General features: G+C 35.6%; 32 protein-coding genes, 2 tRNA genes and 1 pseudogene. 13 read left to right on the top strand and 22 right to left on the bottom strand.

The window, feature by feature from the left end; all coding sequences use genetic code 11:
* The 12 genes from PLJ10_08095 to PLJ10_08150 form a co-directional block, all read right to left on the bottom strand.
* Positions 1-232 (bottom strand): hypothetical protein (locus tag PLJ10_08095; GenBank protein HOK09610.1); only part of this gene is annotated, 232 nt, incomplete at its 3' end.
* Positions 233-263: 31 nt separating this feature from the next.
* Positions 264-1,829: a hypothetical protein gene (locus PLJ10_08100; protein HOK09611.1), complete on the bottom strand. Its 1,566-nt coding sequence runs from the start codon at positions 1,827-1,829 to the stop codon at positions 264-266.
* Complete coding sequence (locus tag PLJ10_08105) at positions 1,826-2,578, bottom strand: serine/threonine-protein phosphatase (GenBank protein HOK09612.1); 753 nt, start codon at positions 2,576-2,578, stop codon at positions 1,826-1,828. Before PLJ10_08105 ends, PLJ10_08100 begins: the two co-directional genes overlap by 4 nt.
* A gap of 14 nt (positions 2,579-2,592) precedes the next feature.
* Complete coding sequence (locus PLJ10_08110; protein HOK09613.1) at positions 2,593-3,051, bottom strand: FHA domain-containing protein; 459 nt, start codon at positions 3,049-3,051, stop codon at positions 2,593-2,595.
* Positions 3,038-3,631 (bottom strand): 4Fe-4S single cluster domain-containing protein, encoded by a 594-nt coding sequence (locus tag PLJ10_08115; protein ID HOK09614.1) that lies wholly within the window; start codon positions 3,629-3,631, stop codon positions 3,038-3,040. The genes PLJ10_08110 and PLJ10_08115 overlap by 14 nt, the downstream gene beginning before the upstream one ends.
* On the bottom strand, positions 3,628-5,448 hold the full coding sequence (locus PLJ10_08120) for an AAA family ATPase (protein HOK09615.1): 1,821 nt from the start codon (positions 5,446-5,448) through the stop codon (positions 3,628-3,630). The genes PLJ10_08115 and PLJ10_08120 overlap by 4 nt, the downstream gene beginning before the upstream one ends.
* Positions 5,449-5,692: 244 nt before the next feature.
* The gene (locus tag PLJ10_08125) at positions 5,693-7,504 is read right to left on the bottom strand and encodes a glycoside hydrolase family 127 protein (protein HOK09616.1); all 1,812 of its coding nucleotides are present in this window, start codon (positions 7,502-7,504) and stop codon (positions 5,693-5,695) included.
* Between the two features lie 129 nt (positions 7,505-7,633).
* A complete protein-coding gene (locus PLJ10_08130) occupies positions 7,634-9,454 on the bottom strand; it encodes a glycoside hydrolase family 127 protein (protein HOK09617.1) in 1,821 nt (606 codons plus the stop codon).
* A 75-nt stretch (positions 9,455-9,529) separates the two neighbouring features.
* Positions 9,530-11,233 carry a hypothetical protein gene (locus PLJ10_08135; GenBank protein HOK09618.1) on the bottom strand — a complete coding sequence of 568 codons (1,704 nt, stop codon included), beginning with the start codon at positions 11,231-11,233 and terminating at the stop codon, positions 9,530-9,532.
* Between the two features lie 39 nt (positions 11,234-11,272).
* Entirely contained in the window at positions 11,273-12,778 is a 1,506-nt protein-coding gene (locus PLJ10_08140; protein ID HOK09619.1) for a hypothetical protein, read from the bottom strand.
* Positions 12,779-12,793: 15 nt separating this feature from the next.
* Positions 12,794-14,212: a hypothetical protein gene (locus PLJ10_08145; GenBank protein HOK09620.1), complete on the bottom strand. Its 1,419-nt coding sequence runs from the start codon at positions 14,210-14,212 to the stop codon at positions 12,794-12,796.
* Positions 14,213-14,592: 380 nt separating this feature from the next.
* Positions 14,593-14,668 (bottom strand) — tRNA-Asn (locus tag PLJ10_08150).
* A 230-nt stretch (positions 14,669-14,898) separates the two neighbouring features.
* Here PLJ10_08150 and PLJ10_08155 point away from each other — a divergent pair.
* The 4 genes from PLJ10_08155 (at position 14,899) to PLJ10_08170 (ending at position 19,244) form a co-directional block, all read left to right on the top strand.
* A tRNA-Ser gene (locus PLJ10_08155) sits at positions 14,899-14,990 on the top strand.
* A 38-nt stretch (positions 14,991-15,028) separates the two neighbouring features.
* A complete protein-coding gene (locus PLJ10_08160; protein HOK09621.1) occupies positions 15,029-16,600 on the top strand; it encodes a hypothetical protein in 1,572 nt (523 codons plus the stop codon).
* Positions 16,601-16,851: 251 nt separating this feature from the next.
* Positions 16,852-17,778 carry a DUF1559 domain-containing protein gene (locus PLJ10_08165; GenBank protein HOK09622.1) on the top strand — a complete coding sequence of 309 codons (927 nt, stop codon included), beginning with the start codon at positions 16,852-16,854 and terminating at the stop codon, positions 17,776-17,778.
* A gap of 56 nt (positions 17,779-17,834) precedes the next feature.
* Positions 17,835-19,244, top strand: coding sequence for a sulfatase (locus PLJ10_08170; protein ID HOK09623.1), 1,410 nt, complete (start codon positions 17,835-17,837; stop codon positions 19,242-19,244).
* A gap of 158 nt (positions 19,245-19,402) precedes the next feature.
* Here the strand turns inward: PLJ10_08170 and PLJ10_08175 are convergent, their stop codons facing one another.
* From PLJ10_08175 to PLJ10_08195, 5 genes and pseudogenes are all read right to left on the bottom strand, one after another.
* Entirely contained in the window at positions 19,403-24,142 is a 4,740-nt protein-coding gene (locus PLJ10_08175; protein HOK09624.1) for an immunoglobulin domain-containing protein, read from the bottom strand.
* Between the two features lie 249 nt (positions 24,143-24,391).
* Positions 24,392-28,516 carry a hypothetical protein gene (locus PLJ10_08180; protein HOK09625.1) on the bottom strand — a complete coding sequence of 1,375 codons (4,125 nt, stop codon included), beginning with the start codon at positions 28,514-28,516 and terminating at the stop codon, positions 24,392-24,394.
* Between the two features lie 98 nt (positions 28,517-28,614).
* Entirely contained in the window at positions 28,615-29,958 is a 1,344-nt protein-coding gene (locus PLJ10_08185; GenBank protein HOK09626.1) for a pyridoxal phosphate-dependent aminotransferase, read from the bottom strand.
* A gap of 297 nt (positions 29,959-30,255) precedes the next feature.
* Positions 30,256-30,588, bottom strand: a pseudogene (locus PLJ10_08190) (lytic transglycosylase domain-containing protein).
* Positions 30,589-31,165: 577 nt separating this feature from the next.
* Complete coding sequence (locus PLJ10_08195; GenBank protein HOK09627.1) at positions 31,166-32,461, bottom strand: right-handed parallel beta-helix repeat-containing protein; 1,296 nt, start codon at positions 32,459-32,461, stop codon at positions 31,166-31,168.
* A gap of 252 nt (positions 32,462-32,713) precedes the next feature.
* Here PLJ10_08195 and PLJ10_08200 point away from each other — a divergent pair, with 252 nt between their 5' ends.
* The 4 genes from PLJ10_08200 to PLJ10_08215 all read left to right on the top strand — a co-directional run bounded on the left by PLJ10_08200 (position 32,714) and on the right by PLJ10_08215 (position 40,112).
* Entirely contained in the window at positions 32,714-34,090 is a 1,377-nt protein-coding gene (locus tag PLJ10_08200) for a glucose-6-phosphate isomerase (protein HOK09628.1), read from the top strand.
* Positions 34,091-34,129: 39 nt separating this feature from the next.
* Positions 34,130-35,749, top strand: a complete 1,620-nt coding sequence (locus PLJ10_08205) for a hypothetical protein (GenBank protein ID HOK09629.1) — start codon at positions 34,130-34,132, stop codon at positions 35,747-35,749.
* 98 nt (positions 35,750-35,847) lie between these two features.
* A complete protein-coding gene (locus PLJ10_08210; protein ID HOK09630.1) occupies positions 35,848-36,432 on the top strand; it encodes a response regulator in 585 nt (194 codons plus the stop codon).
* Positions 36,433-36,512: 80 nt separating this feature from the next.
* A complete protein-coding gene (locus tag PLJ10_08215; GenBank protein HOK09631.1) occupies positions 36,513-40,112 on the top strand; it encodes a response regulator in 3,600 nt (1,199 codons plus the stop codon).
* A gap of 24 nt (positions 40,113-40,136) precedes the next feature.
* Here the strand turns inward: PLJ10_08215 and PLJ10_08220 are convergent, their stop codons facing one another.
* The gene (locus PLJ10_08220) at positions 40,137-41,204 is read right to left on the bottom strand and encodes a LacI family DNA-binding transcriptional regulator (GenBank protein ID HOK09632.1); all 1,068 of its coding nucleotides are present in this window, start codon (positions 41,202-41,204) and stop codon (positions 40,137-40,139) included.
* Between the two features lie 218 nt (positions 41,205-41,422).
* Here PLJ10_08220 and PLJ10_08225 point away from each other — a divergent pair, with 218 nt between their 5' ends.
* Positions 41,423-42,415 carry a DUF1559 domain-containing protein gene (locus PLJ10_08225; protein HOK09633.1) on the top strand — a complete coding sequence of 331 codons (993 nt, stop codon included), beginning with the start codon at positions 41,423-41,425 and terminating at the stop codon, positions 42,413-42,415.
* 107 nt (positions 42,416-42,522) lie between these two features.
* Here PLJ10_08225 and PLJ10_08230 read toward each other — a convergent pair whose 3' ends face one another.
* Genes PLJ10_08230 through PLJ10_08240 form a run of 3 tightly spaced genes read right to left on the bottom strand, consistent with a single transcriptional unit; the run spans position 42,523 to position 45,851 of the window.
* Positions 42,523-43,746 carry a Gfo/Idh/MocA family oxidoreductase gene (locus tag PLJ10_08230; protein HOK09634.1) on the bottom strand — a complete coding sequence of 408 codons (1,224 nt, stop codon included), beginning with the start codon at positions 43,744-43,746 and terminating at the stop codon, positions 42,523-42,525.
* A gap of 22 nt (positions 43,747-43,768) precedes the next feature.
* A complete protein-coding gene (locus tag PLJ10_08235; protein ID HOK09635.1) occupies positions 43,769-44,791 on the bottom strand; it encodes a peptidylprolyl isomerase in 1,023 nt (340 codons plus the stop codon).
* Positions 44,792-44,804: 13 nt separating this feature from the next.
* Positions 44,805-45,851 (bottom strand): Gfo/Idh/MocA family oxidoreductase, encoded by a 1,047-nt coding sequence (locus PLJ10_08240; protein HOK09636.1) that lies wholly within the window; start codon positions 45,849-45,851, stop codon positions 44,805-44,807.
* A gap of 154 nt (positions 45,852-46,005) precedes the next feature.
* On the opposite strand from PLJ10_08240, the gene PLJ10_08245 reads away from it, so the two are divergent.
* From PLJ10_08245 to PLJ10_08260, 4 genes are all read left to right on the top strand, one after another.
* Complete coding sequence (locus tag PLJ10_08245) at positions 46,006-47,187, top strand: mannitol dehydrogenase (GenBank protein HOK09637.1); 1,182 nt, start codon at positions 46,006-46,008, stop codon at positions 47,185-47,187.
* 13 nt (positions 47,188-47,200) lie between these two features.
* Positions 47,201-48,547 carry a dihydrolipoamide acetyltransferase family protein gene (locus PLJ10_08250; GenBank protein ID HOK09638.1) on the top strand — a complete coding sequence of 449 codons (1,347 nt, stop codon included), beginning with the start codon at positions 47,201-47,203 and terminating at the stop codon, positions 48,545-48,547.
* A gap of 38 nt (positions 48,548-48,585) precedes the next feature.
* Positions 48,586-49,977 carry a dihydrolipoyl dehydrogenase gene (gene lpdA, locus PLJ10_08255; GenBank protein HOK09639.1) on the top strand — a complete coding sequence of 464 codons (1,392 nt, stop codon included), beginning with the start codon at positions 48,586-48,588 and terminating at the stop codon, positions 49,975-49,977.
* Between the two features lie 81 nt (positions 49,978-50,058).
* On the top strand, positions 50,059-52,329 hold the full coding sequence (locus tag PLJ10_08260) for a YfhO family protein (protein ID HOK09640.1): 2,271 nt from the start codon (positions 50,059-50,061) through the stop codon (positions 52,327-52,329).
* A gap of 72 nt (positions 52,330-52,401) precedes the next feature.
* Here the strand turns inward: PLJ10_08260 and clpB are convergent, their stop codons facing one another.
* The gene (gene clpB / locus PLJ10_08265) at positions 52,402-55,002 is read right to left on the bottom strand and encodes an ATP-dependent chaperone ClpB (protein HOK09641.1); all 2,601 of its coding nucleotides are present in this window, start codon (positions 55,000-55,002) and stop codon (positions 52,402-52,404) included.
* Positions 55,003-55,151: the final 149 nt, after the last annotated feature.

The raw sequence follows: 55,151 nt of genomic DNA on the forward strand, positions 1-55,151 counted from the left end.
AAATATCCGCCTCACCTCCCCGCGCCGGCAACTCCTCCAAAACCTCATACCCTCGCAATTTATCTATCTTCATTTTACCCCTTTTACTCTCTTCGCTCTTTCGCATCGTTTCCTCTGTTATAACCTCTCTCTCTCTTATTACGGTCTTATCTGTGGAACTCACCGTCAGATTGGCGTCTTCTACTATCTCTTCATCCCTCTTCCGTTCTGTACGATCTATCTCTTCGAACATCTTACCTGCCTCCATTATTCTTATAATTATATTATACTTCTTTCTCTTTCGTTTTAGGTATCAAACCTTTTTGTTCTCTTTTAACTTTTGATATACCTTTCCTCTCTACATATATAATACCCACTTCTTCCGGTTCTTGCATCGCTTTTATCTCTATCGGATAACCTTCTTTATTCATCTCAACAATCGATTCTTTATACACTTTACACCATTTTTGGGCACTCTCTTTATCCATCTGCTTTTCATACTCACTAATATCTTGCTCTTCTACTTCTTTTACAAATCTCGTGATGATTTGGCCATCTTTATCAAATTTAACTTGTATTTTATAACTATTCCCTAAGGGAGTTTGTATTTCTATTATTTTATCTTCACCTATCTCCAAAATATTTCCTTTTTCAATTAGAGAATACCCTTTTGTTTCTAAGGTCTGCAAAAACTTTTCAAATATTCTTCTTTTTTCTTGCTTAATATTCTCAATTCTCTTTTTTTCTTCATAGGCATAAAATAATTGCCAAAACTCTTTCGATTCTATGTATTTTTTCTCTAACAAATTCTTGGCTAACTCTACTATAGTAGAGTCTTTTATATTCTTATCTTCTAACATTGCACTTATTTCTTCCTCGTATACTTTAGTATAGTAATATTTCTCTTTTATGTCACCATAAACAATTTTAATTTTATCTCTGACATTCCTAAGTATTTCGATATTATCCTTTCCTAAATATTCACTCATTTTTTCCCTAAGATTATTACATTCATCAGGATCTATTCTCTCAAGCATTGATAAATATTTTTCTACTTCTTGCTGAAGAATTTCTTTTTTGTTTTCTATCTTTTCCTTTTCTTCTTTTTTTTCTTTTGATAGTATTTTTGTAACTGAATAATTCTCATTATCCAAATTTAAACTCATTAATTCTTCAAGTAAATTCTTTGATAAATTAATTTCTTCCATCGTTTCTTGTAACTTTTTTATTTTTTGCGGTATATTTAATGACCTATCATCTTTCAATTTTTCTATACTTGCGATTCCTTTTCTAATTTTTTTGTGAATGTTTCCCTCTCCTTCTTGGATTGTTATTTTCTTTATTTGTTCTTTTGTAAAATTATACTTTTGAATGTACTCTACAAAGCTTTCTAATTTTTCTTTTAAATGCGCTAAATCTGTTAAGGATAACTTGTTTAACATATCTATCGAAGTTTTTATCTTATTTACCTCAATGAATTGAGTTTGTCCTTTTATTACTTCCCAATACCTCAATATATCAAAAATCTTTTTATCTTTAATCTCTTTTATTATCTTCTTTACCCGTAAAGAACGTTTATTAAATTCATCTATTTTCTTTTCATACCATTTTTCATAGCCTGAAGCAAGAATTCTTTCATATGTGTGTTCTTGTAAAATCTGATTTTTCATTCTGACCAAAGAATCATATTCTTTTTTAATTTCCTCAGAATATATTTCTTTTCCACCAATAGTCTTGTGAATTTCCTCGATCATATGTAAAAGATCCTCAGAAAGTAATTTGTGATTATGTTCATAAATTTCTTTTTCATTGGCGAAAGAAATCCCCCATGACACAGTTATTGAACTCATAATCTTACCTCCATTAAAATAATGCTGATATTATCTTTATCGCCTTTTTCGATTGTTTTCTGGAATAGAGAGACGGCTCTATTTCCGTTTTGCATATTAATACAATTTTCCATTTCACTTTCATCTAAAACATCCCAAAGGCCATCAGAACATAGTAAGAAAGTTTCTTCATTAGATAATCTTAATTCACGGTAATAAATTTCGAGCGAATTACTATCTGTTTTACTTGAAAGAGCACAGGTTAAAACACTACGTTGAGGATGAGTTCTCACCTCTTCATAAGAAATAATTCCTTGCTCCAGCAACTTGCCTACAACAGAGGTATCTTTGGAAACTTGCTGAAGGAAATCTTCGTTTTTCCTGTAAATACGACAATCTCCAACATTAAAAACATGTGCTGTATTGCCTTCCAGAGATAAACCTGCTACAGCAGAACCTATTTCCAACGAATCACAATTCTTTTCCGCATATAAATGGAGTTCCTCATTGGCTTTGATTAAAGTAGAAAATATATTTTCCTTCGAATTCATTGGGTTTTGGACAAGGGTTTCAAGAACAATCTTAGCAGCAATTTCTCCGTACATTGCTCCTCCCATTCCGTCTGCAACAATAAATAGGGCTTTTTCTACATTTGTCATTATCTTCTCGCCATTTGCGTCCATAAAAATCTCCCCATTAATAAGAATAGAATCTTCATTATTTTCCCTTTGAGTTCCTCTATTACATATATACGAAACTTTTATATCCATACAAAATACCCCTCTTACATTCCTTCTATTATTTTAATATCCACATCCTGAGATAAACTTACTACATCCTTCGGTTTTATTTCGTATTTTGTTCCTGGATTTATTTTTTGATTATTAAGATATGTATAATTAGAGCTATTCAAATCCTGGATATACCACTTATTATTCTCAAAAATAAATGTAACATGTTTACGTGAAATTGTTTTATATTTCTGGAGCAGTTCTTTACACTTACAATGTCTACCTATAATATCTCCATTATATATTTTTATGCTATCATTGTGATTTTCAAATTGAACCAACAAACAAGGATTTTCTTTAGTTTCCTCTTGTAGAACATTTGTAGGTTTTTCACTAGCTAAATCAGTATTTAGTGGACTAAGTGAAGAAATATCTGTCATACAAAAATTGCAAATTATACTCTCTGCTTTATTTTCTGCTTTACAAGCGGGACAAATCTTAATTAATGGCATCTTTTATCTCCTGTGTATCTTTTTGAAAAGGAATACCAACCACAAAGGTCCCTTGTTTTCCTTCAACAAATTGCAAACTTCTATTTTTCTCTTTTAATCCATAAGATTCATAAAGTTCTTTTAATTCTGGATTAAAAATATACATATTTTGATTTCCTGAACCTTTCCATATAGCAGATGTTTCATTCTTTTCCATAAAAGGTCCATCTATTAATATATCAATATAATATAAAATATCAGGATATTTTTTATCTAAGACAGTATATGTGTAACCTGAATAAACAAGAATATCATTATATCTATATTTTCTCGCCATTTTAAGTAATTTCAAGAGTGCTTCTGGTTGGTCGAAAGGTTCACCACCTGAAATAGTAAGTTTTCCATACTCATTTTTTAAGTAACTTTCTATCTCTTTCCATTTCATTTTATATTGTGGGTCAAATTCCCAACTATGATTTGCTATACAGCCTTTACATCGGATTGTGCATCCCTGGAACCAGATACCTAAGCGTTTTCCTGGACCCAGTGTAAAAATTGGAAAATAAATTAACTGTATTAAAGGTGTAATTCTTCTTTTCATTGAATCTTCAATACCCACTCATCTTGGTTCTCAACTATATCTAATATCTCAATTTTCATTCCTGGTTCTGGTTTTATTCTAATTAAAGATTGGGATAAAGGATTAATAAACACTTCTTCAATTTTATTTCCAATACCCCGTCCTCCCATAGAAAGATCTGAACATACAATAGTTTTTATTTTTTCTATTGTTTCTTCGTTAATAACCGGAATAATTTTATGAGTATCTTCTAATTTAAATAACACATTTTCAAACATTTTTCTAAATATAAGTTCTGCCCCTCGTGGACGAATAAAATCAAAGACCGCTATATTTTCGCCTATCCTATTTAATATTTCGGGCCTAGAAATTCTAAACTTAAAAAAATCTCCTATGGCTTCCAGAATACTTTTTTCTACTTTTTCATATTCCATATCGGGATTAATTCTTTGAATCTTTTCTCCCCCAGGACCTATATCATAAACACCAAGATTAGATGTAAATACAATTAAAGCCTCTGAAAAATAAACAGTTTCTCCACGACCGGATGTAAGCCTTCCGTCATCGAGAATTTGTAAAAAGATATCAAGAATTTTGGGATGTGCTTTTTCAATTTCATCAAAAAGAACAACTGTAAACGGATTTTGTTTTATAGAATTTGTTAATTCTCCACCTACATCATAGCCTACATAGCCCGGAGGAGCACCTAATAATCTTTGGTCGGAATGTTCATGACCAAACTCAGACATATCAAATCGAATATATGCTGTTTCACTTCCGAATATAACTTCCGCTATTGTTTTAGCTAATTCTGTTTTTCCTACTCCTGTAGGTCCTGCTAAAAACAAAATACCTTTGGGTTTTTGGGAGTATCTTGAAAATTGTGCCCCTGAAAGATTATAAAATGAACGCCGAACTATGTCGACTGCTTTTTTTACCGCCCTTTTTTGTCCTTTTACTCTATTCTCTATCAATTGTTCCATTTGTTCAATTTTGGATAATTCAATTTTTGCCCATGGATTTTCTATCACTCCTATTTTATACCTACGGATGGCTTCACCTATTTCTGCCAACGTTAATTTCTCTCTTCTGGCAAGTGAAACAATAGATATTATCTCTGTCCCTTGCATTTTAGATGTTTGATCCACAAATACTCCTATTATGTCTTTTTGTTTATTTCCATCTAAATTTTTAAACTGGTCGTCCTCACCTACAATTGAATTAATAATCTGGTTTCGAACTTCATTATCAGGTTTGGGAATACTTATTGTTTTAAGTTTGGGATTCTCAATAGTAAACCATGAAGGAATATCGTTTTCTTTTTCTAATATCCAGAATATTAAGTTATAACGAGGATAATTAGAACCCATTAGCTTAGGAAAAGTATTTAGGCACAGGCGAAACATCTTATAATAAAACCCATTCAGGTGGGCTTGTTCTCCTATAACCTCAGCAAAACGAGAAGAAAAATTCAGGATTATTGCCGATGGATGTCTATCATTAGTTACAATTTTTTCAATAATTTCATATCCATTAGATAAAGTAGCGTTATAAAACTTATCTTTACATATATCAACCCCAGTAATTTCTTTAATTAGAGAAGTCTCCCCTTCTATCAATTTAAACCCAAATAATGGTTCATAATTCAAAAATATTGAATATTGCTCCTCTTGTTTTAACAAGTTTGCAATAAAATTAGATAATGTTAATGTTACTACTTTTGTTTCACCTTCAGTCGTTAAAGGGAATGGGTAAATATCATAAATATTTCCATGCAAAACAAATTGATTTTTTACAGACAAGAACCTTATTATTTCTTTCGCCCACTTTTGTAACATATTATTCTCCTTAATATATTTATTAACTTATATTTATCACTACCTTAAAAATATACACAAAATCTTTGAGTAAATTCTATTTGAGATACAAATAAAAAATATAATTATAAAGGAAGAAAGAAAAAATTTTTTATATAGATATTATGTAGAATTGCGGAATATTTTCAATGACAGAACAAAAAATTAAAACAAACCACTCTCAATAAGTATTCATAATGAAAAAATTTTTAATTACTTTCACCAATTACTTCCATATATTCATACCCAAGAATTCATCGTTTTCTATCAATGGGTCTTCGGGATTAGGAACATGGAAGTATGTTATTTCTCCATCGGGGTCAGAAAATTCTGTCAGAACAATGTTATCATAATCATACTTGGCATGCGGATACCATGTGGTAGTTCTCCAGCCCTTTACTTTTAACATTAATCCATCTTCTCTGATTGAATCGTCTCTGAATGGTCCTTCTACGGTATTAAGGTCTATGGTTATTGCTCTTATTGGTACTTCTTTGAGATAGGGGTTTTTGACTGTGCTCATGCAAAACACAACAGGTCCATACATCAATGCACATCTCCCCGCCTGCACCTGGACCCCTTTAATAAATCTTACTTTCATATCTAACGACAACTCTATGACATCATCTTTTTTCCACTCCCTTCTAATCTCATACCACGAACCATCACTAATTCTTTCTGTTGACACTTTCTCTCCGTTTACCATAACTTCAAATGTCTTGCACCATAAAGGAATACGAAGAAATATTGAAAACACTTCGGGGTTCGATGGATTTACAGATAGTTTTACTTTACCATCACTCGGATACCGTGTGTCCTGTGCAATTTCCAAATTGGTATTCTTCAATTTCATATTCGCTTTAGACTGAGTATATAAACTAACATAAATTCCCTTTTCCCCAAGGTAATATACCATGCATGGAATATCCGCTATCATTCTTCTATAATTACAAGGACAACAGTAATTATCCTGGTCGAAATATACTCGCTTACCTTCAAACGGCGTGTAATATCTTATTTTTCTTCCATCTGGTGACTGAGCAGCAAAAAGTGCATTGTAAATAGTGCGTTCCATTAAATCGGCATACCTTGAATCATGAAACCACCTTAATAATTCATCCCACCATCTTATTAAATAAGCAGTTGCACAGGTTTCACCTAAGTTTGCTATCCCCTCTTGTGTATCGTGCCAGCATTCATGTTGACCGGATGTGCCAGTAATAACCAATCCGTTCCCTTTCAACAGAAAATCCATTACTCGCTTTGATGGTGTTAATAAATCCTCATCGGGTTCTATTCTATAAAGTTTCTGCTTTTCCATACATCGTTTTATATAAGTATATACATGTCCTTCCACTTTCCCCCATCTACCCTTAACAATTGGCATGTCCCATTGAGGTAGTCGCATATAATCTTTTACAAAGTTAAGATATTTAGTATCTTTCGTCTCCTCATATAAACTTAACATGGCATCTTCGACACCTATTGTTCCCATTTCCCAGCATAAATCACCGGGGGCAGGTATTCTGCCGGGATATGGACTCATTTTTTCTATAAGGTAATCGCCTGCTCTTTTCGCTCCATCAAAAGCCTTTTCGTTATCAAACAATCTATACTCTGTAAGTAACCCCAAAATAATATAACTTATCTCTGCAATATCCCACAATGTCCATACTCTGCATTCTGGTTTCAAATAACCGATATATCCATCCGGCTCTTGTAGTCCTAAAATGGTATTCACTATATACTCCTTCTTCTTTATTACGTTGGGGTCATTCGTATATTTGGCAAATTTTGCAAATGCGTCTATGGTCTTACCCATTCCAACATATCCATCACAATCCTCTTTTTTTCGGAAATCGTCAAGAAAAAATTCATCAATATCTATAACCATTGAATTATTATAAATTGTTGTCTGCATTCGTCTACCGAACTCTCCTCCTACTTTAATAGAATCTATTGGGATTTGGGATAAAAAAGCATCTTCAGCTACACAAAGCGAACTTATAATACAAAAAACACTAACACTTATAATCATATATAGTCCCCTTCTATAAAAAGTTTAAATATATTGGTGAATCTCGATATGGGTAATAAATATCTAAAAGTCAATCTATACTCAAATTCAGGAGGTAAAACCTAATAGATTATTTTAAAATTGTATTTGCTACTTTATTGAAAGGTCAAATCCTATAAACTCATCCTGCTCAAACAATGGGTCTTCGGGATTAGGAACATGGAAGTATGTTATTTCTCCGTCGGGGTCAGGGAATTCTGTCAGAACAATGTTCTCATAATCATACTTTACAAGTGGATACCAGCTGAGTGTATTCCAGCCTTTTACTGTAAATTTTAAGCCACCTTTCCGCACAGTATCATCTGGAAATGGTCCTTCTAAAGTCTTTGGGTCAATAGTAAGGTTTCTTAAATCTTTATCTTCAAGTGCAGGATTTGATTTTTTGCTCACACAGAATACCTGCGGTCCATACATAACAGCAACTCTACCTGCTTGAGCCTGAACTCCACGGATAATACGCGTCCTAATCCCCAAGTCAATTTCAAGTACGGAACCTTTTTTCCAAGAACTTCCTATTGCCAATATACCCCCTGCTAAATCATCCTTTACTATCCAATCTCCGTTATCTATCCTTGTTTTGATTTCTTTACACCAGGAAGGAACACGAAATGATATAGGAAAAGCCATCTCTTTTGGAATTTTGCTGATTTTAATTTTCACAATCCCATCTGATGGATAATTTGTCTCTTGTTCTATTTCGATAGGGGTATTATCAACAGTTAAACTGGCTTTTGAAGGGGTAAATAGGTTTATATAAATGGATTTATCGTTTGTGTAATATATCATCTGAGGCAATTCCGAAATTATCCTGCGGAAGTTACATGGACAGCAATAAGAATCCTGGTCAAAATATACTCGTTTCCCTTCAAATGGCGTATAGTAGCGGATCTTTCGACCATCTAACGATTGAGCACCGAATAAGGCGTTATAAATAGCACGCTCCATTAAATCGCCAAATTTTGGATTACCGGTTTCTCTTAACCATTCATCCCACCATCGGATTAAATAAGCAGTCATGCATGTTTCACCGAGATTACAACTTCCCTCTTGCGTATCGTGCCAGCATTCGTGCTGTCCGCATGTGCCGATTATAACCAGTCCATTATTCTTTAATATAAAATCGAGTACTTTACTGCTTGGTTTTAACAGGTCCATATTTGTTTCGATACGGTTTAACTGCATTTTTGCCATGCATCGTTTCAAATGAGCATAGGCATGCCCCTGTATGGTCCCCCATCTGCCTTTTATAATCGGTCCATCCCACTGGTCTAATTTCATGTAGTTTTTAACGAAATCTAAATATTTTGCGTCTTTTGTATCCTCATACAAGCAGAGCATTGCAGTTTCAACGCCAGTGGTACCCATCTCCCAGCATATATCACCATCGCCGGGGATGCGTCCCGGGTATGGGCTCATATTTTGAATGAGATAATCACCGGCTTTCCTGGCTCCTTCTAATGCAGATTCATCACCAAAGAACCGATATTCCATCACAAGCCCATAGATTATGTAGGCAATCTCATGTATATCCCAAAGTCTCCACACACGAGCACCTTCCTTAAATAAACCGATATATCCATCTTTTTCCTGTGCATCAAGCAATGTTTTAACAACATGATTTTTGCGTTCAATTACCTTTGGGTCGTTGGTGTATTTAGCAAATCGAACCAACGCATCAATAGTCTTGCCTATTCCAACATATCCACCTTCACCATTTTCCTTTTTTATAAATGGTTCTAAAAACTCACCATCAATATCCATTACCATTGTATTGTTATATATCGTCATATCTATTCGTCTGCCCATTTCGCCACTGACTTTAACTGCATCCAGAGGAATCGGCTTGAACATATCCTCAAAAGCACCCATTGTCATCAAAACAAACATCAACGAAATACTCATAAAATCCATATACTTCTCCTTTCTTGTAAATCTATTTTCATTAAATGATTATTTTAACATATCAATATTTTTTCTTATCAATCATTAAATATTCATAATAACTTTAAAGAATGTTACTACTGCAAAACTATAAACCGCATTAAATAAAAACATCGTTAGGAAATATAAAGAAAAGCCTGGGATTCTAATTTTGACTGGATGCTCCTTTGCAATATTTCTTATTTCTTTAGGTATCGTTAAACGGCGATATAGATATATCAAAAAAATGACTATGCAGAATAATAGGACATGGATACCATAAAGGAAACCTAAAACAATGAGAGTAATTTTCCATGGGCGGGTTTTATCTTTGAAACATATCATTCCAGCAATAATACTCATAATCATAGTGACAATTGCATAGAAAATAATATGAAAGTATAGTAACACAACAGAAGGAATTGTATATAGAGGTGATATAAAATAAAATAGTACTTTCATTGTAAGCGTGTCCGTCTTTAGCCACAGGTCGTCTTTAACTTCTTTTGGGTCTATAGAGTAATTCATATATGAAATCGCCTTGAAAATTGGCTGGGAAACATACTTTTCTAACGATTCTTGAACAGAAGTATTTTTATCTCCTGTGTCATTATCCATTCCTTTGAATGTATTTTTCTTTATCGAATCGGATGCTCTATCTCCATATAACTTCTCAATCTTTCTTTTTAGCGATAGCAACTGTCTTTTTGGTGCTGAAACAATTCTCGGCACATCCCGAATTTGTAGTAATTTAAAATTAACTAATTGATTATCTATTCTGAAATTATATGTATAATACATCATTTTTTTGTTTTTATCATTCATAACTTTAACAACATTATCAATGTAAATATTGACTGGAATTTTCTCTCCTGAATATAAATTGAGCAGTTTCTGTGGGAAAAATATTTGTTTTGATGGCATAGAATTTATTGTATAAAATGCATTTAAACATATTTTATCTGGATGTGGAGTTAACGCTTCTTTTTCTATTTCTAATTCTCTTTTTCTTTCCTCTTTCTGTATCACATCTGAAAATATTTCCATTCCTGGCATATCTAAAAGTTTCTTTCTTTCCTCACTTAGTCCAACCATTGCATCTGATAGTTCTGGCTTTTTTATATAAAAGTAATTAAAAACAATAGAAAAGTTTTTTGTAAAATATTCTTGTATTACCTCTTTTTCACTCTCAGACAATGTGTAATTTTTATCTTCAATATACTTGAAAAATTCCTCCTTTTTATCGGCAGAAAATGTACATGTCTCTAATGCTAATTTTGATGTAGTAGTAGGCGATTTCTTTTCTACAAGCAAACGATAAGACCTTTTATTTTGAGGACTAAATTCCTCCTTCATTTCTAATATATCATTTACCGATACAAAATGGGCATGTGACCCTGTGTAAAGGGAAACGAGGATTCTATAAAATGTGCTCATTTCATCAGACAAAACATAATAATTGTAGGGATAATCAAAACTATTCACCAAATCAACAGGAATATCTACATTAGTAACTGGAACAGGGAATAACCAGATCCAACTTTCCGTTTTTCCTCGATTAAATTCGATGTACATTTTTGTTAATTGCATCTTATCATCTGGCAGAGTAATTCTCACATCAAATTTCAAATTAGAAATAGGTTCCCATACTTTCGTTTCCGGGTTATAACCCATGATAAGACCACATGCATAAATCGGCATAGAGGACACTATCGAAATAGTGAGTATCAGGATAACCTTTAAGGGAGTTATTATTTGTATTTTGTTCATAATTCATTTCCAATGTTTTATATTATTTTCATAATCTATTTAGAACAATTTTGGGACCTGTTTTTCTAATAAAGGATGGATATAAATAATGTATACGTTGTAAGGAATTATAAACATGAAAATAAGAAAAAGAATAGAAAATACTATATAAAATCTTTTCTTTATTGTGTACTCACTTGTTAAATATTTATATGGTTCATTATTTCCCTCTTCATCTTTTTCATATAGTTCATTGATTTTTTTCTCAAGCAAAGAATTCCCTTTTAAAACAAAACCAACAAGAGTAAAGCAATTAAACAACCCTAATTTTAATAATTCAATACATTCAGGTCGAACCCTTTTAGGAATGGCTATAATACCCGCAAATAAACTACATAAACAGGAGACAGCGATAAAAACTATAACATATATAGGGAATACCCAGAATGTGAACCTGTGGATTAACATCACTTCCGGGGGAGCACCTTTATTAAAATATAAATCTTCTATAAAAGAACTTGGCTTATCTGATATATGTATTCGAGTAACAGGCATATTCCTGATTGTTTTAGTTCCATAAAAAGAAGCATATTCAGATGGAACTTCATATTTTCCCTGATTCACAAAATAATTTACCTGGGGTTTTATTTTCATCTTTCCCATATCGCAAGTAACAAAGCCTTTAATAAAAATATAAATTGGGATATTTAAATCTTTATAAACACGGGTCAGCTTTAGCGGAAAATAGATTCTGTCTGTCTTGAACTTTATAAAGACTTGAAGCGGATGCTCAATCTGTAAAAACTCTCTACCTATATATATATTATTTTGATTTGTGCTTCCGGTTTGTTCAAAATAAAATCGTTCTAAATCTGACGCCCATGAAATTACAAAGGAAAATTTTTGTCCTATATACGATTGAATAATATTCTTTACATCATCAGGAAAATTTAGTCCTTTGCTTTTTAGATATGTTTCCAATGCATTTCCATCACTTGCTGTAATTAACTCTGTAGTTAACCCTAATTTTTCCACGTGTTTATGGACTTCTACACTTCCTTCTCCTAACATTTGTTCCATAAAGCCTTTATCCGAATATTCTTCATAATTTATCTCTCGTGTACGGAATAAATCATGCGTAGGAAATAATAAAAGAAAAGAAGGATAAACCTGCGACATTAAAGTAATAAGATTTAATGTAAACAATCTCTTACGGAGTAATTCTTCAACTGTTTTCCCTTTTTTTGGAAAAAAGAAGTCCTGCATCACATCAATCTCTATATCCTCGGGTTTTGACGGAACAGGGAAAATCCACACCATACCTCCTGGTGTTTCACCTTCTTTCTTCTCACTCTGCAATACCACATTCAGTATTAAATGTTCTTTTCCATTCTCATAATTAATGTACCCTATTTGAGTGTTTTCTCTAACTATTCTCAGAGGATATTGCATATATTTATCATACATGTAAGCAACCCCATCTGCATGTGCATGAGTAATAACCCCTGTAAAAAAAATATTCAGGGTTAAAAATATGCTTAACAAATATTTATTAGCCATTCTCATATTATTTCTTCCTCTTTATGATGTATATAAACTATAGTTCGTTAATAACAACTTTAAAATATGTATTGAGACTAAAGAAAGGAAAAGGAAAATTAAAACGAACCACACATAAAATTTACGCTGGATATTATAGTAATAAATAGCATACCCTGCATTTTCTACCATTTCTTTTATTTTCTCATCAACGTTGGGAACATACTTGGAGATTATTCTATAGGTTAACAAAATAAAACCGACAAGTGTCAGACAGTTTAATAACCCTATAACAAAAAGTACTTTTTTAGGGGGCGCAATTCTCTTGTTAAATGCAATCATCCCTGCCAACAAACTGGAAATACAGGAAAGAATAAGGTAGTAAATAACAGCAATGGGAATAAACCATTTTATCAGCCAATAGATAACAGTGATTTTTAACGGAGCTTTATTATGAAACCACAAATCATCTGTATATTTTGATGCCTCTTTATCTACAATTATCTTTGAATAAACTAAATTTTTGATATTATCTTTCCCTCCATAAAATGAGACATAGTCTTTCATTGGAGAGTAATTCTTCAAGTAATAATAGTCAGGATTTATATTAAAAGGAAGGTTTCCCTTTTCAGGTGTAACAAAACCCATTATATATAATCTAATTGGGATTACTTCATATCCGTACACACTCGTTAACCTCAAAGGATAATACACTTTCGGAGTTTTAAAAGTAAGATAAATACTAATCGGCTTTTTTATCTCTCCATACTTTAGCTCTTCCAAATCTCTTACCCGCTGTACTTTATAAAACATAGATATATCCGAAATCCATGTTACGACAAAAGAATAATGCTTTCCTATATATGTTCCTATAATTTCCCTCGCATTATCAGGAAAATTTAGCCCCTTCTCACGAAGATATTCTTCAAATTTTACCTCATCTTTTGCTGTAATCAACTCACTTGTTAGCCCCATCTTTTCAACAACTTCATGAACAGTAATCCGCTCCATATTTTTATATGTTTTACCACCTCTTCCCCTCATCAAAAGTGGCGGGAGAAATGCCAATGGATAAATTTGTGTCCCTGCAAAAATAGAAGCGGTCTGATAAAAACGCATTTCTAATGTATCATGTAATTCTATAGCCATCGAAGGCGTCGAAAAATCTTTTACAATATCTAACTTAATATCCTCAGGAGAAGAAGGAACAGGAAATATCCATACTCCCTTTCCTTTTTGCCCATCCTCCCCTTGTATCTTAACAGCCAGTAACAAATGTTCATAGGTCCCATCATAACTAATAATACCAACCTGCTGATGCTCTTTCACTAAACTAAGCGTTGGAGAGTCCGTATTCAGGAAAATCCCTCCATCTGCAAATCCAAAAAATGAACATACAAAAAAACATAAAAGAAATAGCCCACTTTTAAAAATTATCTCCTTATCCCTAATCCTTTTCATCACTTTTCTTCCTCACTTAACATTTAATTTTTTCGTCCCCCTGAAAAAATTATACTAAAACTACTCCCTTCTGCCAAGGATAATTTAACTTTACTTATAAAAAAATATTATCAAAGGGAGAAGAACATAATAGATTAAAAAAAATTGAAACCACTATTAGGAAATGTAAAGGAAAAATGAACCTGCACTAATCACCCATATTACCAAATCCTTCAAACTAAATTATCCCCATATTCAAATTGAGAATGTAAAAACTTATATGGGTACTATTCCATTCCAGAAACAACACCTTCTTGATAATTAAAAAAGTAGCAAAATTAACCCTTCTTGTGGTTATTAAGAAAAGATAGGAGTATCAGGGCAACATTAGATAAAAAAAATGGCTCCGCGAGCTGGACTCGAACCAGCGGCCCGGTGGTTAACAGCCACCTGCTCTACCTCCTGAGCTATCGCGGAACCGACGGAGTATTATAATATCAGAAACAACCGTTTTTTTTCAAACAGTATAAAATATTATGCTATTTCAGGAAAGAACTAAAAAAAGCTGTCCCTCCATCGTCAATTAACAACCTATGTTTATTTGAGTAGTTTATCATTATGGATTATCTTATCAATTCCATTATTTGACTTTGACAATTATTGTTTGGAAGTAAGTTTTTTATTATGTTATAATTTTTCTGCTTAGCGGAGAGGTGACCGAGTGGCTTAAGGTGGCGCCCTGCTAAGGCGTTGTACGGCTTAAACCGTACCGCGGGTTCAAATCCCGCCCTCTCCGCCAGTTTTTATTATAATCTGAATGTCGGGAAAGGGGACAAAATGAAAATTTCCCGTCGTTGTTTTATTGGGTCTTCGTTAGCAGGGTTAGGTCTTTTCTACTCTTTTAATTCTATTAGTGAAAAAATATCCTCCTCGTTGCGTAAATATCATGTCTCGGTTTCAATTGATGCATTAGAACATGAACCAGAACTTTTTGAAATTTTCAAAAAAGTAGGGATTTCTGCTATATGGATTGGTGGATATTTTTATGGGCATTGGTATTATAAACCAGAAGCAATTCGGGCATGGAAAAACAAATTCGAGTCTGTCGGAATACCTGCTTATGTAATTAATGTCCCTCTCGGACATCCAGGTGATTCATTGGGTAGTTATTCAGGGGATGTTCCACTAACCCCACCGACACAATGGAAACCCGGGGTTAGTTCTGATATGAAGATGTATGCAGGGACTTCACTTCATCCGCCTGCAACTGAAGAGAATGCAAAGGCTTTAGAGGTATTAAGCAGTCATGGGATTAAAAAGGTGTTTTTGGATGATGATTTCCGTTTAGCACGAAGTCCAGGTATGATTGGCGGGTGTTTTTGCAATGAGCATAAAGAGGCTTTTTTGAATAAATATGGTTATAAAAATTCGGATTGGGAAACTCTTATTGATTCGGTTCAAAAACGAAACTTAACAGGAATTTTAAGAGAATGGATAGAATTTACCTGTGATGAATTGACTACCTGTTTTCACACATTAGAGAAACGAGCCCCTGAAATTGAACTGGGTATCATGGTAATGTATATGGGGAGTGAAAAAGCAGGCATACGCCTGAAAGATTATCAGGGGCGTTTATTCCGTGTCGGAGAACTTATGTTTGACGACAATAGTTTTGGTAGTGTTAAAGGGAAATGCAACGAACTATTTAGTGCCTTATTCCACCGTTGCTTTACAGAACCTGAGAAAACATTTAGCGAAACAACAGCATTTCCAGCAGATAAATTGTCTGCAAAAAACATGTGTGCCAAATTAGTCATCTCTACGATTGCAGATGTGCGGAACACAATGTTCATGAGTGGAATTCAACATTTCCCTAAAACACACTGGGATGTCCTCCCTGATGAAATGAAAAAACAAGCCCGATTTCATGAAGTCATTGCGGGACATAAACCCGTCGGACCTCTAAAACATTATTGGGGAGAAAAAAGCAGATATGTAAGTGATGATAATCCATATAGTTTGTTTTTATCGTTAGGGATTCCGTTTGAAGTGGTTGAAGAACCTACCCATGAGGGCTGGATGTTTATCAATGATTATGATATGAATAATCTCCCACAAAAGGAATGTGTGTATATCTCACGTGTGAAAAAAGATAATTGCTTGGAAATTCCTGAGAACTTGAATACTCTCTTCAAATTTAAACAGTCGATTCTTCCACAAATAAAGCATATACCGCATATTATTGATGAAAAACCTGTGGTTTGTGCATGGTATCCAACAGTGAAGAAAGTTTTGATATGGAATTTGTCAGAAAATAGAGAGGAACTTACGCTAAAAAGAGATGATAAAACAATGAATTTCTTCCTATCAGGTCTTGAATCATTATTGTTAGATGACCTATCCAACTAATATACCTTTTATCTTCAATTAAAAAATTCACCATCCTAATATACTCTTTGATTCTGTATGCTAATAATGCAAATCTCACAATATTTTTTTGTACAACACAAATTAATACTTTAATTTTATATGACAATAATTATTAATATTCAATTTCCTACTTGACAAATATATATTTCTATGTTATTATAGATTATGGTAATCGTTTTACCAATTTTAATAAATATCATTATTAACTTTTAATTAAAGGAGACTAAAACATGTCTAAAAAAGGTTTTACTCTCATTGAATTACTTGTTGTCATCGCTATTATCGGTATTCTTGCGGCGATATTATTGCCAGCTCTTGCTCGTGCCCGTGAAGCGGCACGTCGTTCCAGTTGCCAGAACAACCTCAAACAATGGGGATTGGTCTTTAAGATGTATTCCAACGAAGCCAAAGGAGAACGGTTCCCTCGTTTATGCGCGTATTATGGAAACCTTGTAGATTGTAATACAGCAGGATTTCCTGTAACTCATACTAACACTCTAAGAATTTCTGTAGGTCCTTATGTCCCTTCTATATTTCCGGAATATTTAACTGACCCCAATATCACATTGTGTCCTTCGGATGCAGAAGCGAAACCAGGAGATTTAATTAATCCCATTACAAATGAGTCAGAATTCTACCTTGCATGCAATAACATGGAAAGAGGTATGTTCCGTATTGATACCAGTTATGCCTACTTAGGCTACGTATTGGACCGGTGTGAAGATACAGATGAGCAAATGAACTTGGGATTATTTGACCCCGAATATTCTGCTTATACAGGTCCCGCACAATTTGTAATGCTTGCAGCACAATTATATGCAGTACCTGAACCTGATGTACCAGCAAAAACAGACCAAGATATTAATGCCGGGGTACCTTATGGCAATGCCGGAACTGCAACGATATATCGGCTTCGTGAAGGGATTGAACGATTCCTTATAACAGATATTAATAATCCCTCTGCTTCAGCACAAGCGCAAAGTAGTGTATTTATCATGTTTGACCTTGTAGCAACAGCAACGCAAGGGTTTAATCACATACCCGGTGGCTGCAATGTGCTATATATGGACGGACATGTAGAATTTGTTCGTTATCCAGGCAAAGCACCGGTAAATCAGGGATTCGCTTGGGTAACTACCGCCGTTGGATTTTCATAATCCGCATATAATAACATAGTAAATAAAATTAAATTTAACAAATTACAGGTATAGAGATGGAGCGTAGAGATTTTTTAAAAAGGGCAGTGTTAGGTTTACTAACCTGCCCTACTGTTTATGCTTCACAAACGAAGCAGGGCAAAATAAAAAAAGCCTCAAAGCCTAAAGTGCCACAGAACTTCATCCTAATTCTGATGGACGATATGGGCTATGGTGACCTCAGTTGTTATGGAAATACTCAATATACAACACCGAACCTTGACCAGATGGCGAAGGAAGGGGTTCGTTTTACGGATTTTTATGCCTGTGCTCCTGTATGCACTCCGACGCGTGCTTCTGTAATGACAGGATGCTATGCTCAGAGAGTTGGTTTGCCTCGTGTTCTGGGGAATAGAGAACGGACTGGAATTAATCCCAATGAAGTAACCTTAGCAGAAGCATTAAAAGGTGCTGGGTATAATACTGCTTGTTATGGGAAGTGGCATTTAGGACATTTACAACCATTCCTCCCACCGAATCATGGCTTTGATGAATATTATGGTATCCCCTATTCTAATGATATGGGTCCAGATGAGAATGAACCCAATGCCCCTCCATTACCCTTAATAGAAAACTTAAAAGTAATTGAAGAAAACCCAGACCAATCAAAATTAACTACCGAATATACGGAGCGAGCCGTTAATTTTATTAAGAGGAATAAAGATAACAAATTTTTCTTATATCTACCTCATACAATGATGCATGTGCCTATTTATGTATCAAAGAAATTTGAAGGGAAATCAGGGGCTGGATTATATGGTGATACAGTTCTGGAAATTGACTGGTCTGTGGGTGAAATAATAAATACACTTAAAGAGACAGGACTCTCTGATAATACACTGGTTGTATTTACATCAGATAATGGACCATGGTTAATTTATGGAAATCATGCAGGAAGTGCAGGCCCGTTACGCTGTGGTAAAGCGACTACTTTTGAAGGAGGAATGCGTGTTCCTTGTATTGCATGGTCACCTCAATTTATCCCTTCAGGAAAAATTTGCAGTGAAGTAAGTGCTACGTTTGATTTCTATCCTACATTTGCCAAACTTGCAAATGCAGACTATCCTAAAACTGATTTTCGTGACGGGAAGAATACTTGGAATTTGTTTATAAAACCAGATATGAATTCTCCCCATCCTTTCTTCTTATATTATCTCCATAATGAACTACAAGCCATCCGTCAAGGAAAATGGAAACTTCATCTCCCTCACAAATACCAGGAACTTGATTTCCCAGGGAATGATAGAAAACGGGAAAAATATAAAGAAGAAAAGATTGAATTATCTTTATATGATTTGGAAAATGATATTTCAGAAAAAACGAATCTTGCAAATGAATATCCTAAAATAGTAGAACGGCTTAAAGGTATCGCACTTCGGTATGATAAAGATTTAAAAGCGAACATTCGTCCCTGCGGAAAAGTATAATTTATCATTACTTACCCTTATGAAAGAAAGAAGATAAATCACATAATTTTTAGTAAATTCTATCAGATTTATTTGATATTTTTACAATGACTTTAAACCGAAACGGGCTATCGAAAAGATTCGATAGCCCGTTATTTTTCTATACGGCTATGATATTCTTACTTGCGTAAAAATGCTTTTCTACGGATAATTGTCATTACTCCAACAATAGAGGAGATAACAACCACTATCACTAATCCAGCATTTGTACTTGCAGGTACACCTTTCTCGACATTCAAGGTTGCGGTACGTGATATAACTAAATCATTCATTCCTGTTACAGTACTTCCAGCGTCTTGAATAGTCACATAATACTCACCTGCATCCTCCATCTCTACTGGGTCAATTACTAAAACAGGGCCTATCGCACCTGTTATCACTTCAAATGTCTTATTTCCATCATCTCGATACCATGTATAGGTCTTATCACCTAAACCGCCTGTTACCTCAACAACCATTTCGACACGGTCACCTACTGTTGCATTGTATTCTTCTAATAGGTCTTGTCCCAATTGTAAATGTTCGCCAACCTCTATTATGGCATGTCGCGATTGATATACTGTCGGGACATCATCGGTTACTTCAAGATAATATTCATAGGTACCTACAGTTAAGGATGCTGTATTTACTTCTATTTCTAATGTATTAACAGCAACTACCTCGGTACCTCCACCAGGCAAATCGCGCTTCCACTCGTAATAAACAGGTGGTAAGCCTCCAACAAAATCTGCCGACATCACAAAGAATGGGTCATCAATATATAAGGATGCGTCTTGAGGTTGTTTAGTAAATACAACTTCGCTACTGGCTACACGCAATAAGGCTGGGTCAGATGTCAATACAGTATTCAAACCACTCACTGTTGACGGCTGGTCGGACACATAAACTATAAACTGCGTGCCATCATAAGTCTCATCAACATCCTGTATTACTAATGTAGCATTATTAACTCCTAACGAACCAACACCAACCTGCCACCAATCGTAATTGTATGGCTCAAACCCACCGACTACTTCTACCTGGAACACTGCATCTTGTCCAGCATACAGATTCAGGCTTTGTGGATGTGTAATTATTTGTGGCGGGTCTGCAACTTTCACATTTGCTACTCTCGATGTTACATTTGGATTTAATCCGCCACTGGAATCACTTACAATTACATAGTAATCACCTGCATCTGTTTCATCTGCTGAACCTAAATCAAGCACATTTTGTCCTTCCACAGGACCTAATATACTTTCTGTGCCCTTGAACCACTCATAATAGAACGGTGGTAGACCACCACTGACATTTACAACTAACTGAACTGGCGATTCTCCTGTGTATGCTCGTACATCTGCAGGTCCCTGGACATTGATAAAGTTCGTTATGGAGAGTTTAGCCACACGAGAGGTGCCACTCTGCGGTGTCCCACTATCAGTTACAACACAACGATAGTATGAATTTTGCAATGCAGATAAGTGAGCGCCTTCCGCTATTTGAATTCCAAGCGTTGGACCATCTGCCCCAGAGACAATCGAACTGGCATGCAACGGATGCGGTCCGTTAGACAATGTCGTCCACGGTCCACTTTCATCTGTCGCATATTGCCATTCATAATTTAATTGCGGTATTCCGCCATTGGTTTGGACTGTAAATTGTGCTTGATTACCAACATTCTCGGTTATATCTGCAGGATGCTCCGTACTAACTGCAAGGTTCGCATATACATTCAATACGCCCGCATTTGCAGGATAGGCATCTGGGTCAGGTCCACTATCAACACCAACACAACGGTATGAACCCGTATCACCTACAACAACATCAGTCAAAACTAATACAGAATTATCCACACCGTGATTTATAGACACCCTTCCACCTAAATCACCATTATTCAATGTCTGATATCCACTTCCTGTATCTCTCTGCCATATATAAGTATACGGCGGAGTTCCTCCAGACACTGTGATTGCAATTACATATATATTACCTTCATACAAAGTGGTTGGACTCGGCGCTGGGTCAGTAACTACAAATGGATTTGTTACAGTAAGTACTGCCTCGTTAGTATCTTCTGTTGAGGGTGCCCCACGGTTCTCAGAGTCAGTCGCCCTTGCTTTGTAATTGCCAACATCTGCAAGTTGGACATTAGTGATGGTCAATGTAGTTGTTGCACCATTATTGGTTATTGCCACCGTCGAGCCAGAACCAGACGGATGCGGTCCATCAGTAATCGGAGTACTATTCCAGAACCATTCATAAGTATATGGCGGATAGCCTCCCGCAAATGTCGCAGTAAACGAAGCAGTCCCACCAGTATTCCTGTGTATGTTCTGCGGTTGAGCAGAAACACTAACCACTGGCTGAACATCCAAAGTACTCGGACCACAGAACGCAGTTTGGCCACCACCAGAAATATTCACTGCTGTTCCGTAATAATTACCACGCATAGTCATATCTAAGTTGAAGAAAGTTACTGGATTACCTCCACTACCTACCGTTTCTAAACCGCTACCCCTATCAGCATACCACTGATATATATAATTCGTTCCAGGACCACCTATAAACTTGAAACTATAAATGGCATTTTCTCCAATATACTTTTTAACCTCTGGAGATAAATCTACTATTGTTCTTATCATATTAGGATTAATGGTAATTGTTTTTGTGTTAGAAGTAACTTGATTAGGTGGAGGAGGTGTATCATTCGGGTCAGTCACAACACAGCGATACTGTCCATCTTCCTGACCGGGGATAGCATATTCCACCGTCAATTGATTTGTAGTTGCTCCAGAAATTATCGTTGTAACTTGAGTATTGTTTACGCCATCCGAACCATTTACAAACCTTGTATAACTCCCATCAGCAACAGGAACCCAAGAACCACCCTTGAAGATTTGCCACTGATATTGATACGGGGGTCCATATCCACCACTGGCAGTAACTGTCATACGGAACGAACGACCAAATCCAATATATCCATCGCTCAGATTCAAAGCCGTCGGCGAACTGAAGTCATCTTCATTAAATGGATTATCCCTCGGTGGATCAAATTCTTGTATCACTATGTTACTAACAGCCAACGGATTGGGCCAAACATCAACATAGTTCGTTTTGGTTTCCGTATCTTCACCATACTGGGATACCACCCTCAAACTAACTGTATAAATACCAACAACGTTATATGTCCATTGTGGATTTGTCGGTGTCGTATAATGGGCATCCCATGAACTATCTCCATTAAAATCCCAATACCAATCGGTTATTTGTGTTGTATTCCCAGGCAACTCATCTGCTATTGATTCATCTGTAAACTGAACAGTCAACGGATACTGTCCCTGCAACGGAGTGCCTGAAAATTGAGCTACTGGCGGGGTATGCACAATGATGTAATCGGTCTTCGTATTACTACCATTCCCTTCCGCCGTAGTGACTGTCAATGACACAGTGTATCTACCCGCAGTATTGTATTGATGACTCGGATTCTGTTGATTACTCGTCCCACTATCGCCAAAATTCCAAGACCAGGTTGTCTCGGGCCATAAGCCATAGGTCTCCGACAAATCCGTAAACTGGACAGATTGCCCTGCCAGAATCTCTGTGGGTGTGCCTGAGAAATCCACAGGCATATTACCTGAGAACATCACATTTTCATAGGCGCCCATATCTACCGTACCACCTTCTACACGATAGTAACTACGGATATCCAACCGTGTGGGACCAGTTGGCGGGTCTACTAACGCATTGGAACCAGCATTAATGCAAGGAGACATTGGTGAAAAACTTAAACGCAAATCATTATTCCCTGGATTGCGGAACAATGGGTCTAAATTGATATTTCCTACTCCACCTCCACCATAACCACTTTGCACATCGCAATATTGCACATCCGCTGAATATACAAAACCCAAACCAGGTCTAAAAGACCGGATATGCGGATTGGCAGGAGCAGTCGGATTCCAAAGAATGTTATTGTAAATCCTTGGGAAATTAACTCCACAACCACTATTCATGATGGTATTGGCATTGTATAATTGACTTCCACTTAAATTGGCAGAAGTATTATTATAGAAGGTACAGTTCACTATCTTTGTTTCATTACCAATTTCACTATTAGATGAATCGATACCATTGTTAAATACACCAGCACCGCCACGAATCGGGGAAACGCCCGTGTCAACAGCCTCATTGCAGGTATTACCACGGAAAACGCAATCATGAATTAATGCATTTGCTTTATAATTATTTGAACCAATCGTTCCTGATAAATTTGCAATAGCACCACCCGCAGTTCCTGCAACATTGTCATAAAAAACACAATTAGCAATTACTGGTGATGATAACCAGTTATATATACCTGCACCACGCCAGGTATGATAATCACCTGCCACACCTGTTGCACGACCACCACGAATATGGAAACCATCAATCACTACATCCACATTTGGACCATCTGCTTTTCCTATCACTATTACATGGTATGCATTTGTTCCACCACGAGAAGTTCTTCCATCTATTGTAGTTATATATCTTGCAGGTCTTCTCTGGTTTATCGAAGTCTCAGTTCCTTTGAATCCCCCGTAAAGGTGGACATCATCCTTCATTACCAATGAGCCTTCCACCGCAGAAGGTGCACCCCAACTTTCTGTTCTTAGTTCATCATAATTGCCCTGTGCTACCCAGACTTCCACAGGATTCCCCGGAGATGCTTGCGATGCCGCCGCATCGATCCCCTCCTGGATTGTCCGGAATGCCTTAGCCCACGAACTACCATCCGGGCTTGGGTCTGTACTCGCTTTGTTCACATATACCACACCAAATGACTGCATTGTGAACAAGCATATTACTACTATAATTCCTGTAATTGATTTTTTTGACATTTTTCTGTCTCCTTATAAAGTTTCTTATTATAACTAACAACTAATATAATTTCTAAAATAATTTAATCTCCACACCTTCGATTATCATGCACTTAACTTTCTTTATGTTTTACCATGTTATATAACTTTTTTATTATCATATATAAATTATACCATCAAATAATTAAAAAATACAATATTTTTTATTATTTTTTCAAATAGTGGGCTGAAAAAAATCAGCCCACTATGTTATCTATTCAAAAGCACAAATTACGGCTGTTGTCCGGGACAGAATCCATCTTCACCGCCTTCACAAGGATAATAACCATTCAGATTGAAGAACTGGATTAACCTCAGCAGCTCATCCAATCTAATCGTCCAATCTTGTGGGTTATAGTCTGACGCATGAGGCGTACAGGAATAATCTTCCCCCGGTCCAGGTGCGTAACCATCTTCGCCTTGTGGATCGCAATGATATTCACCGAAGTTGAAGAATTGTATTACTCTTAACAACTCGCCGAGAGCAATTTCCCCATCTCCATTTTGGTCTGCACTATGTGGAGGTGGTACCGCACCTTCTCCTTCACCTTCCACTACTCCCTCAGGAGTGCCTTCTATCGCACCTTCTCCTTCACCTTCCACTACTCCCTCAGGAGTGCCTTCTATCGCACCTTCTCCTTCTACAACACCTTCAGGTGTGCCCTCAACTGCACCTTCTCCTTCTACAACACCTTCTGGTATTTCCTTAAACTGTACTCCTATTATTCTATCTCTATCCATAAGGACCTGAATCGAAGGCTGATTTGGATTACCTACACCCTCAAGGTCACCTGTCCATGTATCAAACATCCAACCTTCATTTGGAATCGCAGTTAATTGTACTAACGTCCCCACTTCATATAAAAGAACCTGTCCTGGTGATGGAACAGTTGTTCCTTGTCCTGATTCAACATTTATAGTTAATGACTTATAAACAATTTGTTCAAACCGAGCCCTAAGAACAGTATTAGAGTTTAATAGAAATTCATAAGGATTTTCTATCGTTACTAAATTGTCACTTTCGTCAAACCATCCAACAAATGCATATCCGGGATTTGGACTTGCATACACAGTTACTGGGAAACCATCCGCTAAGTAGTAAATTCCAGCATAAGGATAAATACTACCATTCGGTCCACTTTCTAATTGTAAGGAATAACCTGTATCTTCAAACCAACCTATTACATCGTAATTATCATTAACTGTTAACCATGCATTTACCCAATATTCCCATGTCTCTTCTTGATTTGGTCCCGGATTCTTTAATATCTGCCATCCACCAAAATAATTTTCTTCATCAGTTATGGCTTGTAAGTACACTTGTTCGTTATCTTTATAACATTGTGAACCGGGTCCTGGAATGATAGTGCCTGTTCCAGTTCCAGTTCCTGCTATTGCATAATTCACATTCCAATCACACTCTTCAAAGACTGCACGATATGTATAATTTGACTGTTCAGGATTAAACTCAACAGGAAATGGGTTCATTATATCAACAACAAATTCATTTTCATCTACCCAGTATTTAAATCTCCAACCGGGGTCGGGGTGTGCAATGAGCGTACACCATTGTCCATCAACATAACCATATGTGCCAGGTGAAGAAGGTTCAGTAGTTCCATTCCCCTGTACTTCTAACATGGTGACCAAGTATTGTGCCACTCCAAACTTACCCACAATTTTACTTAAAGTCATGCCTTCTTCTACCTCGAAAGCATAGAACCAACTGGTTGATATAAGGTCGTTTGTATCGTAGTCATACCAACCTAAAAATGCATTCGGTTGATAATTTGTAGCATTAAGGAATATCCACTGCCCAATCTTATAATAATATATTCCGGGTGCTGGAGTAATCTCTCCCTTATCAGCTCCATCTATATAAAGTTCAAGTGTGAAATCAGCCTCTTCAAAATTAGCTGTGATTTCTTTATTACCATCCATTTGAATTTCTATAAAATTATCAAATGGATTGGCTCCACCAATATCACCAGTCCATTGAGTAAAGAACCAACCCGGATTCGGATTTGCAAAAACATATACGGTACTATTCTCCTCATACCAATGCTCACCTACTGGTGGATTCGTATTTCCACCCTCAAATGGATTCGTATTTATTGTTAATTTGTATGTCACTATCGGAACAAATACAGCAATAAATACTTTGTCTGAATCCATAGTAATAGTAACAGGATTAACTGTGGCTACCTGACTACCATTTTCATCTTCCCAATGGTCAAACTTATTTCCTATATTACCCCATGCATATAAGGTAACTTCTGCTTGTTCTGCATAATAATATGTTCCTGGAAATGGAAAGACACCACCTGAAAGACTATCAGGTAGCACCCCAGTCGTTAATGTGTAACCAGTCTCTTCAAATACTGCTCCAACAGTTTTATCTCCATCCATTAGTATATTTGCAAATAGTTGTGTTCCTGACGAACTAACATCACCAGTCCATCCAGCAAAATATGCCCCAGGACCACTTAATGCATACAAATTCACCTGTCTCCCCGCAATGTATCTATACACCCCTAATCCCTGCGGGAACTCATCTACCGCACCATTTCCTGTTAAATTAAATGTAATAGTATAAGTAGATTCAATATCTACAAATACTGCTCTAACTTTAATATTTTCCGTAATATTTGAGAACCCATACGATGGATTCTCAGTTAATAACACATAATCACCCAAACCATCATCATATCTCTCCCATTGCTTAAACGCATAATTACTTCCGCTTTGAGGATATGCTCTTATAGCAAATGAAGAATTATATGCAATAGGAGTTATCCCTACTGGCGGATTAGTGATACCTTCTCCTACAATTTCCACCTCAATACTTGCCTCGCATACTCCCGCACGATTAAGAGAACCACCAGGTAAAACCTTCCACCCTAACTGGTCCACGATTCCACAATACGCAGGCGGAACAGGATTGTAACTTATATCAATATTATCACCCGGCCCAATGCCAACATTATCAACTAAATATCCAAAATTCTCTATCTGGTTATCAGAAAGATTTACTTCATTCAGAGCAGTATAATTTAAAAGTGGATTAATATCCTGAATCTGATTATTACCAAGGTTCAATTCTTCTAGTGTTGTCTTTGGTGCCCCATCCAGATCCATCACCCATATATTATCAATTTGATTACCTTCCGCAGTCAAATTTTCCAAGTTCGGCATATACTCTACACCACTCAAATCTTCTAAATCATTTTCACTCACACTTAATTCTGTAAGATTGCTGAAAGGTGTACTTATCGGCTGAGTGAACATGTTAGGACCAATATTATTTCCAGGGACGGATACACTTGTTAGATTTGGCAAATTAATCAAAGCATCAAGACTCTGAATACCAGTAAAAGCACATACAAATATAGAAAGGTTCGTCCAATTGCTTACTACACTAATATCATCAATCTCTATTCCAAGTAAAAATGCCATTAAAGGATTTAATCCAGATAGTCCAGAAATATCATTTATATCTGAACCTGTGCCTACTTCTATTATTGCTAATATGCCCAGATTATCCTCATCTATAAAGGTAATATTAGTCATATTAACGACATAATTATCCACTGCAGATTGCGTAAGACCGCAATTAAATTCCGCAAATACATTTAAGTTCTGGTCAACTGCTCCTAATGGAGTCCAATCAGAAATCGGATTATTACCTAAATATAACTGAGTTAAATTCGATAATGAATTCAGGAAAGCGATTGAAGTCACATTTTCTAAACCACCTATACTAAGCATACCAAGATTTGTTAAATTAGTTAAAACATTTAAGTCAGCATCATCTAAATCATTTACACCAGTAGCAAAAAAATCTACTCCTTCTGGATACAATCCAACAAACACACCGAAACCTAAATTTAAGCCTATCAAATTTGTAAATGTTGAAAGAGTGGATATATCGCTAATCTGGTTATATCCTATATCTAACACATTTAGATTACCTGCTAAATTAGATAAAGGACTTATATCGGTAATTTGATTCTTACCCAACATTAAAACTGAAAGATTTGTTAAACCTCCATAAGTAGTATCTCCAAGTGGCGACAAATCGGTTATTTGATTACCAATAAGGTTTAATGCTTCCAATGCTGTACAAGCCTCCAAGCCCGTCAAATATTGAATATTTAAGTATGACGCATCCAACGAAGTAAATTCTGAATTTGACAATTCCTCTGAGGTAGGTGGATCACTTAAAGGTACTCCAACTTGAGCCTCATACTGTGCTTTCACAGCCTCCAACAAATTTGAATCGTTAAAGGTTACAACCCCTGCTAATGCATTCGCTGATAACAGCAAGGTGATAATTAGAACTAAACTCTTTCTCATAACTAAATCTCCTTTAATTTATGTTTTTTAATTTTCTTTCTTATATTTTTAACATATGTAAGTTATACCATATTTTTATTAAAATGTCAAATATAGTTTCAAAATCTCATACACAATTTTACTGCCTGAGAAAATATATCTACAGATTTTATTAGATTATCTATATTTTCATATCCATAAGATACTCTTAATTGGTACTTCCCTTTTTCAGCAAGATTACCTTTAGGGTGAACACAATATACCCCGGGCAAATAAATTACCCGTGGTTTCATAGTATTTTCACCATCATACCAATCCCAATCTTTATCTCCTGTTTTTCTGGAAAGCATATTGAAAAACGAAGAACCCCGTTCCGTATTTATACCACTAAAAGTTAAGTAAAGATAAAAACCAGCATCGCCTCCGGAAATAGATGCTATGTGATTTTCCATTTCCTCAATAAACTGTTTTTTAAATAATGTCCCTTTTTCTTTATATCCCTCATTAACACTATTGTATTGTTTTAATCCATATTTTGTTATCAATTGTGCAGATATTTCCTGTGTTACTAATGGAGCACTAAATCCAACGTCGCTGTTCCATTGTACTAATCCATTTAACAAAAGACTATTTTGCGGACCTATGATAAAACCCACACGGAGTGAAGGAGCAAATACTTTTGATAAAGTACCAATTTCATAGACAGACCCATCATTATCATAAATAGATGGTGAAATAGGCTTTTCCAATTCAGGGTTATGAATTAGCCATTCATAGGCAAGGTCGAAAATAATAGGTATATACACATTATATTTTCTTGATAAGTTTTGTATGCTTTCCACAATTTCTCTTCTTCTTCGATTAGAAATCACAGTGCAAGTTGGATTATTTACAGTTACAAAATAACAAAAAGACACATGGTTTCCCTGTTTTAAATGTGTTTCAAGCACCTCTATTAGAATATGAATATCAGGACCTTCTACCTCTTCTTGAACAGGTGCAATTTCAAACCCATACCGTTCTAATGTCGAAGTATATATATAGTAGACTGGATCAGTCGTGATGACAATACCTTTCCTCAATATATTAGCCAAACCCGTCAATATACTTGTTGCTCCACTAACCCCAATGACTATACGCCTCTCATCAAAATCAGGGATGTCTTCCATCCTATTATTTTTCCACAGTTCTTGATAAAACCATTTAATGGCTTCTATTAATTGAATAGAACCTTCTGGACCGCCATAATTTAACAAGTGTGAAGGCCTTGTGTCTTTCTTTGCAAGCACCGACGCAATTTCTGCAAATTCATCATAGGGAATAGTATCCTCATTAACATACCCAACACCAAGGTTAATATCTACATCGGGTCGGAAATCTTTAGCAAACTCAGACATCATTTGGCTGACAGGAGAAGGTTGAGAAGAATAAAAACCGTATGAAGAAAAACAATCACTTTTCATATCATTTCATTAACTTCTGATTGGATAATACTTGTTCTATCCATTTTTTTCAATTTTCTGAACCAACTCCGTTCTAACAGGGTAAGTTCTATTTCCATAACTTATATAATAATAAGGTGCTTGTTCGACTACATCGTCAGCTGGCTGACGCAAACCACTTTTAAAGTAAACCATATACTTCTTAATTGTATTCCTTCCTGATAATGTATTTATCCTCCGACTCACAGTAATTTTCCCACTTATCCTGCTTGCATAATAATTAGAATCAACCCTCAGTCCTAACTTTGATTTTACTAATTTTACATAGTTAACCGTCTCATCAAAAGGAGGAATACCTTTATATTTTTTCACGTTTTCGGGTCCAGAATTATACCCTGCCAATGCCAAATCAATATTCCCATTAAACAAATCTAACATTCTACTTAAATATTGAACACCACCTGCAATATTTTGTGCAGGGTCAAATATATCAGTAACACCCATTTCAACTGCAGTTGCAGGCATTAATTGCATCAAACCACATGCTCCCGCAGTGGAAACTGCATTGGGATTAAACCCACTTTCCACTTCCATAACAGCCCAGATTAAACGTTCATCTACCTGATAATATTGACTACATTCTTTAACAATATTCTGAATCGTATCAAAATTATATGTTTTCCCTTTATATAAATGTTCAAACTTTTTTGCTACATGAACAGGTTCTAACGGCACAATAATTGCATATCCCCCATCGTCAGTTCCCGTTTTTTGATTTGAACTTATACTTTTATTACCAGACTTCGCTCCCGATTGTTGCGACTTCTTAAAATATACCTCTTTATATTCGTTTTTAGAACGGTATTTTTGTGGACGATTTGTAAACACGACTGTACCATCTTTTTTCTGGAACTGATACAATCCCTTTTGCTGTGAACGGTCAGCATATGCTTCCTTAAAGTCAATTTTATATACTTTCGTTCCGACAGAGGAGCCATCTTTTACATCTTTATTTGTAAGTAGATTAGAATTCGGTTCTGCACTCACAAAGAATGAAAAAATCAATACTGAAAAAATAAAACCGAAGCATCTTCTTCCGCATCTCTTGGTAATAAAAATATTCTGAAATTGATTTGTAATCATTACACACATTTCTCATTCATAAAAATTTCTATAACTAATAATAGAAAATCTTGATGTTTTTTGTCAACAAATTATCCGCATTAATTCATTTTTCTACCACTAATTCATTTACACTAAAACCTGTTTTATTCTCGACCTTAGGTAGGCTTTTCCCTTTAACAATAATAGTTCCTCTAATATCAGAAATCTGGCAATCTTTTGAAAGGGTATTTATTTCGATAGGACTTCGTTCATAAATATCATACACAACACAATCATTAAAACACACCCCACCAAGTTTTGCAACCATTGTTTTTTTCCATTGGTTTATCTTGATTGGAAAACCATTACTTTTCGGAGGTGTATTAACACATACGCAATTATCAAAATATATCTTTACCCCGTCCGCAGATTTATCAAAAACACAAATTCCCCCTCTTTGAGAACCTTCTATATAACAGTTTTTAAATTTAATATCTCCCAAGGGCCCATCTTTAGTAACCGCACCAATAGCTACACCATGGTCAAAGTCATTTTGAATAAAACAATTTTCAACAGTAATTGATACTGGAAGAGTCGTTTTATCAAATTGTTTCAAATAAATAAGTATACCCGCTCCTTTATTTTCCTTAATCATACAATTCTTCATAACAATATTTGTTAGTTGTTCAGATTCTTGATTAGGTTCAAAATCAATTCCTGCCTGTGGTGCTGTTCCTGAAGTTCCAATTAATAAACAATTTTCTATCGTTAAATTTGAAGCACTAATAACGCTAATCCCTTGACGATGATTATCATAACAAACAACATCACGAATAAGTACATTTTCACATCTATTCAGATTATTTGTCGCACCAATATAAATTCCATCTCCTCCACTACTTTCACATCGAATACCTTCTACCAAAACATTTTTACAACCACAAATAGACAGGGTCATACGCCACTCCGCAGGTTTATATTGTTTCTTGTCCTGATAATCCTTCTTATTCATTTTTAATGTGGCACCATAACCTGAGATAGTGAGATTTTCCACATTATCAGCACTAAATAAGGAATCTCCTCCCCCTTTAAATTCTCCTTTTTTTGCTAATATAACTACACCCGACATCAAAGTGATCTTTTGGTTTGAACGTAATGTAATTGGTCTAACAATCCATGGCACACCCATATTAGGGACAATAACCTCTTCAGCGTTGGAATTAATTGCCGACTGTAACGACTCAGTAGCATCCTGTTCATTGAATCCCCACCATGCTGGACTTGCCCAATTCAGGCTCCCTTGCTCAACTTGGGATATTGCCTCATGATTAGGTTGATATAAAGAAACCTTTAAATCCGACGGATATGCAGAATTAATTAGTAAAATTATTGAAATAAAAAATAGTTTTTTCACATCCATTTGATTTATTCCTATAAAGGGCTTTTATTTATGGAGAACTAAAAATTACAATCATTATACTTCTTTTAACACATCAAAATCTTTCCCATAATCATCCTACATCAAACAAAGCCAAAATTTTTAATTCACACTACACCATATTTGCATTTTTCTATTTAAGTTTTGTATCTGAAATTTTATGTCTACTTATGATAAACTACTTCCCATCTTCATTATCACCGGAGAATTAAATATACTGATGGAGAAACTCTCATGATTCCAAACATTAAAATTGATGTCTCTTTATGTCATGCCGATAAAATTGGCACTGACCACGGTTATACAACCAATGAATTTAAGCAACTTTCAAATCAAATTGAGGAATGCCATAAACAAATACTAAAAGAAAGAGAAATTAAGAAATATGGCTTCTTCGACCTTTACAAAGACAAAAAGACAAGGGAAAAAATAAAAGAGGTATCAAAGCAATTTTTAAATCAGGGTATCGAAAATTTAGTTATCCTTGGCATTGGTGGTTCCGCATTAGGGATTACCGCTTTAAATACAGCAATTAACGGCCCTTATTATAATCTCCTTTCTAAAGAGCAAAGAAAAGCTTATCCCCGATTATTTGTTATGGATAATATTGACCCATCAACATTTGAGAGAATACTTCAATTATGCCCACCTGAAAAAACATTATATAACGCTATCTCAAAATCAGGTGAAACTGCTGAAACAATGTGCCAGCTACTTATCGTTTTAAAAAAACTGGAGGACTCATTAGGTCCTGAAAGAATAAAGGAACACCTCGTTATTACAACAAGCCCAAAAAGTGAAAATGCCCCAAAAAGTCTTCTACATCCCATCGCTGAAAAATACGGGATTACCCAATTTGAAATTCCGCTAAATGTCGGGGGCAGATTCTCAGTCTTCTCGCCAGTAGGACTTTTCCCTGCGGAAATGTTAGGCTTTGACCTTGAAGCAATTGCTGAAGGGTGTGCAAGCATAGATAAGGTATGTTCCAACCCTCAATTAGACCAGAACCCTGCTTATTTATTTGCAGGCATTCACTATTTATTAGACAAAACAAAAGGGAAAAAAATCTCTGTTATGATGCCCTATTCCGACCGATTGAAAGATACCGCAGATTGGTATTGTCAGCTATGGGCAGAAAGTTTAGGAAAAAAAGATGACCTTAATGGTAACGAAATTTTTAATGGACAAACACCTGTAAAAGCATTAGGGGCAACAGACCAACATTCTCAAATACAACTTTATCGGGAAGGTCCAAATGATAAAATAATAAATATGATTAAGGTGAAAGATTTTAATACATCTCTACCTGTTCCCGAGATGTTTTCAGAAATCCCAGAGTTAGATTATATCCAAGGTCAAACCATGAACGACTTAATTGAAGCAGAATTTGAAGGAACTAAAGATGCCCTTACTATAAGCCACAGGCCTGTAATTGTTATTGAAATAGAAAAAATTTCAGAATATACAGTAGCACAGTTATTATATATGTTAGAGGTAGCAACAGCAACGGCAGGAAAACTATATAACATCAATGCCTTTAATCAACCAGGAGTAGATGAAGGAAAAAGAATTGCAAGACAACTAATGATGGAGAAGAAAAAGAGAATATAATTATCTTTTTCAATTTGTCATACTTAAGAAAAAATTATTATGGAAAACTCCGAAAACATAGACCCATCAAATGAGATTAACACCAACTCGACGGTGGATGTTATTTTTTTTACCCGAAGAAAGAAAGCATTTAAATATATAATAGCCTCTACCATATTATTAACTTTTTGTTTATGGTTTTCGGATAGATATTTAAGGTTAGATTTAGACGAAACAAAGTATAGAATAGCATTAACCCTTGAAAATGAATCAGCCCGTCCAATATTACGAAGCATTGCTCAAAAATATTCAACAAACTCTGAACTAAAAAATGACTCACGCTACTTACAATATTTAGAGTTTCTCGCCTCCATCGAAGAAGGCGAAGAAGTTATTAAATTATACGACCAGATATACCAATCCAGTACCTATAATGTGTCATTTTTAATAAACTACGGTTGCCGACTTTATTTATTAGGAAAGTATGAACAGGCACAAAGAATCTTCAAAGAGGCTGAGGCATTCACACCCAGTAATTCTCTAATCGAATATTTAGAATCTGCCACCATTATAAACCCACTGGTTAATGATGAAACAATCTTCGAGCATGGCATTTCAATCATTGCTAAAAATAATAGAAGTGAACGTCCTATTATTTATCCGAAACCATTCTGGCATCCTACACTTCCCACAAACACTTATTTATTTTATATGCGACGTGAAGAATGTATTAACCGTTGCATTTCGCCTATTTACCGACTTTCCAGCGATATACTCAACAAAATAAATACCGAATCAAAACATAATAAAGCACATCACAAAAAAACATGGCTTGAAGAATTATACCTCATGGGAGAAAAAATAGGTTCGGCTGTGGATATTAATTCCGAGTATAGATTTTTCACTGCTATGCTTTCCCTAAAAATAAAAAAAGATGTCCTTGAACTTTATAAAAATGTTTCAGACCAGTGGAAATCAGAGTTATTAAATGATAAATTAACAAACCTTAATAATATATCTTCTTTGCTAAATGAGTTTCAGACCTTTGAGGAAAAAAGGAAATTAGAATTTGAACAAAGTAAAAATAATCGAATTAAATTAATCTGGTTAGTTGTCTCTGGGTTTTTAGAAATCCTAATCCTCTTTATAATTCTAAAACTTATTTCTTCACTCTTAAAAAGATTCGAAAAACCATCAATTTCTTTTTACCAATTCCCCTCATTACTTTACTTGTCAATACTAATATGGTTATTTCTAACCCTCTTATTAATTTTCTATTTTTCATATTTCGAAAATTTTATACACAACAACTACTCTTTTATATCATTCCTCTGGTATTCATTTCTTTCTTTACCTCTAATTTCAAGCTCTGTTTTTTTTATCAATAAGTTCTTTAAGAAAAAAGAGTCTCACAAAACAAATGGACATTCAGATTACACCGAGAAACATATTGAAACTCGTAAATCAACTTGGATTCGCTTTATTACCTATTTTATATTTTTTATTGAAAGAATATCTGGAATATTATTGGGAACTTATATCTTAGTTATTTGTTTTTGGTTTATTTTGTTCCGAGCTACCTATCACTCATATCCATACCAAATAAATCTGGTTCCAGATAAACTTCTTATCGATGAGATGAATTTGATATTAAAATATATTTCGATTTTCCATTCTTGACATATTTGTTTATAATTGTATATAATAAATGCTAATCCAACCAATAATGTTAAATCTGTAATAATTACTAAACTATAAATTCAAGGAGGTAATCAAGAATGAACAAAGAACAAAAAGCCTACACAACCTTTGAAGCAGCACGAATTTGTCATGTAACTCATCACAGTATTAAAAACTGGATTCGTCAAGGACTGATTAAAGCATCACGGACTCCTGGAGGCCACTACAGAATCCTCGAAAAAGACCTGGACGAATTTAGAGAAAAATATGATATGTTCCCAAGAGATAAAAATGCAAAGAAATACAGAATTATGGTTGTTGATGATGAGCCCGATGCCATAAACTTAATAGAAAATATTTTAGGTAAAGATGAATACGAAATTATTAAAGTAACGAACGCAACTGAAGTAGGCTTAAAATCTTTACAACTATCACCAGACCTTATCCTTCTTGATTTCCTTATGCCTGAAATTAACGGGTTCGAAGTATGCAGAGCCCTTAGAAGCAATGACATGACTCGATTTATTCCTATTATGGCGGTTACTTGTTTAACCAAAGATTCTGACATTGAACGGATATTTGCTTGTGGAGCAGATGAGTATTTAGCAAAACCTTTTAAGGTAGACCAACTTGTCGAAAAGGTAAAAGAGCTGGTAACTAAAGGGCGACCTGTCCAAAAATAATTTGATTCAAATAATAAAATTAATAAATCACAAGTTTAGTAAACAAACATAACTTTCTTTGTCTAACGGACAAGGGGCTCATGGAATCAACACCAAAATATCAGACAAGTATTGAACGAAAGTTTTTCACTGCGATATTTTGGGTTGGCGTAATTCCCATGACCTTAACGTTAATTATTGCTTATGTTTTTGCCCGAGAAGGTCAGTGGATTACTACAAAACGAAATTTAACAACTGCTGTCCGCAAAACAACAGAAGGGGTTCGCCTCTCATTAGAAACAAGGTTAAATTTCTCAGCGAGAGTTATAACAGACCCTCTTTTTTCACAATTCTGTCAATCTTCCCATGATATCAGACAATCCCTTGAAAACAAACTTTCTGAAAAACTATCTGACATCCAGAACATAAGTCAAGGGAAAACAATTGCTTTTGCTATTTTTGATACAGAGGGACATATCCTTTATTCAACACAGATGTTTAATCCTGGTGATTTTATATTAGATAAATGGTATCAAAAAATAAGATGGCCTTATATTGTATCTATATCTACTCCACCAAAAACAGAAAATTATACCCTTACAGTCGCCATTCCCATATACACAAAAGAAGACAACAAAATTGTTGGTTTCTTATTAGAAGTTCAGCAAGCAACAGAAATTATCGATTTCATACTTAGTCAACCGAATGAAACTGGTGGCTTTTCAACAGAAAATATATATAACACCATAATATATATAAGAGGAAATGATGGAATTGCCCTGTATAAAGATTTCAATAAAGAGAACAAGAAAAATGATATTAATTATGAGATTGTTGATAATCGATTAGTCCAACGATTAAAACGTTCCTCCAATAAAACAGAAGGGTATATCACATTATTACGATTTTCAAGCCGTGGGAAGGTAGCCCCTATTGTAATGGCATACCAAAAGATATACCCAGAGTATGAACTTTATTTCTGTGCCTATAGACCTCTATATGATATTTTTTGGTTTATTCATTTTGGTTCTATCTTAGCCTTAGCAATAGCAGGATTTATAATACTTTTCTTCTCACTCATTGGGTATCGAATTGTTCATCGAAATATTTTAAGACCACTTAGTTTAATCAATGAAGGAGCACAATTAATACAAGGAGGAGATTTAGAACTAAAATTAAAAATTGATACAGGAGATGAATTAGAAGAAGTAGCCAAGTCTTTCAATCAGATGGCAAGTGCACTTCGCAAAAATATTTATGAATTAGAAGCCTCTGAAGAACGTTACCGCAATTTAGTAAATTCCATGCGAGATGGTATATATCAAACTACCAAAGACGGCACTTTAACTCTTATCAACCCAGCAGGAGCAAAAATCTTAGGATTTGATTCACCAGAGGACTCCATCGGCACAGACTTGGAAAAATTATTTCTAAACTCCAATGACTTCAAAGAACTCTGTGCAGAATTAAACGAAAAACAGTATCTATTTCAATATCGAACATGGATAAAACCTATTAAAGGGGAACTTCTTTGCATTGAAATTTCAGCAACATGGATAAAAGATAGCAATAATAATATTGTTGGTGTTGAAGGAATATTCAGAGATATTACAAAAAATGTCCTGTTAGAAAAAGAGGTTCAGGAACGTGCAGAACGATTAAAGGCTGTCAATTTTATTGCACAAACCATTAACTCTAATCTGGAAGTTGGAAAAGTTTTAGAAAATGTTGTCAAAGAGATTAAACGATTAATAGCAAATATTGACTATGCCATTGTAGCACTACTCCCAGAAGGTTCAGAATCATCCAAAGAGCAATCAACTGCCTACGAAATTCTACCCCTTTTCCCTATCACACAGGTAAAGTCTCAAAAATCCTCATTTTACTGTGCTGAAAAAGTCCTTATTAATAAGAAAACACTCCATATTGATTATCTTAGTTCCGAAGATGAAAAAATTGCCAGTGAATTTCCAACAGACATAATAAGCCTTATCGCCACTCCTCTCTTTGCAGAAGATAAAATCATAGGTATCCTTGTTATAGGCTCTAAAATACCAAAAGCCTTTACTATCCACGATGTTGAAATTGTAGAAGAAGTTTCACCCCATATAGCAGTAGCAATACGAAATGCACGATTAATGGAAAGACTACAAAAAACACTGGATGAAGTAAAGAAAGCCCAACAGCAACTAAACAAAGCCAATGAAGAATTAAAAACCCTTGATGAAATGAAAACAAATCTATTGTCTAATGTCTCACATGAACTTCGGACGCCATTAGTCTCCATCATGGGTTACACAGATATGATATTAAGTGGGAAAACAGGACCTATCACCGATACACAGAAAGAATATTTATCTATAAGTATGAGGAATATAGAGAAACTGGTGAACCTGATAGAGAATTTACTCGATTTCTCAAAACTCCACAAGGGTAAGGAAGAACTCGTATTTAGCACTTTTGATATTGTTGAATCTGCAGAAATTGGATTACAAAATATCCGTCCTATGGCGGAACCAAGAGGAATTCAACTAATATTAACTGCCGAGACAAAGCCTATCCTTGTAGACGGAGATAAAGGAAAAATTCTTCAAGTCTTCAATAATCTTCTTTCCAATGCAGTAAAATTTAATAATAATAATGGAACTGTCGAAGTCAAATTAAAAATTATCGAAGATGAGGTAGAGGTCTCAGTTACAGATACAGGGATAGGAATTCCTCCAGAAGCACATGACAAAATTTTCACACGATTCTATCAAGTAGATTCCTCTACAACACGTAAATATGGAGGGACAGGCATTGGACTTTCAATCTCTCAAGACATTATCCGTTTACATGGTAGCCGTATCATCCTGTCAAGCACCTTAGGACAAGGAACAACTTTCTCGTTCCGATTACCTATTCATGGTACCAAAAGTGAAGTTAGCAGAAAATATGTTTCAGAAATTACACCCGATGAAACACATTTATTAGTAGAATTAGTAACTCAAGACCGTTCTCTAAGTGCACAAATAAGACAATGGCTACTTGAAGAGAATATAGATATATTACATGCTTCATACCCATCGTTTGCTCTTTCTTTAGTATTCAAATATAATCCCGATTGTCTCATCATTGATTGTGAAGAAACACCTTTAGGAAAAGAGCATGTCAATGAAATATTAAAAAACCCAGCAATTTCTCATATACCTATAATAATTATTACAAATAATGATTCCGTTTATAAACAATTTTCGGAAAAGGTCATCCATCGTTTACCAAAACAATTTCGGAAAAGTGTTCTTTTAAGTGCTATTCGGTATGCAATAAAAAATGTTACTGAAGAGCAACCTTTACTCGGCAACGAAATCTTATGTGTTGATGATGACCCTGAAATACTTCAATTCATGAAACGGTGTCTTGAAACTGCAGGTTATAAGGTAGACACTTCCAGATCTGGAGAAGAAGCCCTTGAAAAACTTCAAACAGGTCGTTTTAGTCTTCTTCTATTAGACATTGCCATGCCAGGACTCGATGGATGGGAAATATGCAGGATAATAAAAACAAATTCTAAATACAAGGGAATAAGAATTCACATTATCACCGCAAAATCAGTCAATGAGGATTTGCAAAAAATTTATGAGGTAGGGGCAGAAGGTTTACTTCAAAAACCATTTAAACAAGAAGAACTCCTCTCCATTGTTAAAACTTATATGCCTTAAAAAGCATACTCAAAATTAAATAATTTACTCTGGAAGTGTTTCGAAAAATCTATGTGTAGGCTCTATAATCTTTTGACTCTTCCGTTCCGTATCTAAAATCGGATTAAATAATACCTTAATTGGTCCCTCGCTTTTACCTTCAACCCATTTAGATAATAATTCAATACCTTCTGATGCAGATTCGCGAACAGGTAACCATACATGAGCCGAAGCCTCATCTAAAACAATTCCTTTCTCCTCGTATGTCCAGGTTAATACCTCACAGTCCCTACCGATTTTCCGTCCTGACTTCTTTATTCCCTCACGAACTGCCTCTCCATTTTCTGTACCACTACTGTCAATCAAAGCAGTAATGTTAGTATCGGATAAAAGTTGGTGAACCCGCAATGCTACATTACTCGCTCCAAAATTAACATATTTCACATGTCTCTCAGAAAAAGGCAAGCCAGATTCCTCTAACGCTCTTTTATATCCACGTACTCGTTCCACCCCAGGTTGATAATTGTGGAAACCCTGTAATATAGCAATATATTTATGCCCTCTATCTATCAAAAATTTTGTGCTTATATAAGCTGCTTTTTCATAATCAACCGTCGCATAAGACAACTCAGGAAAAGATTCCAATCTTCCAAAGGCTACATAAGGAATACCTGTTACATGAATCTTTCTCGCAATTACATCCGATAACGATAAAGGACCTGCAATTATACATGCTTTAAAAAGATTATCAAAAACACCCCGAGCATAATTTTCTATTTTTCCCAATTCATAAGGGAACATATCAAAACAAATATATTCCCCCTTTTTTCCAAATACTCGATATAACTCCATAAATAGCCATAGGAAAAAATTAGGACTAAAAGGAACTATCTCTATGGGTGCAGGAAACGTAACTCCAATACATGCAGGTTGATTTGCTCTCAACGAACGAGCAAAAATATTTGGGTGATAACCCAATTTTTCAACAATTTCAAGCACTTTCTTACGAGTTTCATCTTTAACCCCATCCTTAAAATTAATAACCTTACTAACTGTTTTTGCAGAAACACCTGCCATTTTTGCAATATCGTAAATTGTTATTTTCTCGAACATATAGAAATCTCCCTTTAGGTAACCGTTTACTATATTATAGCATAAAAATTAAAGATATTAAATCTTTTTTATATTTTAACAATTGTTATTTATATACAAAAAAATAATTTGACAAATATAATCTGATAGTGTATAATATAGTTATAAGGTAAACGATTACTTCAATGGGCGAAGTAATCAAAAAAGGTGTTTTAACAAAAAACATAAGGAGTTATCCTATGAAGAAAAAAGGTTTCACACTCATCGAACTGCTGGTCGTTATTGCAATCATTGGCATCCTCGCTGCAATATTGTTACCAGCACTGGCAAGGGCACGCGAAGCGGCAAGACGCTCCAGCTGTCAGAACAACTTAAAACAGTGGGGCCTCGTCTTCAAAATGTATTCCAATGAGGCTAAGGGTGAAAGATTCCCTCCCCTTCAGGCAGGTGGTTACCCTCGAGTTGATGGAGTGCTAAGAGGGGTCTTAGATGCAGGCCCTAATGTATTTGTGCTATACCCTGAATATTTAACAGACCCAATGATTATGTTCTGTCCTTCTGATGCAGAGTTGGGGACTTCTATTGCAAATGCCCACTTAAACGAAGATGTTAACCAAGATTGGTGCGTTGGTTATGCACATAATAATGGTGGAAAATGTGCCAGAGCAATCGATGCAAGCTATGGTTATTTAGGTTGGGTTCTGGATAAAGGTAATTGTACTGACCTAACTGCTCCATTAAGCAATTATCCTATGTTTGCAACTCTTGCTCAGTTGTTAGGAGTTCAGATAGATATGAATACTCAGGTTTCCCAGCAAGTAGCTGAGGCATTAAATTATTTAATAACCAATTTAATAACCAATGCTGCATCTATTCTTGCAAATCCTAATAACGTTCCACCTGGTATTTATGAGCCTGTTGACAAGGATATTACTGTACCACAAGGTTTAGGGAATGGTGGTAGTTCTACAGTGTATCGTCTTCGTGAAGGTATTGAGCGGTTCTTAATTACAGATATTAACAATCCAGCTGCATCAGCACAAGCCCAAAGTTCGGTATGGATCATGTTTGACCAATTAGCCACCAACGCATCTGCATACAACCATATTCCCGGTGGTTCAAATGTTCTTTACATGGATGGACATGTCCAATTTCAGAGATATGGGGAATGTGAACCAGCCCCTGTTAACAGACCTATGGCTGTTATGATTGGTATATTAACTTCTTTCTGAAAATTAAAGTCATACTTTAAAAACACAGAGAATGTCGGTAATATAGATATATTGCCGACATTCTTTTTTTTAATTATTATATTAAATTGAATTTATCCAAACTTTTATTAAATAGAGACCAAACTATAATCAATAGAATAGTTTTTTCCATTCTCCTGAATAGATAACCGTGCACATTCATTAATAAGTTCATTGTAATATGAGTTTCGGGGTGTAGCAATAATACTGAGATTATTTATTCTTTCCATTTCTTCTAACTGTTTTTGTTTATCATCAATACGATCAATTCTTTTTATACAATGCACTAATTCTTCTATTGAAGTATAGCCATATCCAACAGGTTTCAATCCCGGTCCATTCCACGGCACTAATCGGAAATAATCTGTATTAATGGTGTAAAATTTTTTACTCGGTTCCGTTAGTTCCTCTTTAATACTATAACTCACACCACGAAATTGGTCATCATGTCTCAAAGTTGTTGTGCAATTTTCATTTTCAAAGTATAATTCTAATCCTTGCTGGTTACTACCGCCTCCCAGGTCGGGATAACCCAGACCATTGATAACAGATAGGATACCGCCATTTTCATAAATTACTCTACCATGTGACCACAAATAACCTATATTACCATTAGGGAATGGCTTTCTAATACCAACCACAGAAACAGATACCGGTTTTAGCCCTGTAATAAAAGCAACAAGGTCAACATAATGACAGCCAACATAAGTAAAAGGGTCGGAAATATCACAGGTAAACCAATTTTGAAAATTACTGTGGCGATAATAGTAAGGCTCAATCATCTTTGCCTCACCAATGATAAATTCACCGAATAATCCATTTTGATAATTCTTTCGTGCCAAAAGGGAACGGATATCAAACCGTTTATGGTATTCGACCCCCACAAAAAGTCTTTTTTCCTTTGATATTTTTTCAATCTCCACAAGTTGTTTATAAGTCTGAACAAGGGGCTTAACGCAAATTACATGCTGTTCATGAGCAAGTGCTTCCATAATAGCGGGATAATGCAAATGGTCAGGTAATGCGACAAAAACACATTGGCGGGGTGATAATGTCTTTATCGCCTCTTTGTATAAATCTGGATAGTATTCATTCTCGGACGTGTCCAGAGAAGGAAAAGAATTAAATGTTTGGTCAGGGAAAGCCTCTCTAATAAATAGGCTTTCCTGCAAATGTTTTAACGGTGTCGTATGTCTCGCACAAATAGAAATCTCCCCAATCAAACCAATTCTTTGCAAGTGATATAACGAAGGTAGAATTTGGTCGTGAACTATCATTCCTCCACCGATAATTAGCACATCTTTTGTTACCATAGAATCAGTCCCTATTATCTCTTTAGTTATAGAAATAGGTTATTGTTATTTCATTTTTCAATTTTTCCAACTCCTGTTTTAATACTTCTCTAACCTTTTGTTGAACAAGGTCTCTCTGAATCCCTTTTTCTACCTTTGCCAGCGGTACGTCACCAGGGCTATTTTTTGATACTATTTTAATTATATTCCAACCATTTCGTGAACGAAACGGAGGAGAAATAGCACCCTCTGGAAGAAATACCAGGTAATGTTTTATCTCGGGTTGAACATCATTTAGTGTCATCTCATAATACATATAATTTTGATGGGAAGAAAATGTATCCTGTGAATATTCTTTAGCAAGTGCAAAAAAATCTTCTCCTTTTTGTGTTCTTCGGTAGATTTCATTAATCAACTTTTCCTTCTCAGGGTCTCCAACAAAATCAACTATTAAAATATTTGCAAAGTCATAGGTATCTACATTTCTTTTGATAATGCCCATTTTCTTATACTTCTGATATGCTTCTTCAACATCTTTTTCAGAAATAGAAACAGTTTTTTTAATATTTTCAATATACGTATCTACCATAATTTTCTTTATAATCTGTTGCTTAATATATTCATCTGATAGGTGATATGATTGTAACCAGCGTTGATAAGCCTCTTTTCCACCTAACAACTGAATACCCTCTTCGTAAATATGTTCAACTTCCTCTTGAGAATATGTAATATTTTCACGACTCGCCAACAAAAATATCATGGTATGTTCTACAATCTCATCGAGGACTTTCCGCTGAAATTGCTCGTAATGTTGAGGGGAAGTTAAATATGCTGTTTGCTGTAATTCTAACTGTCTATATCGCAAATAGGCTTGGTAATCTGCTTTGGTTATTATTTCAGAACCTACCTGAACCAGCTTTTCATCAGATACCGAAGTAGTAGTTGCATTCGTTTCAAAATCCTTATGATTCACTGTATTTTCAGCTGAAAAGGAAGCCGTAATAGCCCAACAAAATCCAATAAAAGTAAGTAGTCCTATTCTTAATAAAATACTGTTATATGCCATATTAAAGCCATCTTTACAAATTAACATACTTACCAAGACGAGCAGACTTGTAAATACATTCGATTAATTCAACAGCATGTCGTGCTTCTCTTCCATCCACGGCAGGCTTTCGACCTTTTAATATTGCTTGAGCGAAATCTTCAATTTGTCTACGGTGCCCCTCAATCTTCAAAGCTGCCAATGGGTCACTTGCACCAGAACCCAATTCTGATTCTTTCGACATTGATTTTTCAACCTTTGCATCAATGGGCTTCCTCATACTGAACTTCCAGAAAATAAGTTTCCCATCTTCAAGTACTGCACTACCTTCCGAACCATGTACTTCTACACGTGCTGGGTGTCCTGGCCAAATAGCCGTGCTACCTTCAATAACACCATAAGCACCGTTTTTAAATTCAAGTGTAGCGGTTGCTAAATCTTCTACTTCTAAACCTTCATGAGCGATACATTGCGTTTGAGCAAAAACCCGCTTTACAGGGCCCATAAACCATAAAAGTAAGTCGATTTGATGTATCCCCTGGTTCATCAAAGCACCACCTCCATCTAATTTCCACGTACCACGCCATGAAGCACTGGCATAGTATTCTTTTGAACGGAACCATTTAATATAGGCATCACCTAATACCAATTTTCCAAAACGATTTTGCTCTATTGCTTGTTTGATCAATCGCGAACCTTCTGCAAACCGACTTTGGAATATACATCCTAATAGAACATTATATTTATCCGCAGATTTAATAATACGGTCAATTCTTTTAGTCGTCACTTCAAGAGGTTTCTCAGATAATATATGTTTTCCAGCTTCCGCACAATTTTCAGCAATTTCTGCCCTTAAACCACTGGGAACACAAATACACACTGCTTGGATATCTTTTCGTTCCAGCATCTTTTTATAATCCGTATACGGCTCTGCATTATATTGATTTGCCAACCGCAAAGCATTCTTTTCCACCACATCAGATACAGCCACTAATCTCGCACAAGGAACCGCTTGTATTGCGGCGGCATGAACAGGACCTATATTACCACAACCAATAATTCCAAAGCCGACTTTCTTCATGATTTATCTCCTTATGTTAAGTTCATTCATAATAACGGCACATTTTTAATCGTGCTATTTATAAAAGGCAAGTATTACACCGTAAATTATATCTATGATATAATACCAAATCCAACCTTGTATATATGATAAAGCCAATGTTAAGGGTATCTTGATGAAATTAGCTGTTCAATTTGGAGCAGGAAATATTGGTCGAGGTTTTTTAGGCCAACTTTTTTACGAAAGTGGTTACCATACTATATTCGTAGATGTGGTGCCAGAATTGGTTCATAATATTAATCAATTAAAAATGTATCCAATAAAAATTGTCGGCGAGACAGAACAAATCATTACAGTACAAAATATTCAAGCTGTTTTACTATCTCAAGTAGACGAGGTGGTAACGTATGTTGAAACTGCTGATATTATTGCTACCGCAGTTGGCGCAAAAGGGGTTGCGGATGTCTCATCAATATTAGCAAAAGGTATTATTAATCGACTAAATAAAACTGAGATAAAACCACTCAATATCATTATTTGTGAGAATCTACCAGAACCGAAACAAACATTTTACAAAGCGATTACATCCCATCTACCCAAAGAATTAATACAGCGATTTGATGAAAATATTGGGTTAGTTGAAGCATCTATTGGGCGAATGGTTCCTATTATTCGTCACGAAGACCTAAAAGAACATCCTTTGTTGATTCGCGTAGAAGAATATTGTGAATTGCCTGTAGATAAAGACGCATTAAAAGGAGAGATTCCAAATATAAAGGGAATGAAATTGTGTCGTCCATTTTCAGCTTATGTACATCGTAAACTGTACGTTCACAATTTAACTCATGCGGTCTGTGCCTATCTTGGGAAACTCAAAAATTATAAGTACATTTGGGAATCGGTAGAGGATGAGACCATTAGAAATATAGCAAAAAAAGCGGGTCTTGAAAGTGCTCAGGCTATTCACAAGTTAGATGGACTACCCTACGAAGAACTCGATCAGTACATTGATGACCTTTTGAAAAGATATAATAATCGTGGGTTAGGAGACCAGATAGAACGTGTTGCTCGGGATCCTATCCGTAAATTAGGCCCAGGTGAAAGGCTTATTGGGCCTGGCATGTATTGCATTAGAGCAGGTATCAACCCTGAACACGTCAGTTTGGGAATTGCAGGTGCAATTTATTATAACGGTGAAGATGAAACCAGCCAAGAATTGATAGAATGTAGAAAAAACTATGGAGATGAATGGGTATTAAAAAATATTTGTAAGATAGACATAATAAATCCTTTATACGAATTAGTAATAAACTCTATACAAAAATTAAAAGATATGAACTTAATAACCCCAAAATAAAAGGAAGACACCGATGTTTGAAGTTAAAATGCCAAAGTTAGGTCAAACTGTTGAAGAAGCAACGATTGTCCAATGGCTAAAAAAGGAAGGTGAACCTGTAAAGGAAGGAGAACCTCTATTTACAGTCCAAACAGATAAAGCAGAAATAGAAGTCGAGTCTCCTACCAGTGGTATCCTTTTGAAAATATTAGTAGAGGCAGGCATTGAAGTCCCTGTTTTATCGGTAATAGCCTTAATTGGAGAAGAGAATGAGGCAATTCCTTCTGAGTATATGAGTGGCAGTCCTTCCGTTCCAACAAAAGAGGCTATCCCATCAGACGAGAAATCACCTCAACAAAAGGAAGAAGTACCGAAGGAAAGTTCAACACAAAAAACAGACACTATTCGTACAGAATCTTATCACTCTGGTAAAGTAATTGCCTCTCCTCGGGCTAAAAAAACTGCAAGTGATGCTAATATCCCATTAGAATTAGTTACTGGTTCAGGTGTAGGCGGTAGAATTATGTCCTCTGATGTCCAAAATGCATTAAGCAACGTGCCAAAAGCCACACCTGTGGCAAAGAAGTTGGCAGAACAAGAAGGTATCGACCTCAGAACCGTGTCTGGAACAGGTCCACATGGAAAAATTACAAAGGAAGATATAGAAAAAGCAAAATTAATACCGAAGAAAGAACCTTCTCCTGTATCTTCCCTTCCTGAAACTCTTCAAAGGATTCCGCTAACTCCGATGCGGAAAATTATTGCTGAACGTATGAGCCAAAGTATCCACATCGCACCTCATTATTACATTACAGTTGAAATCGACATGACAAATGCTAAATCTTTACGCAGTCAACTACCATTTAAAGTTTCTTTTAACGATATTGTCCTATATGCTGTCGTAAGAACACTTAGAGAATTTCCATCTGTTAATGTCCAATGGGGTGGAGATTGTATCATTCAAATGCCTGACATCAATTTAGGTGTAGCGGTAGCATTACCTCAAGGCTTGATTGTGCCTGTGATAAAAAAAGCTCAGGAATTATCACTTGAAGGCTTGTCAAAAGCGGCTAAGGAACTCATTACAAAAGCACAGAATAACAAACTACTTCCGGACGACTACACAGGAAATACCTTTACAGTTTCCAATCTCGGACCTTATGGTGTAGACCATTTTACTGCAATTATAAATCAACCCGACAGTGCCATCCTTGCGGTAGGACAAATAAAAGAACGTCCTACGGTTGTAGACGGTGGCATCTTTATCCGACCCATCATGAAGGTTACTATGTCTTGTGACCATCGTGTCATTGATGGTGCGTTAGGTGGACAATTTATGGGTCGATTCCGTGAAATATTAGAATCAGCAGATTTTATGTAATACTTATATATCCGATAAAAACAACAAGGAGATAGATTATGCCAGATTATGATGTTATCATCGTTGGGGCAGGTCCAGGTGGATATGTTTCCGCTATTCGCAGTGCTCAAAGAGGTGCCAAAACTGCCGTTATCGAAAAAAAATATCTTGGCGGTGTTTGCCTTAATATTGGTTGTATACCTACCAAGACCCTAATTAACACTGCAGGTTTATATCGAAAATTAAAAAAGGCAACTGAATTTGGCATTTCTGTCGAAAATCTTCAATTGGACTTAAATCAATTAAAATTGAGAAAAAACAAAGTTATTTCCCTAAATACAGGTGGTATCGAACGTCTCTTCAAATCATACAACATCGATTGGATTAAAGGTGAAGCAATTATCAATAAACCTAATGAAGTCGATGTTGAAGGGAAAAAATTAACCACTAAAAACATCATCATTGCTACAGGTGGTAGACCTGTAGAATTACCAATACTTCCTTTCGATAAAAAACTTGTTATCGATAGTTCTCAGGCTCTTGAATTAACAGAGATACCTAAACGAATAGGGATTATTGGAGCTGGCGCTATTGGTTGCGAATTTGCATGTATCTGGAACAGTTTCGGTGCAGAAATTCATCTTGTCGAAATGATGCCCAATATCCTGCCAAAAGAAGACATAGAATTAACAAAAAGACTTGAATCCATTTTGAAAAAAGATGGGATACAAGTATACACTGGAAGCAAATTAAAAGATGCAACCGTAAACAAAAATAGTGTTCTTCTCACAATAGAAGGGGCTAAATCAACCCAAATAGAAGTAGATATGGTATTAGTATGTGTCGGAATGCGTTGCAATTCAGAATGCATACAGGACCCACTTCGTAGTGCATTAAAAATCAATAAAAAAGGTGGCATCGCAGTAAACGAGAAAATGGAAACAGGCGTTCCAGGCGTTTATGCTATTGGCGATGTTATTGACCGAACATGGCTGGCACACGGGGCTTCCAACGAGGGTATCGTTGCAGCTACTAACGCTACAGGTGGAAATCGAAAAATGAATTATCGGGCAATACCTGCATGTACATTCACTTTCCCTGAACTTGCCAGTGTTGGTATTTCAGAAGAAAAAGCGAAAGAACAAAATCTCGAGATAAAAATTGGACGGTTCTCTTTCTCTGCAAATGGAAGAGCACATTCAATTGGCGAACCTGAAGGTCTGGTAAAAATTATCGGTGATAGTCGAACAGATGAAATCTTGGGAGTCCATATATTGGGGCACGAAGCAGGTGAACTTATTGCCACAGCCAGTGTCGCTATTTCGTTAGAAAGCACAGTAGAAGAGTTAGTCGATACTATATTTACACATCCTACCTTATCCGAAACGATAATGGAGGCAAGTGAAGACTATTACGGAATAAGTATCCATACCCCTAAGAAAAAAACTTAAAACAGTGTCATTTTCCTTTATAATCACAAAGAATTATTAGTAGAATAATAGGTAAATATTTATCTATAAAGAGAATTAAAAATGTCAAATGAATACAGATATATATCTAAATCAAAAAGAGACCATATAACAATCCTCATTTTCCTGCTCTTATTCCCAGCAGTTATCCTTGCAATTGACATCTCCAACCAACGTGTCTCTGGAAACTACTATTCCTTATACAATAACCCTATATGGATGGAAGGAAAAACTCTATCTCAAGTCCCATTAGCATCCAATGACTATGTTACAGATACCTCCAGATACTTGTCGGATTACCTATTTTTATCTAAAGTCAAAGATGGTTACTCTCTCCTATGGGATCACACAACAGGCAGTGGCATTCCTTTCTTAGCACGTTGGAGTAGTCGTGCTTTCTCCTTATTCAGTCTACCCTTTTACCTATTACCTTTCCTATGGGCTATATACTCAAGTATATGGTTTAAAATGGTTGTTGCTGGTATCAGCACCTATTTTCTTGCAATATCCTTTGGACTACTTCCATCCACAGGTTTACTGGTGGCTGTTATATTCCAAACCGCAGGACCATTACTATATACCCCTATACATCCTATGACAGATATTCTTGTACTTTTCCCAATATATCTGCTCGTCTTGAACAAAATTTTTTGCCACTCCCCCCGCTTTTGGATATTATTAAGTTTTATCATTGCCATAATGGAACTGGGAGGCGACATTCAGACGATATTGCTCATTTTTGCATTTACAGTGTTATACATATTTTTTATGCTTTACCTTTCCAAATCAGGAAAGCAATATCATTTTAGTTCTATACTTTTTATAATCCTTGCGTGGATTGTTGCAAATGGATTTATTGCATTCCAACTATTGCCTTTTTTTGAATGGTGGGCACATAGAGCTAAATTCGCTGAGAATTATCACCCAATAAGATTCATGCTTCGCGATTTGGCGGGTCTTTTCCTCCCTAAGGCTATATCCTCAGAAAATTCAAAATATATTTCAGTTATTCTTCTATGCTCACCTGGAATTTGTGCCATTTTACTTCTCCCATTATGGTTAAGTGCACGACATCTCATTTCAAAAGAGACAAAAGATAAAATTGAATTATTATTCTTCTCAAGTATATTTATCTTCATAGTACTTGTTTTCTTCCCATATCTCAATATATCTCTCCCATCCCCATTTAATTTCTCTATAGTTCATATTGGTTGGCTTATTATCTTATCTACTGGTTTTATAATAGGCCTCGCTATAGAGTCATGGAACTTGTTTCCACCAGATGAATGCCGTCAATGCTTAAAACGGCTCCTTTTTATTGCACCTATATTCTGGTTACTTCTTTTCCTATGTTTCAGTATTGGGAAAATAACCAATTTTATAGGAATTAATAACTTCTGGCTGGAGTTCGGGTTGGGGCTCCTGTTTTTACTTCTTATCATTATTTATTTATTAATAAGTCTTTTTTCTCCATCACCTCGTAACGCTGGCTTTATTATTTCATTACTTTTTATACTCTCACTTTCCCTACTATATTACCCATACAGGCCAACAACACCTTCCATATTATTCTCACCTAATAATGAAATCATAACTAAGTTAGAAGCATACGGAAACCGATTTGCTGGCACAGAGGACGCACAAAATATTATTTTTCCACCATCAACACTCACAATGATGGTGATACCAAAAGATAAATGTACAGAACGTTACTATGCCTTTATGACCCAAGCATTGAAGGAACCAAAATTATGGATAAGAACAGGAACGTCATGTTTTATTTATACACCTTCACCAGAAAATAAAATGCCAGATTCTATATCTGCTATACGGCAAGAAGTAAAATTAAAACAGATATTTTCTTCTGGGGTGGCTATCTTCCAAATAGATTCCAATATTGGAAGGGCTTATGTTATTTATAAGGGTAAAAATGTAGATAAAGTATTACCAGAACTACTTACATCAGACACTCCTCATTTAGTTGAAAATACGGTCATCCCCGAGTCAGGCTCTATTCCTGAAATGCCTGCTACTATTGAAACCATTTCACCTACAGAGGTTCACATAAAGGTAGAGAAGACAAAACCAGGTATCTTAGTATTAGCTGATACATACTATCCTGGATGGTCAGTTAGTGTTGATGGAGTTGCAAAAGACATAATTCCAGTGAATATTGCGTTTCGTGGGGTTGAACTTAGCGAAGGAGACCATCAGATTGAATTTGTTTATAAATGTAAATGGTTATGGTGGGGATTTTCCATTACTATTACTACATTATTAATTGCTTTAATTATTTTAAGATTTTCATTCCGTTTCTCTGCACAGCTCTCTTGATACCATAAAAAGCCTCCTTCTTTTTTTGAGATAGACTATTTAAGAAGGAGGCTTTTCTACCATCAATCAATTTTACACATTGCACTCTGCTTTCTTATGCGTAAATATGAACTCATTATTCTCATTTACATCAATAATCAGGTGGTCTCCTTCACTAATATTTGTTGATAAGATTTGTATTGCAAGTGCGTCTACAATCTTACGTTGTATCAAGCGTTTCAAAGGTCTTGCACCAAACACAGGGTCATAACCTTCTTCTGCCAATTGTTCTTTGGCTTTATCGCTTATAGAAATACTAATCTGACGTTCAGCCAACCTTTTCGCCACTTGATTTATCTGTAAATCCACTATTGCTCGTATTTCCTTCTTCGTTAAGGGATGGAAGAGAATAATATCATCAACTCGATTCAAGAATTCTGGACGAAAATGATTATGTAACACATTTGTGACATATTCCACCTGTTTCTCGTAATCCATGTTTGTTTTTTGGAACACTTCACTTCCCAAATTGGATGTCATTATCACTATTGTATTTCGGAAATCTACCGTTCGACCTTTCCCATCTGTTAATCTCCCATCATCCAATAATTGGAGCAGTATATTAAATACTTCATGATGTGCCTTCTCAATTTCGTCCATTAGAATAACACTATAAGGTTTTCTTCTAACTGCCTCTGTCAATTGCCCACCTTCTTCATATCCAACATATCCAGGTGGAGCACCAATAAGACGAGCCACGGAATGTTTTTCCATATACTCAGACATGTCAATACGTATCATTGCATTTTCAGAGTCGAATAAAAGTTCAGCCAATGCACGAGCCAGCTCTGTTTTTCCAACACCCGTAGGACCGAGGAAAATAAATGAACCGATAGGCCTGTTGGGGTCTTTCAGACCTGCACGTGCACGTCGAACTGCATCAGATACTGCACGAATACCCTCTTTTTGACCTATAACCCTTTTTGAAAGACGTTCTTCCATATTAACCAACCTTTGCATCTCACCTTCTAATAAACGGTCTACAGGGATTCCTGTCCAGCTGGATACAATCTTGGATATATGTTCATCAGTAACCTCTTCACTCAAAAAACTCCCATTTCTCTGGATTTCGTCAAGTTCTCTTTTCTTTATTTCCAACTCTTTCTTCAATTGATTTAGTTCGCCATAAAGAATCTCCGATGCTTTGCCCAAATCCCCTTGACGTTGTGCAATATCTGCTTGTCGTTTTGCTTCTTCAATCTTTGCATTTATTTCACGAATTTGATTAATAACAGACCTTTCATTTTGCCACTTTGCTTTCTTAGCATTTAATTCTTCACGTAACTCAGCAATTTCCTTTTCAATTGCTTCACGTCTCTCAACTCCTGACCTTTCTGTCTCTTTTTTTAAAGCCAAATGCTCAATTTCTAATTGTCGTATTCTTCTATCCAACACATCTATTTCGTAAGGCATGCTATCAATTTCTATACGCAACCGCGATGCAGCTTCATCCACTAAATCAATAGCCTTATCAGGTAAGAATCGGTCTGTAATATATCTATGGCTTAAATAAGCGGCTGAGACGATAGCATCGTCACGAATTCGCACACCATGATGAACCTCATACTTTTCTTTTAAGCCACGTAAGATTGCAATTGTATCTTCAACATTGGGCTCATCCACTATTATAGGCTGGAATCTCCGTTCAAGTGCTGGGTCTTTTTCTACATGTTTCCGATATTCATCTAAGGTTGTAGCACCAATACAATGCAGTTCACCCCTTGCCAATGCAGGTTTCAACATATTAGAGGCATCAATAGCCCCTTCTGCTGAACCAGCACCAATTAGCGTGTGCATCTCATCAATAAACAGAATAATATTTCCATCTGATTCCTGAATTGCAGATAAAACAGCCTTTAGCCGTTCTTCAAATTCACCTCTAAACTTACTTCCTGCTATTAAAGCGGCTAAATCGAGTGCCGCAATTCGTTTATTCTTCAAGGTCTCAGGAACATCTCCCGAAACAATTCTTTGGGCTAAACCCTCTACAATGGCTGTTTTACCTACGCCAGGTTCTCCAATCAGTACGGGGTTATTTTTGGTTCTTCTCGACAATACTTGAATAACACGACGTATCTCTTCATCCCTACCTATAACAGGATCCAACTTGCCTGCTCTTGCCAATTGAGTTAAATCGCGACTAAACCGTTCGAGAGCGTCATAAGTTGATTCCGCATTCGGGTCATCTACCCTTTGATTCCCTCGCACCTCCTTTAAGGCTGAAAGGATAGCATCCTCAGTAATACCCAACTCTTTTAAAATTCTTCCTGCATAATTCGTTTTATCACGTACCATGCCCAAAAGGACATGTTCAGAACTTAGATATTGGTCTTTCAACGTCTTTGCAAAATTCCATGACACCTCTAAAACTTGTTGTAATTCATGAGAAAGATTCTGATTATGAGCACCAGAAACATGGGGTAGTTTTTTCATATCCCGCTCAATTAGGCTACTTACCTGCCCTTTCGATATGCCAAGTCGCTGTAATATCGGCACAACTGCAGAATGGTTCTTACTTAGTAACGCCGTTAGTAAATGTAAAGAAGTAACTTCTGGATGTCCCTTGCTTGAAGCCAAATCAAGGGCTTCAGATATTGCTTCTTGTAATGGAATAGTCAATCTATCAAATCTCATAGTTTGTTCTCTCCTTTCTTTTAAATATCTTTTTCAATATATTAGCAACCATTGTGCCAAGTAAATTATCAATTTTTATCAGTCTTTTTTAAATGATACTTAGATAAATGTTACAAAAAAATTCATCTATATTTCATAATGAAACAAAA

Origin of the sequence: Candidatus Hydrogenedens sp. (assembly GCA_035361075.1) — a bacterium.
GTDB lineage: Bacteria > Hydrogenedentota > Hydrogenedentia > Hydrogenedentales > Hydrogenedentaceae > Hydrogenedens.

Excerpts from the sequence above, each read along its gene's own strand:
- PLJ10_08100 (HOK09611.1), bottom strand. The coding sequence starts at position 1,829 with ATGAGTTCAATAACTGTGTCATGGGGGATTTCTTTCGCCAATGAAAAA.
- PLJ10_08105 (HOK09612.1), bottom strand. The coding sequence starts at position 2,578 with ATGGATATAAAAGTTTCGTATATATGTAATAGAGGAACTCAAAGGGAA.
- PLJ10_08110 (HOK09613.1), bottom strand. The coding sequence starts at position 3,051 with ATGCCATTAATTAAGATTTGTCCCGCTTGTAAAGCAGAAAATAAAGCA.
- PLJ10_08115 (HOK09614.1), bottom strand. The coding sequence starts at position 3,631 with ATGAAAAGAAGAATTACACCTTTAATACAGTTAATTTATTTTCCAATT.
- PLJ10_08120 (HOK09615.1), bottom strand. The coding sequence starts at position 5,448 with ATGTTACAAAAGTGGGCGAAAGAAATAATAAGGTTCTTGTCTGTAAAA.
- PLJ10_08125 (HOK09616.1), bottom strand. The coding sequence starts at position 7,504 with ATGATTATAAGTGTTAGTGTTTTTTGTATTATAAGTTCGCTTTGTGTA.
- PLJ10_08130 (HOK09617.1), bottom strand. The coding sequence starts at position 9,454 with ATGGATTTTATGAGTATTTCGTTGATGTTTGTTTTGATGACAATGGGT.
- PLJ10_08135 (HOK09618.1), bottom strand. The coding sequence starts at position 11,233 with ATGAACAAAATACAAATAATAACTCCCTTAAAGGTTATCCTGATACTC.
- PLJ10_08140 (HOK09619.1), bottom strand. The coding sequence starts at position 12,778 with ATGAGAATGGCTAATAAATATTTGTTAAGCATATTTTTAACCCTGAAT.
- PLJ10_08145 (HOK09620.1), bottom strand. The coding sequence starts at position 14,212 with ATGAAAAGGATTAGGGATAAGGAGATAATTTTTAAAAGTGGGCTATTT.
- PLJ10_08160 (HOK09621.1), top strand. The coding sequence starts at position 15,029 with ATGAAAATTTCCCGTCGTTGTTTTATTGGGTCTTCGTTAGCAGGGTTA.
- PLJ10_08165 (HOK09622.1), top strand. The coding sequence starts at position 16,852 with ATGTCTAAAAAAGGTTTTACTCTCATTGAATTACTTGTTGTCATCGCT.
- PLJ10_08170 (HOK09623.1), top strand. The coding sequence starts at position 17,835 with ATGGAGCGTAGAGATTTTTTAAAAAGGGCAGTGTTAGGTTTACTAACC.
- PLJ10_08175 (HOK09624.1), bottom strand. The coding sequence starts at position 24,142 with ATGTCAAAAAAATCAATTACAGGAATTATAGTAGTAATATGCTTGTTC.
- PLJ10_08180 (HOK09625.1), bottom strand. The coding sequence starts at position 28,516 with ATGAGAAAGAGTTTAGTTCTAATTATCACCTTGCTGTTATCAGCGAAT.
- PLJ10_08185 (HOK09626.1), bottom strand. The coding sequence starts at position 29,958 with ATGAAAAGTGATTGTTTTTCTTCATACGGTTTTTATTCTTCTCAACCT.
- PLJ10_08195 (HOK09627.1), bottom strand. The coding sequence starts at position 32,461 with ATGGATGTGAAAAAACTATTTTTTATTTCAATAATTTTACTAATTAAT.
- PLJ10_08200 (HOK09628.1), top strand. The coding sequence starts at position 32,714 with ATGATTCCAAACATTAAAATTGATGTCTCTTTATGTCATGCCGATAAA.
- PLJ10_08205 (HOK09629.1), top strand. The coding sequence starts at position 34,130 with ATGGAAAACTCCGAAAACATAGACCCATCAAATGAGATTAACACCAAC.
- PLJ10_08210 (HOK09630.1), top strand. The coding sequence starts at position 35,848 with ATGAACAAAGAACAAAAAGCCTACACAACCTTTGAAGCAGCACGAATT.
- PLJ10_08215 (HOK09631.1), top strand. The coding sequence starts at position 36,513 with ATGGAATCAACACCAAAATATCAGACAAGTATTGAACGAAAGTTTTTC.
- PLJ10_08220 (HOK09632.1), bottom strand. The coding sequence starts at position 41,204 with ATGTTCGAGAAAATAACAATTTACGATATTGCAAAAATGGCAGGTGTT.
- PLJ10_08225 (HOK09633.1), top strand. The coding sequence starts at position 41,423 with ATGAAGAAAAAAGGTTTCACACTCATCGAACTGCTGGTCGTTATTGCA.
- PLJ10_08230 (HOK09634.1), bottom strand. The coding sequence starts at position 43,746 with ATGGTAACAAAAGATGTGCTAATTATCGGTGGAGGAATGATAGTTCAC.
- PLJ10_08235 (HOK09635.1), bottom strand. The coding sequence starts at position 44,791 with ATGGCATATAACAGTATTTTATTAAGAATAGGACTACTTACTTTTATT.
- PLJ10_08240 (HOK09636.1), bottom strand. The coding sequence starts at position 45,851 with ATGAAGAAAGTCGGCTTTGGAATTATTGGTTGTGGTAATATAGGTCCT.
- PLJ10_08245 (HOK09637.1), top strand. The coding sequence starts at position 46,006 with ATGAAATTAGCTGTTCAATTTGGAGCAGGAAATATTGGTCGAGGTTTT.
- PLJ10_08250 (HOK09638.1), top strand. The coding sequence starts at position 47,201 with ATGTTTGAAGTTAAAATGCCAAAGTTAGGTCAAACTGTTGAAGAAGCA.
- lpdA (HOK09639.1), top strand. The coding sequence starts at position 48,586 with ATGCCAGATTATGATGTTATCATCGTTGGGGCAGGTCCAGGTGGATAT.
- PLJ10_08260 (HOK09640.1), top strand. The coding sequence starts at position 50,059 with ATGTCAAATGAATACAGATATATATCTAAATCAAAAAGAGACCATATA.
- clpB (HOK09641.1), bottom strand. The coding sequence starts at position 55,002 with ATGAGATTTGATAGATTGACTATTCCATTACAAGAAGCAATATCTGAA.